This is a genomic window from Actinomadura sp. 21ATH (genome assembly GCF_041951345.1).
In the GTDB taxonomy this organism is placed as follows: Bacteria; Actinomycetota; Actinomycetes; order Streptosporangiales; family Streptosporangiaceae; genus Spirillospora.
The window spans coordinates 1-51,726 of the sequence record NZ_JBGNUR010000006.1; the positions used below are offsets into that span (position 1 = coordinate 1).

General features: G+C 73.1%; 47 protein-coding genes. 13 read left to right on the top strand and 34 right to left on the bottom strand.

Translation table 11 applies throughout. The features are described 5' to 3' along the window. Positions 1–132: integrase core domain-containing protein (locus ACA361_RS19435; RefSeq protein WP_375014221.1), on the top strand; the 132-nt coding region annotated here is incomplete at its 5' end. Here ACA361_RS19435 and ACA361_RS19440 read toward each other — a convergent pair. From ACA361_RS19440 to ACA361_RS19500, 13 genes are all read right to left on the bottom strand, one after another. Beyond that, positions 129–569 (bottom strand): cupin domain-containing protein, encoded by a 441-nt coding sequence (locus ACA361_RS19440; RefSeq protein WP_375013585.1) that lies wholly within the window; start codon positions 567–569, stop codon positions 129–131. The two genes, ACA361_RS19435 and ACA361_RS19440, sit on opposite strands and share 4 nt — an antisense overlap. Then, a complete protein-coding gene (locus ACA361_RS19445) occupies positions 566–1,345 on the bottom strand; it encodes an HpcH/HpaI aldolase/citrate lyase family protein (RefSeq protein WP_375013586.1) in 780 nt (259 codons plus the stop codon). Before ACA361_RS19445 ends, ACA361_RS19440 begins: the two co-directional genes overlap by 4 nt. Beyond that, positions 1,342–2,496, bottom strand: a complete 1,155-nt coding sequence (locus tag ACA361_RS19450) for an amidohydrolase family protein (RefSeq protein ID WP_375013588.1) — start codon at positions 2,494–2,496, stop codon at positions 1,342–1,344. The genes ACA361_RS19445 and ACA361_RS19450 overlap by 4 nt, the downstream gene beginning before the upstream one ends. A 40-nt stretch (positions 2,497–2,536) precedes the next feature. Next, positions 2,537–3,358 (bottom strand): fumarylacetoacetate hydrolase family protein, encoded by an 822-nt coding sequence (locus tag ACA361_RS19455; RefSeq protein ID WP_375013591.1) that lies wholly within the window; start codon positions 3,356–3,358, stop codon positions 2,537–2,539. A gap of 134 nt (positions 3,359–3,492) precedes the next feature. Continuing rightward, the gene (locus tag ACA361_RS19460) at positions 3,493–3,960 is read right to left on the bottom strand and encodes a nuclear transport factor 2 family protein (RefSeq protein ID WP_375013593.1); all 468 of its coding nucleotides are present in this window, start codon (positions 3,958–3,960) and stop codon (positions 3,493–3,495) included. Beyond that, entirely contained in the window at positions 3,945–4,394 is a 450-nt protein-coding gene (locus tag ACA361_RS19465; RefSeq protein ID WP_375013595.1) for a VOC family protein, read from the bottom strand. Before ACA361_RS19465 ends, ACA361_RS19460 begins: the two co-directional genes overlap by 16 nt. Positions 4,395–4,452: 58 nt before the next feature. Continuing rightward, a complete protein-coding gene (locus tag ACA361_RS19470; RefSeq protein WP_375013597.1) occupies positions 4,453–5,367 on the bottom strand; it encodes an ABC transporter permease in 915 nt (304 codons plus the stop codon). Continuing rightward, positions 5,364–6,464, bottom strand: a complete 1,101-nt coding sequence (locus ACA361_RS19475) for an ABC transporter permease (protein WP_375013599.1) — start codon at positions 6,462–6,464, stop codon at positions 5,364–5,366. Before ACA361_RS19475 ends, ACA361_RS19470 begins: the two co-directional genes overlap by 4 nt. 264 nt (positions 6,465–6,728) lie before the next feature. Continuing rightward, entirely contained in the window at positions 6,729–8,279 is a 1,551-nt protein-coding gene (locus ACA361_RS19480) for an ABC transporter ATP-binding protein (RefSeq protein WP_375013601.1), read from the bottom strand. Between the two features lies 1 nt (position 8,280). Beyond that, a complete protein-coding gene (locus ACA361_RS19485; RefSeq protein WP_375013603.1) occupies positions 8,281–9,366 on the bottom strand; it encodes a BMP family ABC transporter substrate-binding protein in 1,086 nt (361 codons plus the stop codon). Then, positions 9,363–10,823 (bottom strand): amidohydrolase family protein, encoded by a 1,461-nt coding sequence (locus ACA361_RS19490; RefSeq protein ID WP_375013605.1) that lies wholly within the window; start codon positions 10,821–10,823, stop codon positions 9,363–9,365. The genes ACA361_RS19485 and ACA361_RS19490 overlap by 4 nt, the downstream gene beginning before the upstream one ends. Then, entirely contained in the window at positions 10,820–11,848 is a 1,029-nt protein-coding gene (locus ACA361_RS19495; protein ID WP_375013607.1) for a zinc-binding dehydrogenase, read from the bottom strand. The genes ACA361_RS19490 and ACA361_RS19495 overlap by 4 nt, the downstream gene beginning before the upstream one ends. Positions 11,849–12,129: 281 nt before the next feature. Next, positions 12,130–13,587, bottom strand: coding sequence for an aldehyde dehydrogenase family protein (locus tag ACA361_RS19500; RefSeq protein WP_375013609.1), 1,458 nt, complete (start codon positions 13,585–13,587; stop codon positions 12,130–12,132). Positions 13,588–13,663: 76 nt separating this feature from the next. On the opposite strand from ACA361_RS19500, the gene ACA361_RS19505 reads away from it, so the two are divergent. The 3 genes from ACA361_RS19505 to ACA361_RS19515 all read left to right on the top strand — a co-directional run bounded on the left by ACA361_RS19505 (position 13,664) and on the right by ACA361_RS19515 (position 18,232). After that, positions 13,664–14,743, top strand: coding sequence for an NAD(P)-dependent alcohol dehydrogenase (locus tag ACA361_RS19505; protein ID WP_375013611.1), 1,080 nt, complete (start codon positions 13,664–13,666; stop codon positions 14,741–14,743). 79 nt (positions 14,744–14,822) lie between these two features. Then, positions 14,823–17,033: a cytochrome P450 gene (locus tag ACA361_RS19510; RefSeq protein WP_375013613.1), complete on the top strand. Its 2,211-nt coding sequence runs from the start codon at positions 14,823–14,825 to the stop codon at positions 17,031–17,033. 95 nt (positions 17,034–17,128) lie between these two features. After that, positions 17,129–18,232 (top strand): acetamidase/formamidase family protein, encoded by a 1,104-nt coding sequence (locus tag ACA361_RS19515; RefSeq protein ID WP_375013616.1) that lies wholly within the window; start codon positions 17,129–17,131, stop codon positions 18,230–18,232. Positions 18,233–18,262: 30 nt separating this feature from the next. On the opposite strand, the gene ACA361_RS19520 is transcribed toward ACA361_RS19515, so the two are convergent. The 3 genes from ACA361_RS19520 to ACA361_RS19530 all read right to left on the bottom strand — a co-directional run bounded on the left by ACA361_RS19520 (position 18,263) and on the right by ACA361_RS19530 (position 20,285). Next, positions 18,263–18,523, bottom strand: coding sequence for a hypothetical protein (locus ACA361_RS19520; protein WP_375013617.1), 261 nt, complete (start codon positions 18,521–18,523; stop codon positions 18,263–18,265). A 90-nt stretch (positions 18,524–18,613) separates the two neighbouring features. After that, a complete protein-coding gene (locus tag ACA361_RS19525) occupies positions 18,614–19,393 on the bottom strand; it encodes a sulfite exporter TauE/SafE family protein (protein ID WP_375013619.1) in 780 nt (259 codons plus the stop codon). Positions 19,394–19,493: 100 nt separating this feature from the next. Then, on the bottom strand, positions 19,494–20,285 hold the full coding sequence (locus tag ACA361_RS19530; RefSeq protein ID WP_375013621.1) for an ABC transporter ATP-binding protein: 792 nt from the start codon (positions 20,283–20,285) through the stop codon (positions 19,494–19,496). An 88-nt stretch (positions 20,286–20,373) separates the two neighbouring features. Here ACA361_RS19530 and ACA361_RS19535 point away from each other — a divergent pair, with 88 nt between their 5' ends. Further along, positions 20,374–21,198, top strand: coding sequence for a hypothetical protein (locus tag ACA361_RS19535; protein WP_375013623.1), 825 nt, complete (start codon positions 20,374–20,376; stop codon positions 21,196–21,198). Positions 21,199–21,317: 119 nt separating this feature from the next. On the opposite strand, the gene ACA361_RS19540 is transcribed toward ACA361_RS19535, so the two are convergent. The 5 genes from ACA361_RS19540 to ACA361_RS19560 form a co-directional block, all read right to left on the bottom strand. Continuing rightward, positions 21,318–22,016, bottom strand: coding sequence for an RDD family protein (locus ACA361_RS19540; RefSeq protein WP_375013625.1), 699 nt, complete (start codon positions 22,014–22,016; stop codon positions 21,318–21,320). A 91-nt stretch (positions 22,017–22,107) separates the two neighbouring features. Further along, on the bottom strand, positions 22,108–22,503 hold the full coding sequence (locus tag ACA361_RS19545) for a DUF2752 domain-containing protein (RefSeq protein WP_375013627.1): 396 nt from the start codon (positions 22,501–22,503) through the stop codon (positions 22,108–22,110). A gap of 451 nt (positions 22,504–22,954) precedes the next feature. Continuing rightward, positions 22,955–23,746 carry a PP2C family protein-serine/threonine phosphatase gene (locus ACA361_RS19550; RefSeq protein ID WP_375013629.1) on the bottom strand — a complete coding sequence of 264 codons (792 nt, stop codon included), beginning with the start codon at positions 23,744–23,746 and terminating at the stop codon, positions 22,955–22,957. Between the two features lie 36 nt (positions 23,747–23,782). Beyond that, complete coding sequence (locus tag ACA361_RS19555) at positions 23,783–24,415, bottom strand: response regulator (protein ID WP_375014223.1); 633 nt, start codon at positions 24,413–24,415, stop codon at positions 23,783–23,785. Positions 24,416–24,483: 68 nt separating this feature from the next. After that, positions 24,484–25,698 carry a GAF domain-containing sensor histidine kinase gene (locus ACA361_RS19560; RefSeq protein WP_375013630.1) on the bottom strand — a complete coding sequence of 405 codons (1,215 nt, stop codon included), beginning with the start codon at positions 25,696–25,698 and terminating at the stop codon, positions 24,484–24,486. Between the two features lie 276 nt (positions 25,699–25,974). Between ACA361_RS19560 and ACA361_RS19565 the strand changes: the two genes are divergently transcribed. The 5 genes from ACA361_RS19565 to ACA361_RS19585 all read left to right on the top strand — a co-directional run bounded on the left by ACA361_RS19565 (position 25,975) and on the right by ACA361_RS19585 (position 32,757). Continuing rightward, positions 25,975–26,679 carry an SDR family NAD(P)-dependent oxidoreductase gene (locus ACA361_RS19565; RefSeq protein ID WP_375013632.1) on the top strand — a complete coding sequence of 235 codons (705 nt, stop codon included), beginning with the start codon at positions 25,975–25,977 and terminating at the stop codon, positions 26,677–26,679. Beyond that, complete coding sequence (locus ACA361_RS19570) at positions 26,676–28,082, top strand: MFS transporter (RefSeq protein WP_375013634.1); 1,407 nt, start codon at positions 26,676–26,678, stop codon at positions 28,080–28,082. The genes ACA361_RS19565 and ACA361_RS19570 overlap by 4 nt, the downstream gene beginning before the upstream one ends. Next, positions 28,079–29,110: an S-adenosylmethionine:tRNA ribosyltransferase-isomerase gene (locus ACA361_RS19575; RefSeq protein WP_375013636.1), complete on the top strand. Its 1,032-nt coding sequence runs from the start codon at positions 28,079–28,081 to the stop codon at positions 29,108–29,110. The genes ACA361_RS19570 and ACA361_RS19575 overlap by 4 nt, the downstream gene beginning before the upstream one ends. A gap of 64 nt (positions 29,111–29,174) precedes the next feature. After that, positions 29,175–30,383: a phosphoserine phosphatase SerB gene (gene serB / locus ACA361_RS19580; RefSeq protein WP_375013638.1), complete on the top strand. Its 1,209-nt coding sequence runs from the start codon at positions 29,175–29,177 to the stop codon at positions 30,381–30,383. Positions 30,384–30,477: 94 nt separating this feature from the next. Beyond that, positions 30,478–32,757: an FUSC family protein gene (locus ACA361_RS19585; RefSeq protein ID WP_375013639.1), complete on the top strand. Its 2,280-nt coding sequence runs from the start codon at positions 30,478–30,480 to the stop codon at positions 32,755–32,757. Positions 32,758–32,773: 16 nt separating this feature from the next. Here ACA361_RS19585 and ACA361_RS19590 read toward each other — a convergent pair whose 3' ends face one another. From ACA361_RS19590 to ACA361_RS19605, 4 genes are all read right to left on the bottom strand, one after another. After that, positions 32,774–33,244, bottom strand: coding sequence for a histidine phosphatase family protein (locus ACA361_RS19590; RefSeq protein WP_375013641.1), 471 nt, complete (start codon positions 33,242–33,244; stop codon positions 32,774–32,776). A gap of 335 nt (positions 33,245–33,579) precedes the next feature. Beyond that, the gene (locus tag ACA361_RS19595; RefSeq protein ID WP_375013643.1) at positions 33,580–36,048 is read right to left on the bottom strand and encodes a sodium-translocating pyrophosphatase; all 2,469 of its coding nucleotides are present in this window, start codon (positions 36,046–36,048) and stop codon (positions 33,580–33,582) included. 652 nt (positions 36,049–36,700) lie between these two features. Then, the gene (locus tag ACA361_RS19600; protein WP_375013644.1) at positions 36,701–37,144 is read right to left on the bottom strand and encodes an ATP-binding protein; all 444 of its coding nucleotides are present in this window, start codon (positions 37,142–37,144) and stop codon (positions 36,701–36,703) included. A 14-nt stretch (positions 37,145–37,158) separates the two neighbouring features. Continuing rightward, positions 37,159–37,512 (bottom strand): STAS domain-containing protein, encoded by a 354-nt coding sequence (locus tag ACA361_RS19605; RefSeq protein ID WP_021597910.1) that lies wholly within the window; start codon positions 37,510–37,512, stop codon positions 37,159–37,161. A 254-nt stretch (positions 37,513–37,766) separates the two neighbouring features. Between ACA361_RS19605 and ACA361_RS19610 the strand changes: the two genes are divergently transcribed. Further along, on the top strand, positions 37,767–40,073 hold the full coding sequence (locus ACA361_RS19610; protein ID WP_375013647.1) for a DEAD/DEAH box helicase: 2,307 nt from the start codon (positions 37,767–37,769) through the stop codon (positions 40,071–40,073). A 497-nt stretch (positions 40,074–40,570) separates the two neighbouring features. Here the strand turns inward: ACA361_RS19610 and ACA361_RS19615 are convergent, their stop codons facing one another. The 5 genes from ACA361_RS19615 to ACA361_RS19635 all read right to left on the bottom strand — a co-directional run bounded on the left by ACA361_RS19615 (position 40,571) and on the right by ACA361_RS19635 (position 43,793). Continuing rightward, on the bottom strand, positions 40,571–40,915 hold the full coding sequence (locus ACA361_RS19615) for a hypothetical protein (RefSeq protein WP_375013649.1): 345 nt from the start codon (positions 40,913–40,915) through the stop codon (positions 40,571–40,573). 111 nt (positions 40,916–41,026) lie between these two features. Beyond that, entirely contained in the window at positions 41,027–42,268 is a 1,242-nt protein-coding gene (locus ACA361_RS19620) for a hypothetical protein (protein WP_375013651.1), read from the bottom strand. Positions 42,269–42,559: 291 nt separating this feature from the next. Then, positions 42,560–42,958, bottom strand: coding sequence for an Rv3654c family TadE-like protein (locus tag ACA361_RS19625; RefSeq protein WP_375013653.1), 399 nt, complete (start codon positions 42,956–42,958; stop codon positions 42,560–42,562). Positions 42,959–43,188: 230 nt separating this feature from the next. Further along, entirely contained in the window at positions 43,189–43,533 is a 345-nt protein-coding gene (locus ACA361_RS19630; RefSeq protein ID WP_375013655.1) for a TadE family type IV pilus minor pilin, read from the bottom strand. Between the two features lie 65 nt (positions 43,534–43,598). Continuing rightward, on the bottom strand, positions 43,599–43,793 hold the full coding sequence (locus tag ACA361_RS19635) for a DUF4244 domain-containing protein (protein WP_375013657.1): 195 nt from the start codon (positions 43,791–43,793) through the stop codon (positions 43,599–43,601). Positions 43,794–44,120: 327 nt separating this feature from the next. Here ACA361_RS19635 and ACA361_RS19640 point away from each other — a divergent pair, with 327 nt between their 5' ends. After that, a complete protein-coding gene (locus ACA361_RS19640) occupies positions 44,121–45,665 on the top strand; it encodes a methionine--tRNA ligase (RefSeq protein ID WP_375013659.1) in 1,545 nt (514 codons plus the stop codon). 34 nt (positions 45,666–45,699) lie between these two features. Further along, positions 45,700–46,032: a cyclic-phosphate processing receiver domain-containing protein gene (locus ACA361_RS19645; protein WP_375013662.1), complete on the top strand. Its 333-nt coding sequence runs from the start codon at positions 45,700–45,702 to the stop codon at positions 46,030–46,032. 388 nt (positions 46,033–46,420) lie between these two features. Here the strand turns inward: ACA361_RS19645 and ACA361_RS19650 are convergent, their stop codons facing one another. The 4 genes from ACA361_RS19650 to ssd form a co-directional block, all read right to left on the bottom strand. Beyond that, the gene (locus ACA361_RS19650) at positions 46,421–47,179 is read right to left on the bottom strand and encodes a type II secretion system F family protein (RefSeq protein ID WP_375013664.1); all 759 of its coding nucleotides are present in this window, start codon (positions 47,177–47,179) and stop codon (positions 46,421–46,423) included. A 682-nt stretch (positions 47,180–47,861) separates the two neighbouring features. Next, on the bottom strand, positions 47,862–48,797 hold the full coding sequence (locus tag ACA361_RS19655; protein WP_375013666.1) for a type II secretion system F family protein: 936 nt from the start codon (positions 48,795–48,797) through the stop codon (positions 47,862–47,864). Positions 48,798–49,205: 408 nt separating this feature from the next. Further along, positions 49,206–50,375 carry a TadA family conjugal transfer-associated ATPase gene (locus ACA361_RS19660; RefSeq protein ID WP_375013668.1) on the bottom strand — a complete coding sequence of 390 codons (1,170 nt, stop codon included), beginning with the start codon at positions 50,373–50,375 and terminating at the stop codon, positions 49,206–49,208. After that, positions 50,372–51,445, bottom strand: coding sequence for a septum site-determining protein Ssd (ssd, locus tag ACA361_RS19665; protein ID WP_375013670.1), 1,074 nt, complete (start codon positions 51,443–51,445; stop codon positions 50,372–50,374). The genes ACA361_RS19660 and ssd overlap by 4 nt, the downstream gene beginning before the upstream one ends. Positions 51,446–51,726 lie beyond the last annotated feature (281 nt).

A 51,726-nucleotide genomic window follows, 5' to 3' on the forward strand; every position in this document is an offset into this window, starting at 1 on the left:
GCCTCCGAGACCCAACGCCGCCGGGCGCTACCGCGATGGCTGCACACCTACAATCACCACCGCGGCCACACCGCACTCGGCGGACAACCACCCGCCAGCCGCGTTCCCAACCTCACGGGACAGAACAGCTAGCCGGCCGGCGGACCCTCTGATCCGTCCACCTCGTCCAGGTCGTCCAGGTACGCCAGGGAAGCGGCGAAGTCGGCGCGCGGCGGGACGAAGATGTCGATGTTGACGCACGGCTCTTCGAGCGGCTCGATGTAGTGCTCCGCGCCCCGCGGCACCAGCAGGAACGTCCCGGCCCCCATCTCGTGCGGGACGCCCTCCACGTAGTAGTTGCAGCGGCCCGAGGCTATGTAGACGAGCTGGTCGAAGTCCTCGTGCCGGTGCGGGTTGAGGTCCATGCCGACGTCGAGGGCGTGGTGGGCGACCATCACCTCGTCGGTGGAGTAGACCCGGCGCCGCACCCCCTTGCGCAGCTCGGTCTCCGGCATGTCGGCCCAGCCGATCACGCGGTTGTAGAGCTTGGCGTTGCGCCCGCTCCCGTTCCCGTTCGCGTTGGCGGTCATCCGTTCCCTCCTCTGCCGGCCGCCGCGTCCAGTCCGGCGGCCAGGATCTGTACGTCCGAGCCCGTCACCAGGTAGCGCGCGGCGGCGAGCCCGTGGGCTCCGGCGGCGGTACGGGACGGCGCCCAGCCGCCGAACGCGACGCCGTGCCGGCGGGCCGCCGCCTCGATCTCGGCGACGGCCGCGCGCAGGCCGGCGCTCCCGGGTTCGGCGCCCAGGCTCACCGCCAGGTCGGTGCCGCCGACGAAGACGGCGTCCAGACCGGCGATCACCTCGTTCCAGGGGTCGCCGCGGCCGTCCCGCCACCAGGGCGTCTCGATCTGGCCGACGAGCAGCGGCGGATCGTCCCGCTCGGTCGCCAGGAACGCCCCGAGCCCGCCGGCGCCGAACCCGGCGGCGCGGTTGGCCAGGCTGACCGAACGGGCGCCGCCGGGCGCGAAGCGGGTGGCGCGGACGAGCGCGCGCGCCTGCGCCGCCTCGCACAGCATGGACAGCTGGAGGCCGGCCGCGCCGTTCTCCAGCAGGCGGCAGATCAGCGGCGCGTCCACCGCCGGGATCCGGACGAGCGCCGGGAGGCCGCCGCGGTCGGCGTGCCGGACGAGGGCGATCGCGTCGGCCTCCGACAGCGCGGAGTGTTCGAGGTCGACCACCACGAAGTCGAAGCCGGCGAGCCCGCACAGCTCCACCACGTCCGGCGCGGGCAGCTTGACGAACGTCCCGGTCACCCGGGTCCCGCCCGCCAGCGCCACCCGCAGCCGCGCCCTCGGGGAGGCCGTCACAGGCCGCGCCACGGAACGGTCTCGACGGGCTCGCCCTTGTGGAGCACGAGCACCGGCTCCAGCCGGGGCGCGGTGATGGTGTTCCCGGCCGCGTCCGGCAGGACGGTCTCCGCGGTCTCCTCGACCACGGTGACGTGGGCGGGGCCGCCGGGCTCCAGCCGCCCGTACCCCTCGGTGTCCAGGCCGAGCAGCCGGGCGGGCCGCACGGTGGCGCGGGTGACGGCCTCGGTCAGCGGCATGCCCAGCGCGACCAGCTTCGCCATGCTGGTCAGCAGGTCGAAGACCGGGCCGCGCCAGTTGCGGGCGCTGGTGTCGGAGCTGAGCACGTCCGGGTAGAAGCCCCGCGCGATGGCGCGGCGGGCGACCTCGAAGCTGAGGTTGCTCTTGCCGTGCGCCGAGTCGAACAGCACGCCGCGCTCGCGCGCCTCGGCCACCGCGGGCTGGATCGCGTCGCCGTCCAGGATGCCGTGCGGCTTGCCCGTGTAGCAGTGCGCGACGACGTCGCCCGCGCGCAGGTGCTCCAGCACGGCGGGCAGCGGCTCGGACGTCTCGCCGATGTGGACCATGAGCGGCAGCCCGGCCTGCTCGGCGACGTCGATGGACTTCTTCAGCAGCATCCGCCAGTTGTCGCCGACCACGTCCTCCGACAGCCGGATCTTGAAGCCGCGGACGACGTCGGGGTTGGCGGCGGCGGTCTCCAGCGCGTCGTCCGGGACGAGCGTGTCGGGGTTCAGCAGCTCGCCGAACCGGAAGTCGATGAGGCCGAGCACCGAGACGTTCAGGAAGTTCGTGATCCGCATCGGCGACGGCTCGACCACCAGCCTGCGGAACGCGGCGAACGTGGAGGCCCCGGCCGTCCCGGCGTCCGCTGCGGCGACGACGCCGCGGCGCAGGTGCGCTTCGTCCGCGGGCGCGCCGACCTTGGAGACGTGCTGGAAGATGTGGGTGTGGCCCTCGACCAGGCCGGGCAGCACCCACCGCCCGGTGCAGTCGGTCACCTCGGCGGCGCCGGCGGCCAGCCCCTCGCCGATCGCGGCGACGGTGCCGCCGCTGATCGCGACGTCGAGCCTGCCCTCGGTGCCGGAGGCGGGGTCGATGACCGTCCCGCCCGTGAGGACGCGGTCGTAGGCGGGCTTGTTCTCTTCGGTCATCGAGCGTCTCCCGGTCGGGTGAGGTGGGGGGTTCTGCGGGTCACGTGCGGATCCGGGTGGTCAGCGGCAGGACGCCGTCGATCTCGACCCGCACGGTGTCGCCGGGGCGGAGGAAGTCGCCGCGGTCCTGGCCGGTCCCGGCGGGGGTGCCGGTCAGCACGACGTCGCCGGGGCGGAGCGCGGCGTACCGGGAGATCCGGGCCAGCAGCTCGGGGATCGGGAAGATCATGTCGGCGCTGGAGGAGTCCTGGCGCGGCTCGCCGCCGACCCGGCAGCGCACGCCGATCGCGTCCGGGTCGGCGATCCCGTCGCGGCCCAGCAGCGAGGCGCCGAGCGGGGTGAAGCCGGGGAAGCTCTTGGCCAGGACGGGCGCGGCGGTGCGCCGCATGACGTCGCGGGCGGTCAGGTCGTTGGCGGCGGTGACGGCCGCGACGGCGGGCCAGCACTCGCGCTCGGCGGCGCGGTCGAGGGTACGGCCGATCACGACGGCGATCTCGGCCTCGTAGTCCATCTCGGCCGTCTGCGCCGCCGGGATCCGGACCCCCGCGCCGGGCCCGCACACCGATGCGGGCGCCGCCAGGTAGAGGACCGGTTCGTCCGGTATGGGACGGCCCGTCCGCTCGGCCTTGGAGTGGTAGTTCAACCCGACGCCCCACAGGGCGCGGGGCCGGGGGACGGGGGCGCGCAGCTCGGGCGCGGCGTCGTCCAGGGGGATCCGGCGGACGACCCGGGCGCCGGCGAGGGCGTCCAGCGAGCCGGTCGCCTCGATCACGGCGGCCGCGTCGGGGTACGGCGCGTCCAGCACGGCGACGGCGCCGTCCTCGATCCGGCCGAGCCCCGCCGACGTCATCACGATATGCACGACGTCATCTTTCGATGCGAGATGGATCTCTGTCAAGCAATGGGAGACGCCGTCTCGCAATGCAACATGCTGGTGTGCGGGCAGCATCGTGCGCACCGCCCGGCGGCATGCCGGACGGTGCGCGTAATCGCAGGTCAGCCCTGTTGCGAGGGGGCCTCGGCGAGCTGCCGGGTCACGTCGGCGCCGTCCCAGTAATCGACCCGGCGGGCGATGAGACCGTCGGCGTCCACCCACAGCCGGAACACGCCGCGGACCCGTACCGGCGCGTTCCCCGCCGACACCAGCCGGAACGACATCTTGTAGGCGAGCACCGCGCGCACGTCCCGGACGACCAGATCCTCCAGCTCGTACCTCAGCCCGGCGAAGTCCGCCAGGAAGCCGTCCAGCCGCTCCCGGTACGCGGCGCGGCCCGTGACGTCGCGCCCCAGCGCCGAGGTGTGCTCGCTGACGAAGTCCGCGGCCACGCAGGCCGCGACGGCGTCCGCGTCATGCCGGTTCAGCGCGCCGAGGTAGCGCAGCGCCGCCGCGCGGGTCCGCTCCTCCACCCGCGCGGCGGCACCCGGCCCGGCCGGGCACGGTTCGGTGGTCAGGACCCGCCCCACTTCTCCCGCACCGTGTCGAACACCCGCTGGTCGTGCGAGATCTCGATGACGTTGCCGTCCGGATCCTTCAGCGCGCAGATGTAGCCGACAGGGTCCGGCATCTGGCGCGGCTCCCAGTGCAGGCAGCCCAGCTCGCGGGCCCGCTCGGCCAGCTCGTCGACGTCGGCGCGCTCCGGCACCTCGATCCCGATGTGCGCGAACGGGTGCAGCAGCCCGAGCCGCCCGCCCTTGTCCTTGTTGAACGACACCAGCACCAGCACGAACGGCGTCTCCACCTGGCCGGCGTTCGACAGCCACGCGCTCTCGCCGTCCGCGTCCTTGAAACGCTCCAGGACCACCAGCGGGGTCAGCGAGGTGTAGAAGTCGATCGCCTTGTCCAGATCGCCGGTCGGCAGCGCGACATGCGTCCAGCGCGCGGCGGTCAGTCCGGTCACGTGGTCCTCCTCGGATCGTCCGGGCGCGCCGACCGCGCGCCCGGTGCACTCGTACAGGTCAAGCCGTACCCCGCTCGAACGCCTTGCCCAGCGCCCGCGGCTCCCGGTCCTTGGTGGCGAACAGCAGCATCGCCAGCAGGGCCAGCAGGTACGGCGCGACGATCAGGAGCTGGGAGTTCAGCGTCACGCCCAGCGCCGGCAGCGCCAGCCGCATCGCGTCCGCCAGCCCGAACAGCACGCAGCCCAGCAGCGTGCGGCCCAGCCGCCAGGCCCCGAAGATCACCGCGGCGATCACGATGAACCCGCGGCCCGCGGTCATGTTCTGGCTGAACGAGCCCACCTCGCCCACCGCCAGGTAGGCGCCGCCGAGCCCGGCCAGCAGCCCGCACCACAGCAGCGCCTGGCGGCGCCGCGCGTTCACGTCGATGCCGGTCACGTCCGCGGCCCGCGGATCCTCGCCGACCGCGCGCAGCTCCAGCCCCCACCGGCTGCGCTCCACCAGCCACCAGGTCAGCGGGATCACCGCGATCAGCAGGTACACCGGCCACCGCTCGACGAACAGCACCGGACCGATCAGCGGGATGTCGCGCAGCACCGGCACGCTCACCTGCCACACCTGGTGCCCGGTGAACGCCCCCGTGATGATCAGGTAGCTGGTCAGGCCCAGCACCAGCGTGTTCAGCACCAGGCCGACGACGAACGTGTTCACGTTCGCGCGGTGCGACAGGTTGCCGTGCACGTACCCGACGAGCAGGCCGACCAGCATCCCGGCCGCCAGCCCGGTCGTGGCGCTGCCCGTCGCGGACGCCACCGCGATCGAGCCGAACGCCCCGCCGAGCATCATCGCCTCGACCGAGATGTTCACCGTCCCGGCCCGTTCGGCCAGGTACTCCCCGCACGCCGCGAACGCGAGCGGCACCGTCAGCCGCGCCCCGCTCGCGAGGATTGTGGAGATGTTGTCCGCAGCGCTCATGACGCCACCGCCTCCTTGGCCTCGGATGCCTCGACCTCGGCCTCCGCCGCCGCGGCGCCGCGGCTCTCGCGCCGGCGGCGCAGCGCCTCGATGAGGACCGGCGGGACGACGAACGCCAGCACCAGCAGCGACTTGACCACGTCCACCAGGAAGTGCGGCACCCCGGTCGACGCCAGGAACCCGCCTCCCGACCGCAGCACGCCGAACAGCAGCGCGACCGGGATCGCCATCAGCGGCCGGTTCCGCGCGACCAGCGCCACGAGCAGCCCGTCCCAGCCGATGTTGCCGGAGATGCCCGGCTGCAACCGGTTGGTCCCGACCGGGCTGGCCAGCAGCACCGCCCCGGCCAGGCCCGCGAACGCGCCCGACACCGCCAGCGCCGTACCGCTCAGCGCCGCGACCCGTACCCCGGCGTGCCGGGCGGCCCGCGGGTTCAGGCCGAGCATCGACAGCCGGAAACCCCACCGGCTGCGCGCCAGCAGCACCGCGATCACCACCGCCGCCACCAGCGCGATCAGCAGCCCCCCGTTGACCTGGAGGCCCGGATACTCGCCGAACGAGCCCAGCAGCCCGTTCTCCGGCAGCTTGTTCGACTGCGGCGAGACCGTCGCCTCCCCGCGCCGCGTCTCCTGGAGCAGCCACGGCGTGTTCACCGCGTACGCCAGGAGCTGCTGCGCCAGAAACGTCATCAGCAGCGTGCTCACCACGATGTTGACGCCGCGCACCCGGTGCATCAGCGCGCTCAGCCCGGCCCACGCCCCGCCCGCCAGCGCCGCCGCGAGCAGCGCCACCACCAGCAGCGACGGCCCCGGCAGCGCCAGCCGCAGCGCGATCCACGCCCCGGCCAGCGCCCCGACGAGCACCTGGCCCTCCTGGCCCAGGTTGAACACGCCCGCCCGGACGCACACGCACGTCCCGACCGCGACCAGCAGCAGCGGCGCCGCGTACAGCAGCGTCGAACTCCACGCCGACGGCCCCGCCAGGCTCCCCTGGTACAGCGCCTCCACGGCCCCGGCCGGAGACCCGCCGGTGACCGCGACCAGCAGCGACGAGACCAGCAACGCCAGCCCCACCGCGAGCACGGTCGCCCCCGCCACCTGCGCCCCACCGGCCGGCGCGTTCAACACAACGCTAACCCGCCTTTCACTCAAGCTGTGCCCCCCGCGAGCCTCCAGGGCGCCTTCAGGCACCGCCTTCCCTCGTCACTCGTCCCTCGCTCCTCAGTCCAGGCGGCACCGCGCCCCTCCGGCTCGCTCAAGCTGTGCCCCCCGCGAGCCTCCAGGGCGCCTTCAGGCACCGCCTTCCCTCGTCACTCGTCCCTCGCTCCTCAGTCCAGGCGGCACCGCGCCCCTCCGGCTCGCTCAAGCTGCGACACCTCCGACCAGCATGCCGAGGCGTTCGGCGGTGGCTTCGGCGGTGGGGAGGACGCCGGCGACGCGGCCGCGGGAGATGACCGCGATGCGGGACGCCAGCGCCATCACCTCCTCCAGCTCCGTGCTGATCAGCAGCACCGCCACCCCGCCGGACGCCGCCTTGCGCAGGCGCAGGTACATGTCCTCGATGGCGCCGACGTCCAGGCCGTGCGTCGGCTGCGCGGCGACCAGCACAGACGGGTCCGCCGACATCTCGCGGGCCAGCACCACCCGCTGCTGGTTGCCGCCCGACAGGCTGCGGACCGGGGCGTCCAGCGACGGCGCGACGATGTTGAACTCCGCCGCCAGCCGCCGCGCCGCCTCGTACACCCGGCGGCGGTCGACGAGGAAACGGCCGCTGACTCCGTCCAGGGACTTCATCACCAGGTTGTCGGCGACGCTCATGTCCAGGACGACGCCGGAGGCGTGCCGGTCCTCCGGAACGATGCCGAGCCCGGCGCGGTGCAGCGCCCCCGGCCTGGCCGGCTCGATCGGCTCGCCGTTGATCTCGACCGTTCCGGCGGCCGGCTCGACCAGCCCGGACAGCAGGTCGCCCAGCGTGGCCTGGCCGTTGCCCTCCACCCCGTACAGGCCGAGGATCTCGCCCGGCGCGACCTCCAGCCCGAAGTCGTCGAGCAGGGTCACGCCATCGGAGCGGACGGTGATGCCCGAAAGGCGGAGCGCGGGCTTCGCCGCGGGTTCCGGTACCTCGGCCTGGGGCCTGCCGCGGCGCTCGACCGGCAGCATGCCCAGGGCCGCGGCCTCGGCGCGCAGCGAGACGTCCCGGCCGACCATCCGGCGGGCCAGCTCCTGCGGGGTCGTGTCCGCGGTCCGGCAGTGGAACGCGACCTTCCCCCGGCGCAGCACCGTCACCCGGTCGGTGGCCGCGGTGATCTCGGCCAGCTTGTGGCTGATCAGCACCACCGCGCGGTCCTCGCCGCGCACCACCTCGCGCAGCACCCCGAACAGCTCCGCCGACTCCGCCTGGGTGAGCACCGACGTGGGCTCGTCCAGGACCAGGACGGACGGATCGCGGCGCAGGCACTTGATCAGCTCCACCCGCTGCCGCTCGCCGGCCGACAGCCGCGCCACCGGCGCCAGCGGATCGATCGGCAGCCCGTACCGGCGGCCCACCTCCGCGACCTGCTCGCAGGCCGCGGACCGGTCGATCCGCCCGGTGTCGCCGAGGATGACGTTCTCCCAGACGGTCAGCGGCTCCACCAGGCTGAAGTGCTGGTGGACCATGCCGATGCCGAGCGCCATCGCCTCCTGCGGGCCGGTGACGTCCACCGCGCGGCCGTCGTGGTGGATCGTTCCCGCGTCCCGCCGGACCAGGCCGAGCAGGATCTTCATCAGGGTGGACTTGCCCGCGCCGTTCTCGCCGAGCAGGCCGTGGATCTCGCCGCGGCGCACGGTCAGGTCCACCGCGTCGCAGGCCCGTACCGCGCCGTAGGACTTGCCGATCCCGCGCAGCTCCAGCGCGGGCGCCCGTTCGGTCATGTCACTTCCCGAGCCGCTCGACTTCGCCGGTGGCGTTGATCTTTCCGCTGGCGATGTCCTTCATGTACGTGTCGATCTGCTTCTGCGCGGCCGGGTCGGACTTGCAGAGCTTCACCGTGGGGAACGGGTCCTTGCCGATCGTCCACACCTTCTCCACGCCCATCGCCAGCTTCCCGGCGTCGAACTGCCTGAGCGCCTCGGTGAAGTAGTCGCCCGGGCTGAACAGGACGGAGACGTCGAACCGCGGGTTCATGGACGAGCAGCGGTCGGTCCCGGGGGTGAGCGTGATGAGGTTCTTGGTGTTGGCCAGGCCCGCGGCGGCGTCCGTGGACCCGCCCAGGTACGGGTAGACGGCCTGCACGCCCTGGTCGATCTGGGCCTGCACGGCCTCCTTGGCCTTGGCGGCGTCGTTCTGGTCGCCGGCGTAGGTGGTGGTGACGGTCGCGTTCGGGACGATCGAGCGGATGCCCGCCTTGAACGCCCGCGACGCGGCGACGTTGAAGTCCACCTCCTCGCCCGCGATGAACGCGGCCTTCGTGGCGCCGCGCGCCTTCATCAGGACGCCGGTCGCGTACCCGGCGACCAGGATGCTCTGGTCGGCGTCGTCGGTGGACAGCATGATCTTCGGGGTCTGCTGGACGTTCCCGGACGACGGCACGTACCAGGCGGTCTTCGCGCAGGCCGCCTCCTCCGACGCCGGGATCGCGTCCTTCAGCTCGGAGGCGCCCAGCGCGACCAGGTCCACCTTCTGCTGGCACAGCGCGCGGGCCGCGCTGAGCGCCTCGGTGGTCGGGACGCTGCCGCGCTTGATGATCGTCCAGCCCTTGGACTTGGCGAACGCGTCCGCGCCGGTCACGAAGCTCTCGTAGTAGCCGTTGTCGTTGATGTCGCCGGGGCTGAGCACGCCGATGACGACCTTGCCGTCGCCGTTGACGTCGGGCTCGCCGGGCAGCACGCCGCCCGCACCGCCGCCGGCGGCGGCGTCCGGGTCGGCGGTGGCGTCGGTCTCGGCGCAGCCGGCCAGGGCGAGCATGCCGGCGCACGCGAGTGCCGCGCCCGCGATCCGTACCGCTCTACGGTTCTTCACCTCAGGGGTCCTTTCGATCGGACGGTGCGAGGAGCAGGGGGGAGCTGGGGCGGGGTCTGGGGGCCGCCGGCGGGGATCACCGGCCAGCGGCTCGGGGCCTGCAAGCCGGCGGCGCGCAGCAGCGCGGCCGACCGTTCGGCGGCCTCGCGGCGCAGGTCGCCGGCGTCGACGGTGGTGAGCCGGCGGTCGCGCACGACGATCCGGCCGCCGACGAGGACGTCGCGCACGGTGTGGCTCGGCGCGCCCCACACCAGGTGCGTCGCCAGGTCGCCGGGCGGCGCCCAGGCGAGGTCGCGCATGTCGAGGACGACCAGGTCGGCGGCCTTGCCGGCCTCGATCGACCCGATCGTCGCGCCGAGCCCGACGGCCTCGGCGCCGGCGCGGGTGGCCAGCGCGAACGCCTCGTCGGCGCGCAGCGGCCAGGTGCCGCGGTCGTTCTCCAGGCCGGCGAGCAGCGCGGCGGCGCGCAGCACGTCGGGCGCGTCGCCGGCGTTGTGGGCGTCGCAGCCGAGCGCGACGCGGCCGCCGCGCCGGACCAGCTCGCCGTGCCGCCCGGCCCGCGCGTACCCCTGGCCGAGCCGCAGGTACGCGCCGGGGCAGGACGCCACCGCCGTCCGGGTCTCCAGCACGGCGTCGACCTCGTCGCCGTCGAGCCAGACCGCGTGCCCGAGCAGGAGCCGCGGTCCCAGCACGCCGAGGTCGCGCAGGTGGACGAGCGGGCGCTTCCCGGTGCGTTCGAGGTAGGACGCGGCGTCGCCGGGCCCGGGGGACATGTGCCAGGTCATGGTGGTGCCGAGGCGTTCGGCGAGTTCCGCCGCGCCGGTGAAGAGCGCGTCGCTGGCGAGGTCGTGGCCGACGAGGGTGATCCAGCCGGTCACCGGGCCGTCCTGCGGGAGGCTCCGGACGATCTCCTCCTGGCGGGCGAGCGCCTCGGCGGCGGGCAGGGAGTACGGGACGCCCGGCGCGTCCCAGCCCCACCCGCCGACCCGGCCGCGGATCCCCACGGCGGTCATCCCCGCCGCGACGCGTTCCGGGTGGGCGACGGTGCCCGCGTCCAGGACGGTCGTGACGCCGCGCAGCAGCGACTCGGCGGCGGTGAGGGCGGCGGACACCTCGTCGTCGTCGCCGGTGACGAGGCCGTGCAGCGGCACCGCCCAGTCGAAGATCGCCTCCTGGGAGCCGATGTCGTCCGGGATCACGCTGCGGATCAGCGGGTCGACGGTGCCGTGCTGGTGCGCGTTGACCAGGCCGGGGACGACCAGGCAGCCGGCCGCGTCCAGCTCGGCGGCGCCGGGGTTGGCGGCGCGGAGCGTCCCGTACGGGCCGATCGCGGCGATCCGGCCGCCGGCGACCGCGATGGACGCGCCGGTGACGACCTCGCGTCCCGGTGCCATCGTCACCACCGTCGCGCCGGTGACCAGCAGCTCGCCCGTGCCGGGGGGCTCCGCGCCGGTCATGGGCGGACCAGGACCTTGCCGATGGCCGCGCGCGACTCGGCGGCGGCGGAGGCGGCGGGCAGCTCGTCCAGCCCGTACTCGGCGTTGCGGACGACACGCATCCCGCCGCCGAAGTACGCGGCGAGCATCGCGGCGAAGTCGGCCTCGGTGTAGGCGCCGGAGCCGAGGAGCCGGAGCCCGCGGTGGTAGACGCCGGCGAGGGAGAGGGTGACCTCGTCGCCGGTCGTGTTGCCGAACGTCACCAGCCGCCCGCCCGCGCGCAGCGCGTCCATCGAGGTCCGCCAGGTGGCCGCGCCGACATGGTCGAGCGCGACGTCGGCGCCCTCGCCGCCGGTGAAGCGGCGGACGGCGGCGACCACGTCGGCGTCGTTGCGCAGCAGCAGGTCGGCGCCGAGGTCGGCGGCGAGCGCGAGCTTGGCGTCGCTGCCGGCGACCGCGACCACGCGGGCCCCGGCGCGCTTGGCGAGCTGGACGGCGGCGATGCTGACCGCGCTGGCGGCGGCCTGCACGACGACGGTCTCGCCGGCCGCGATCTCGCCGACCGTGAGGGCCGCGTGCCAGGCGGTGCTCCAGGCGGACGGCAGCGCGGCGGCCTCGGCGAGGTCCACGTGGCCGGGGACGCGGTGGGCGAGCCGCGCGGGCACCACCACGAACTCGGCGAAGCCGCCCGGAACGTTCCCGCCGACGACGCGGACCGAGGCGCAGTGCCCGGGGTCGCCGGCGGCGCAGCGGCGGCAGGTGCCGCAGCCGAGCGTCGGGTCGATCACCACGCGGTCGCCGGTCGCGAGCCCGCCGGCTGCCCCACCTACTGCTTCGATGTGGCCGGCGACGTCCATGCCCGCGATGTGCGGGAGCCGGAACCGGGGCAGTACGGCGGGGCCGCGGCGCTGGAGGAGGTCGAGCCGGTTCAGCGCGCAGGCCCGGACCCGGACGAGCACGTCGCCGGGGCCGGGAACCGGGTCGGGCACGTGCCGCAGCGACACCACCTCCGGGCCGCCGAACCCCGTCTGGACCAGTGCTCTCACCAGGACCTCCGGCCGATCGCGCGCGCCGCGCGCCTCGGTTGATCACCGTCAACTCATCTCGCATTGTGAGTCGGTGACTCGCAATGTGAGGCAACTCTGAACCTCGTCCCCGGTGCGTGTCAACACCCCCGGGAGAAACTCCAGGCACCCGTAACCACGGCGTAACAGGGCAATCCACGCAGGAAACGGCGGCCGATCATGATCGCCTCATGAGCTGGCACGTTCCATCTACGCCACCCATGCCACCCGCATCACCCGCGGCGAGAGCCCGCCGGTCCGCCTCAGCGGTCGAGCAGCCGCACCGCGACCGCCTTCTCCTGCGTGTACTCGCGCAGCGCCGCGTACCCGCCGCCCGCGCTGAACCCGCTGTCCTTCTGCATGTTGAACGGGAAGCCGATCACCCCGGCGTCATGGAACTGGTTCACCGCGACCTGCCCCGACCGCACCGACCTGGCCACGCGCAGCGCCCGCGACACGTCGTCGGTCCACACGCACGCCAGCAGCCCGAAACCGGTGTCGTTCATCATGTCGACGGCCTGCGCCGTGCCGCTGAACCCCTGGACGGCCAGCACCGGCCCGAAGACCTCCTCGCGGACGACGCGCATCCCGGGATCCACGCCGTCCAGCACGGTCGGCGCGACGAACCAGCCCTCGCCCGGCACCTCGGCCTTCGCGCCGCCGACGACCACGCGGGCGCCCTCGCCCGGCGCCTCCTCCAGGAAGCCGAGCACCCGTTCGTACTGCTCCCGGCTCACCAGCGGGCCCATGTCGAGATCCTGCTCCCAGGTGCCGAGCCGTACGGCGCGCATGCCTTCCACGACGCGTTCGGTCACCTCGGCACGGATCGACTCCTCCACCAGGAGGCGCGAGCCCGCGTAGCAGTTCTGCCCGGCGTTCTCGGTGATGGAGCCGACGATCGCCGGGATCGCCGCGTCCAGGTCGGCGTCCGCGAAGACGACGTTCGGCGACTTGCCGCCCAGCTCCAGCTTGACCGGCACCAGGTTCGCGGACGCGGCGCGCATCACCGCCCGGCCGGTGGCCGTCGAGCCGACGAAGCTGATGTGGCCGACGTCCGGGTGGGAGGTGAGCGCGACGCCCGCCTCCGTGCCGAGGCCGGTGACCACGTTGAGCACGCCGGGCGGGAACCCGGCCTGGCGGGCCAGCTCGGCCAGCGCCATCGGCCCGAGCGGGGCGATCTCGGACGGCTTCAGCACGACGGTGTTGCCGGCCGCGAGCGCGGGCGCGACGTTGGCCGCGGTCAGCAGCATCGGCACGTTCCAGGGGATGGCGACCGCGCACACCCCGTACGGCTCGGGGATCGTGAAGCCCAGGTAGTCGGGCGTCCTGGTGGGCAGCGTGACGCCGGTGAGCTTGTCGGCCGCGCCGGCGAAGTACTCGACGATGCCGTGCGTGATGAAGGCGTTCATCCGGCCGCCGGACAGCGGCTTGCCGACGTCGCGCGCCTCGTACCGGGCCAGCTCGCCGACCCGCTCGATGACCAGCGCGGCCCAGCGGGCCAGCAGCGCGCCGCGCTCGGCGGGCGAGGTCGCGGCCCAGCCGGGGAACGCGCGGCGGGCCGCCGCCACCGCCCGGTCCACGTCCGCCGCGCCGCCCCGCGCGACCTCCTGGATGACCTGCCCGTCCGCCGGGTCGAGGACGGGCAGGCCGCCCTTCTCCGCGGCCGGGATCCATTCTCCGTCGATGAGCTGCCGGGCGACCGGAACTTCGAGTGGGGGCATGCCGGAATCCTTGACCCCGATTATCCCGCATGTCAAGATGCCATATCTTTCTGTGAAATGTGCTCGGGGAGGCCCCATGCGCGTGACCGCCGCCGTTCTCGACCGTCCCGGCGAGCCGTTCGCCCTGCGGGACGTGGAGCTGGCCCCGCCCCGGCCGGACGAGGTCCTGGTACGGCTGACCGCGGTCGGGATCTGCGCCACCGACCTGGAGTTCGCCACGTTCACCGAGGGCCCGGCCGTGCTCGGGCACGAGGGCGCCGGGACCGTCGAGGCGGTCGGCGACCGGGTCGCCGGCCTCGCCCCCGGGGACCCGGTCGTGCTCTCGTTCACCTCCTGCGGCGGCTGCCGGCCGTGCCTGACCGGCTCGCCCGCCTACTGCCTGAGCTTCGACGCGCTCAACTTCAGCGGCCGGCGGCCCGACGGGTCCTCGGCGGTCTCGCTGGACGGCACCGAGATCGACGCCCACTTCCTCGGCCAGTCGTCGTTCGCCGACCATGTCGTCGCGCCCGCCCGCGCCGTCGTCCCGGTCGGCAAGGACGCCGACCTGGCGCTGGCCGGGCCGTTCGGCTGCGGCTTCCAGACCGGCGCCGGCGGCGTGCTGAACGTGCTGCGACCGGCGCCGGGCTCGTCCATCGCGATCTTCGGGGCCGGCGCCGTCGGCGTCGCCGCGATCGCGGCGGCCGCGCTCAGCGGCTGCTCGACCGTCGCGGCCGTCGACCTCAACCCCGAACGGCTCGCCACCGCCCGCGCCCTCGGCGCCACGCACGGGGTGACCGGAGGCGGCGGCGCGGCCGAGGAGCTGCGCTCCATCGCACCGGACGGCTTCGACTTCGCGCTCGACACCACCGGCCGCGCCGACGTGCTCCGCACCGCCGTCGAGGCCCTCGCCCCGCTCGGCCGCTGCGGCGTGATCGGCGTCGGCCCGAGCGAGGAGATGAGCTTCGACTGGCGCAGCGTGCTGAACGGCCGCACCATCACCGGGATCATCGGCGGCGGCGCGGTACCGCAGGTCTTCGTGCCCGAACTGCTGCGGCTGAACGCGGCGGGCCGCTTCCCGGTGGACGGGATCGTCACGCGGTTCCCGTTCGAGGAGATCGGCGCGGCCGTGGCGGCGGTCAAGGGCGGCGCGGTGGGCAAGGCCGTCCTCACCTTCTGAGCCCGCGCCAGGAAGAGCACCCAGTGGCGCGGCTGGGCAACACCGCGCGGAATCCCATGCGCATCTGGAGTCGCGCGACATGACACAACAGCAGGAGCGCTTCGACCACCACTCGGCCGAGTGCAACGCCGATCCGGTCGCCTACTACGCCGCGTACCGGGAGAGCTGTCCCGTGGGCCGCACCGCCGCGCACGGCGGGTTCGTCTACACGACGCGGTACGCCGACGTCGCCCGGATCGCCCGCGACGACGAGGCGTTCTCGTCCTCGCGGGAGGCGACCGGGGTGGACGCGGTCTCCATCGTCATCCCGAGCGGGCCCGGCCTGGAGCAGTACCCGATCGAGCTGGACCCGCCCGCGTCCACCGGCTACCGCGACCTGATCAACCCGCTGCTGACCCCGGCCGCGGTCGACCGGCTGCGGCCGATGATCGCCCGCCACGCGGCGCGGGCGGTGGACGCGTTCATCGAGCTGGGATCGGCCGACTTCGTCCGCGACCTCACCAACCCGGTCCCGGCCGCCGTCACCCTCGACTGGCTGGGCTTCCCCGAGGAGGACTGGGCCCGGCTCGCCGGGCCGATCCACGACATCTTCGCCGCGCCCGCCGACAGCGAGCGCGCGATGCGCGGCGCGCAGGGCCTGGCGTACATGGAGGAGCGCATCCGCGAGCTGGTCCGCGACCGCCGCGCCGCCCCCGCCGAGGACGCCGTCAGCGCGCTCGCCTCCGCGCGGGACGCCGATGGCGAGCCGTTCGCCGAGGACGACCTCGTCTCGGTGATCGGGCTGCTCATCGCCGGCGGCGTCGACACCACCACCTCCCTCACCGGCTCGGTGCTGGTGCACCTGAGCCGCCACCCGGACCAGCGGCGCCGCCTGATCGAGTCGCCCGACCTGCTGGAACGCGCCACCGAGGAGTTCCTGCGGGCGTTCGCGCCGTCGCAGTCGATGGCGCGCACGGCGCGGACCGGCACCGAGGTCGGCGGCTGCCCGGTGCGGGCGGGCGAGCGGGTGCTGATCCCGTGGGTCGCCGCCAACCACGACCCCGCCGTGTTCCCCGACCCGGCCGAGGTACGGCTCGACCGCGACGCCTCGCGGCACCTGAGCTTCGGCATCGGCTCGCACCGCTGCGCGGGCGCCCACCTGGCGCGGGCCATGTTCCGCGAGATGATCACGCAGGTGCTGACCCGGCTGCCGGACTTCCGGGTGCTGGAGGACGGCCTGGTCGAGTACCCGACCAGCGGCAACCAGAAGGGCTGGGACGCGATCCCGGCCGTGTTCACCCCCGGCCCGCGCAGCGCCGGCGCACCGGTCGCGGCGGCCGTCCCGCTCGGCGCCGCGTACGAGATGACCGTGACGCGCGCCGAGCGGACGGCCGAGGACGTGCTGGCCCTGACGCTGGCGCCCGCCGCGGGCGGCGAGGTGCCGCCCTGGGAGCCCGGCGCGCATCTGGAGCTGCGGCTGCCGTCCGGGCGCGTCCGCCAGTACTCGCTGTGCGGCGATCCGGACGACCGCTCGCGCTACCGCGTCGCCGTCCTCCGCGAGCCGGACGGGCGGGGCGGTTCGGAGGAGGTGCACGCGCTCGCCCGTACGGGCACCACGTTCAGCGTGCGCGGCCCGCGCAACCACTTCCCCTTGGTGGACGCGCCGTCCTACCTGTTCCTCGCCGGCGGGATCGGGATCACTCCCGTCCTGGCCATGGTGCGCGAGGCGGCCGGGCGCGGCGCGGACTTCCGGATCGTGTACGGGGGCCGTACCCGCGCCTCCATGGCGTTCGTGGACGAGCTGGCGGCGCTGGCGGGCGACCGGCTCGTCCTGATGCCGCAGGACGAGGCGGGCGTCCCCGACCTGGCGGCGCTGCTCGCTGACGAGGCCGGGCCGGACACGGCGGTCTACTGCTGCGGGCCCGGCGCGATGATCGCGGCGGCGGAGCGGGCGTGCGACGAGCGGGGGATGCGGGGGCGGCTGCACGTCGAGCGCTTCACCGGGGACGACGCGCTGGAGGCGGCGTTCGATCCGGCGCTGAACACCGCGTTCGACGTCCATCTGGCCCGGACCGGCCGCACGCTGCGGGTCCCCGCCGACCGCCGGCTGATCGAGGTGGTGCGGGAGGCGCTGCCCGGCCTGTCGTACGACTGCGAGAAGGGCTACTGCGGCGCGTGCGAGACGCGGGTGCTGGCCGGCGAGCCCGAGCACCGCGACTCGCTGCTCACCGAGGAGGAGCGGGCGGCGGGCCGGACCATGATGATCTGCGTGGGGCGGTGCTCCTCGTCCCGCCTGGTGCTCGATCTCTGATGACGATGCGAGACGCCATCTCGGATCGTGTGACCGTTACGTCGAGTTAACGCGCCCGGAACGCCGCCGCACCACCCCGCGGCGAGCATGCGGCCATGCTCCAGCCCAAGGAAGGCCGCATCGACGGCGCGCACTACCTCCCCACCACGCCCGACACCTGCCTGTGGGGCCGGCTCCCGGACCGGGACCGGCCCCCGGTGCTGCGGATCGCCTCCGGCGGCACCGTCACCATCGACACGCTCAGCCACGAGGGCATCCTGGAGGACCAGGGCCGCGACCCGGTCGCCTACCTCGCCGGCTTCGGCGTTCCGGCGGACCGGGTGCTCGCCGACGCCCGCGACCTCGCCGCCTCCGGCGTCCCGCACGACTACGACGCCGACGGCCCGCACGTGGTCACCGGCCCCATCGAGGTCATCGGCGCCGAGCCCGGCGACGTGCTGCGGGTCGAGACGCTGAGCCTGCTGGTTCGGGCGCCGTACGGGTTCATCAGCAGCCGGCACGGGTACGGCGCGCTGCCCGGCGAGTTCCCCGAGACCGAACCCGACGGCGGGCCGGCGGCCGGCGGCGGCGAGCGCGCGTACAACAGCGTGTGCGAGTTCACCGAGGTCGTCGAGGAGGCCGGGCGCCTGCACGGAACGCTGCCGTACGGCGGCGGCCGCGCCGCGCGCTTCCCGCTGGCGCCGTTCCTCGGGCTGATGGGCGTGGCCCCCGACGCCTCCGGACCCGCCCACTCCGTGCCGCCCGGCGCCTTCGGCGGCAACCTCGACATCAACGAGCTCCAGGTCGGCTCGTCGCTCTACCTGCCCGTCCAGGTGCCCGGCGCCTCGTTCTACGCGGGCGACCCGCACTACGCGCAGGGCGACGGCGAGGTCGCGCTCACCGCGCTGGAGGCGCCGCTGCGCGCCACCCTGCGGCTGACCGTCATCCCGCGCGAGGAGGCCGCGCCGCTGCTGGGCGCGCTCGGCGGGCCGTTCGCCGAGACCGCGACGCACTGGCTCCCGGTCGGGCTGCACGAGGACCTCGACGAGGCGATGCGGCGCGCCGTGCGCGCCGCCGTCGGCTTCCTCGCGACCGTCCAGGGCATGCCCCGGCACACCGCGCTCGCCTACCTCAGCGCCGCCGCCGACTTCGAGATCAGCCAGGTGGTCGACCAGGTCAAGGGCGTCCACTGCCTGATCCGCAAGGCCGACTTCCGCTAGCCCCGGCCGCGGGTCCCGGCCGCCGCGCCGCTAGTCCCGGGCGGCGGCGCCGTCGCCCGGGTGCCCGCCCCCCTCGTCCAGCACGGGGTGCTCGACGAGGGCCAGGACGCGGTTGGCCATGAAGCGCGCCGTCCGCACCGTGGTGCCCGTACGGGTCACCTCGCTGACCTCCACCACCCCGCGCCGGTTGCCGATCTCGACCCGGCGCCCGGCGCGGGTCGCGGCCACCTCGTAGGTCTTCGTCGCGGAGCCCCCGACGTCGACCACGATCTCGACCCAGTCGCCCTTCATCCGCGATGCCCTCCGATGCTCGAACCTATGTTCGATATGTACCCCGGAACGGGCCCCCGCAACCCCCGCCGAACCGCCTGAAAACGCAGGTCAGTTGGCCAGCAGCTGGACGATCGCGGCCAGCCCGACCGCCACGATCACGCCGCGCAGCACCAGCGGCGGGATCTTGCGGCCGAGCTTGGCACCGAGCAGCCCGCCGATCGTGGAACCCACCGCGATCAGCAGCACCACCCACCAGTCGATGTCCGTCTCGCCGAGCAGCCACATGATCGTGAACAGCACCGCCGCGGTGCCGTTGACGATCGCCGCCATCGCGTTCTTGACGCCGTTCAGGACCTGGAGGTCGTCGTCCAGCGCGATCCCGAGCAGCGCGATCAGCACGATCCCCTGCGCCGCGCCGAAGTAGCCGCCGTACACGCCGGTGAGCAGCACGCCGATCCACAGCCCGGGACCGCCGTGCGGGCGGTGCCGCTCGTCGCCGTTCCGGCGGGCCTGCATCCATCCCTGGAGCTTCGGCTGCAGCACCACCAGCACCAGAGCGATCATGATGAGGCCCGGCACGATGATGTCGAAAGCCTCGGCCGGCAGGCTCAGCAGCAGCAGGCCGCCCGCCACCGCGCCGAGGAACGAGGCGGTGCCGAGCCGCAGCAGGCGCCCGCGCTGGCCCTTCAGCTCCTTGCGGTAGCCGTACGCCCCGCTGACGTTGCCCGTCACGAGGCCGAGGTTGTTGGAGACGTTCGCCACCACCGGCGGGTAGCCGAGCGCCACCAGCGTCGGGAAGGTGATCAGGGAGCCGGAGCCGACGATCGCGTTGATACCGCCGGCGGCGATCCCGGCGGCGAGCACCGCGACCGCGTCGAGAACGTTCAAACCTCACCCACTCAGCCACCACGAGTCCGCAATGGGTCACGATGGTAGGGAACGCGCAGATCAGCGCCACGACCGGGGTGCCCCCGGCACGCGCCGCGGGTCAGCGGGCGGCGGCGCGGGCGTACCAGCGGCCGTTCTGCCGCTCGACGGTCAGCGGCAGCCCGAAGCAGTGCCCCAGGTGCTCGGGCGTGAACACCTCGTCCACCTTGCCCTGCGCGACGACCTCGCCGCCGCGCAGCAGCAGCGCGTGGGTGAAACCGTCCGGAACCTCCTCCACATGGTGCGTGACCAGCACCATCGTGGGCGCGCCCGGGTCGTCGGCCAGCCGCGCCAGCCGGTTCACGAGGTCCTCGCGGCCGCCGAGGTCGAGGCCGGCGGCGGGCTCGTCCAGCAGCAGCAGCTCTGGATCGGGCATCAGCGCGCGGGCGATCTGGACGCGCTTGCGCTCCCCCTCCGACAGCGTGTCGAACCGCCGCCGCATCAGGTCGGCGGCGCCCAGCGCGTCCAGCAGCTCCGCCGCGCGCGCCAGGTCGGTCGAGTCGTACTCCTCCTGCCAGCGGCCCAGGATCGCGTACGAGGCGGTCAGCACCAGGTCGATGACGGTCTCACCGGCCGGGACCTTCTCGGCCACGGCCGCGCTCGCGATGCCGATGCGGGGGCGCAGCTCGAACACGTCGGTCCGGCCGAGCTCCTCCTCCAGGATCTCCACCGAGCCCACGGTCGGGTGCAGCAGCGCGGCGGCGACCTGCAGCAGCGTCGTCTTGCCGGCGCCGTTCGGGCCGACGATCACCCAGCGCTCGTTCTCGTTCACCGTCCACGTGACCCCGCGCAGGAGATCGGCGCCGTCGCGCCTGACCCCGACATCGCGGAGTTGCAGTACCTCTCCGGCCATCGCGCGCCTTTGTCCCCAATCTCGCCTTGCCAGGTGATCCGTCCTCAGGAAAGAACCTATGCGATGGCGAGCACTTATGGTGGTCTGCATGAGCGCAGCCGTTCCACAGGGTGACACGGGCAACGACGCGGGCGACGCGGCCCCCGCGCTGGTCGCGTGGGGCAACGCGTGGCTCACCGGACACGTCGGCCTGGACGAGGCGGTCGACGCGGTCGAGAAGGCCGCCGGCCCGCAGATCGTGGGCGGCGCGGCGATCATGGCCGTCGGGCCCGGCGGGACGCGCGGCGGCGAGGCCACGCTCCGCAGCGGCCTCGGCGACCTGCGGATCGAGGGCCTGACCGGGCTGCGGCTCGCCCTGCCCGCGCCCGGCGACCCGCTCGGCCTCACCGGGCCGCCGGCCTTCAACCGCGCCGCGCTGGACGCCGGTGCCGCGGTCGTCGCCGTCCTGCCGGACCGCGCCGTCGGGCTGGTGCCCGCCGAGGACCGCCGCGGCTCCTCGTACGTCGGCGTCCGCTGGGAGTCGTACGAGGCCGTGCCCGCCGTCCCGGACGTGCCCGCGCTGCCGGACGCCGACCGCCAGCTCACGCTCGCGATGCGGGACGCCACCGAGGCGCTGCTCACCGTGGACGATGTCGACGGCTTCCCGCCGGAGATCGCCGACACGCTGGCCGACCTTCGCGATCCCGACCGCGGCGAGCATCCGCTCGCGCCCGGCTACCCGCAGCGGGCGCACCGCGTCGCGGCCCTCGCCGGGCGGCTGGCGCTGGTGGTGGAGCTGGCGCGGTCGCTGGACGGCCGCGGCCTGTCAGCCGACCAGATGGCCCGCCGGGCCGAGGCGCTGCGGCTTTTGGACCGTGCCGTACGGCGCGCCCGGGTGTCGGCGTGCAACAGCGCGCTCGACCACGTTCCCTAGGCGGGTTCCCTTGGCGGTTCCGGGCGAACGCTCCGGGAAACGCCGAACGGGGCGCCCCCGTCACCTTCGCGGTGAGGGAACGCCCCGTACGGGAACGCGGAACGCCGTGACCGTCCTGATCAGGAGCGGACGACGAGGGTGTTGACGATCTTGTCGGCGAAGGTCTGCTTGCGGTCGTCCCACAGCGGCCACAGGTAGCCGATGTAGCAGGCGAAGCTGTCGGCCGCGTGGCAGATCCGGCGCAGGAACGCCATGCCGAAGCCGATCGGCTGCCCGGTCTGGCCGCCGACCACCCGGATGCCCATCTGGCGCTTGCCGATGGTCTGGCCGGTGGTGCCCTCCTGGTAGATCATCCAGATGCCGGCGCCGAGCGCCAGCAGGTAACCCACACCGATGAGCAGGAAGCCGATCATGGCGCCGGCGTCGCCGGCGGCCGCGAGCAGCATGGCCACGATGTAGAGCAGGATGAGCGGCCCGGCGATGATCAGGCCGTCGATGAGGGTGGCGCCGACGCGCGACCCCCACTCGGCCAGCTGGCCGGTCGAGCCGTAGTGGTGGTGGTGAACTTCCTGCTGCTGGCCGTAGCCGGGCTGCGCGGCCGGCTGGCCGTAGCCGGGCTGGGCGGCGGGCTGCTGGCCGTAGCCGGGCTGCTGGCCGTACCCCGGCTGGGGCTGCTGGCCGTACCCGGGCTGGGGCTGCTGGCCGTAGCCGGGCTGCTGGCCGTACCCGGGCTGGGCCGGCTGCTGGCCGTAGCCAGGCTGGGCCGGCTGCTGACCGTAGCCCGGCTGCTGACCGTAGGGGTCGTAGGGGTTACCCACACTTGCTCCTTATTGATTGACCCTTGTGGTGTATGTGACGCCCGCCGGACCCGGAGGGCTCCGCAAGTTTGGCCGACGATTCGCGCGGCTTTCAAACCCGCAGTAGCCCGAGCCTGACGAGCTGCCACAGCTCCGACCCCAAGAGGGCGGTGCCGAGCACCCACATGCGGGCGCCCGGCTGGAGTGCCCGCCACCGGTCTCCCAGTCCCAGCGGCGCGAGTGCGAGCGCGACGGCGCCCGCGAAGGCCACCGGGTTCGCGAGCACGGCCTGGACCGGACGGCCCGACCCCATCTCGATGAACACGGTGGTCCCGCCGCAAAGCGGGCATGGAATCCCGGTGACCGCCCTCAGGGGGCAGAGCACGCCGGGGTCGTTGACACGATGGATCCATGCCGCCCCCATGGCCGCGGTGGCCATGGCGGCGACGCGCAGCACAACGCCCACGGGGCCGTGCCGCGCAGCAGTGAGGGTCCGGCCGACGAGCACGCCCGGCACACCCTGTGGTGCGCCGGCGGCCCGCGCCCCGGGCACTCCCCCCAACGAATCCTCCGCCTCGATGACTTGGTTCGAGTGACCCGTATATCGGGTCCACCCCGAGGCGGGTCAAGACCTGGCCACCATCCGCGACCGGACCGTGACCTGAAGCTCGATCGTTTCCACCTCGGGGGAAAGCGTAGGACAAAACACCAGCAGGTGGAGCCCTCTTTATCGTGAACGGCGCGCGACGACGACCATGTGCGGGGTCATCGGCGTGTCGCGAGGCCCGGCCGGGTACGGGATGGCGGGCGGGCGGCGGGGCCCGGGAGGCCGCGTGGGGACGGTCCGGATCCGGGCGAACGTGATCAGGTGAACAGGCGTGACCGCACGGGCGGGACGACCGGACGGGCGGGGTGACCGGACGGGCGGCCTCGGGCAGGGCGGTGCGTGCCCGGGCCGCTCAGGTCTGGGTCTGGGCGGCGGCGCCGACCGTGACCGGGGGCTCCCCGCCGGCGATGTGCTCGGCCTCGACCACGTCCGCGATCACGCCGGTGATGTTGTCCGGGCCGCCGTTGCCGCGGGCCAGCTCGATCAGCCGGGCGATCGCGCGGTGCGGGTCGGCCTCGGCCGACAGCACCTCGTAGATCGTCTGCGCGTCCACCGGGCCGCTCAGGCCGTCCGAGCACAGCAGGTAGCGGTCGCCCAGCCGGGCCTCGCGCAGCCGCAGGTCGGGCTCGCGGTCCTCGCGGCCGTCCAGGACCCGGTACAGGACGTGCGACAGCCGGGAGACCTCGGCCGGGTCGGCGGTGCCGCCCGACTGCTCGGCCTCCTCGCTGAGCAGCTGGTCCATCGTGTGGTCCTTGGTGATCTGGAAGAGCTCGCCCTCGCGCAGCAGGTAGCCGCGGGAGTCGCCGATGTGCGCGAGCGCCACCGAGGCGCCGGACCAGAGCATCGCGGTGAGCGTGGTGCCCATCCGGCTCAGGTCGGGCCGCTCCTCGCGGACGATGCGCAACTTCTCGTTGGCCTCGGCGACGGCGCGGCCGAGCGTCTCGACAAGATCGCTGGGAGGGGTGTCGGCGTCGAGCGAGCGCAGCGAGGCGATGACGGTCGAGCTGGCGACCTCGCCGCCCGCGTAACCGCCCATCCCGTCGGCGACCGCGATCAACCGCGCGCCGGCGTAACCGGAGTCCTCGTTGTTCTCACGGTTGCATCCGATGTCACTGCCTGCTGCGTACCTGATTGCTACGTTCATACCGATTTCGATGACGATCCTGTCAGAGGAGTTGTATCACTCGCCGGCCAGTCCATGGCGGACGGCGTACAACGCCGCCTGCGTCCGATCCTGCACTCCCAGTTTCATGAGCAGATTACTGACGTGGGTCTTGACCGTCTTCTCGGAGACCGACAAGGCACGGGCGATCTCGCGGTTGGACCTGCCTCGCGCGATCTGCACGAGCACCTCCCTCTCGCGTTCGGTCAGCGCGGCCTGGCCGCCGCGGTCGTCGGCCGCGTCCGTCCGCACCATCGCCTCGGCCGCGTCCGGCGCGAACAGGACATGACCATCATGGACGGCCCTGATCGCCTGGACCAGCGCTCGCGGGTCGACGTCCTTGTAGAGGTACCCGGCGGCACCCGCTTGTACTGCAGGCAGCACGTGCCCCCGTTCCGTGACGCTGGTCAGGACCAGGACGCGCGCCGCCACCCCGCGAGCCCGCAGCTCCGTCAGCGCGGCCAGGCCGTCGGCGCCGGGCATCTTGAGGTCCATGAGCACGATATCGGGCTTGAGCGATTCGGCCAGCGACACGGCCGAGAGCCCGTCATCCGCCTCGCCCACCACCTCGATGTCGTCCTGCACGCCCAGGAAGGTGCGCAGCCCCTGGCGGACCACCGGATGGTCGTCGGCGATCAGCACTCGGATCACTGCCCCCACCGCACCCTTCTGCACCGGCCCCTTCCGCGCGGTACGCACCGGAACCGCCCCAGCATGCCTCACAACGGCACCTCCAGCCGCACGACCGTGCCGATCCCGGGCGCGGCGTCGATCGACAGGACGGCGCCCGCCGACTCCGCCCGGTCCCGCATCGACGCCAGGCCCAGCCCGCCCCCGGCCGCCTCGCCGTTCGGGGCCACCGCGGCCGGATCGAAGCCGGCGCCGTCGTCGGCGACCTCCAGCACCGCGTGCCCGCCGCCGGTACGGAGCCGCACCTCGACGCCGCTCGCCTTGGCGTGGCGCAGCGCGTTGTGCAGCGCCTCCTGCGCGATCCGGAACAGCACGGCCTCCTGCTCCTCCCCGAGCACCACGGCCGCCGCGGCCGGATCGGCGGCGAACCGCACGTCGGTCTCGTACGCGCGGTCCAGCACCTCCACGTGCTTGCGGAGCGAGGCGACCAGGCCGTCGGCGAGGTCGGCCGGGCGCAGCTCGAAGATGACGGCGCGCAGCTCGGCGAGGGCCTCGGCCGCGAGCCGCTCCACCTGCTCCAGCTCCCGTACGGTCCGGCACGGATCCCGCTCGGCCAGCGCCGCGGCGGCCTGCGCGGTGAGCCGCAGCGAGAAGAGCTTCTGCGCGACGGCGTCGTGCAGCTCGCGCGCCAGCCGGTTGCGTTCGGCGACGACCGTCAGCTCGCGGTTGTGCTCGTACAGGCGGGCGTTGGTCATCGCTATGGCGGCGTGCGCGGCGAAAAGCGTGAGCAGCTCCTCGTCGCGTTCCGTGAAGCCGGCCGGGCGGGCGCCTTCGCGGCGGTTCTTGTTGGCCAGGAAGATGATCCCGAGCACGTCCGAGCCGTCCCGTATCGGCACCCCGAGGAAGTCCTTGAGCACCGGGTGCGCCGTCGGCCAGCCCTCGAACTCCGGCTCGCGGCGGATGTCGGCCAGCCGCTTGGGCGCGTTGTCGCGGAGCATCGCGGCGAGCATGCCGTGCTGGCGGGGGAGCGGGCCGATGGCCTCCCACTCCTCCTCGGAGACGCCCTCCACCACGAACTCGGCGAACGAGCCCTCCTCGTCGGGCACGCCGAGCGCGGCGTAGCGGGCGTCCAGCAGCTGCGCCGCCGCCCGCACGATCACCTGGAGCACCTCGTGGACCGACAGGTGGCGGGTGACGGCGAGCACGGCGGAGCTCACGGCGTGCAGGGCCGCCCCCGCCTCGCCGGCGCCGTCCGGCGCGCCCGCCGGCGCGCCGCGGCCGCCGTTCCCGTGCTCGGTCCCCATACCTGCCCGTCCGCCGCGTCATGGGCGTGTCGCCCCCCGTCAGTGAAGAACGTACTCCCCGGACGGACCCCGCCGAATCCGCCAAGCGGCGCAGGTATCGGCCGGTTCCGGGCCTCCTGGCGGAGGGGGCGGGGCGTTCACTGTCACTCTGCCGGGTTACCGCCTTCCCGTCCGTTCCGCCGGGCCGGGGGACGGCGGTCCTAGGACCATCGGGCGAGGCGGCACGGGACCGCTCGCCCGATGCCGCCGCGCGCCCGCGTTCCTAGCGTCGGAGGCATGACGGAAACAGCGAAGACGGCTCTCGTCACCGGGGCCTCGCGGGGCCTCGGCAAGGCGCTCGCCCGCCTCCTCGCCCAGGACGGCTGGCGGCTCGTCATCGACGCGCGCGGCGCGCCCGCGCTGGAGGCGGCGGCCAGGGAACTGGACGCGGCCGGGGCGGCGGACGTCATCGCGGCGGCGGGCGACATCGCCGACCCCGCGCACCGGGCGGCGCTGGCCGCCGCCGTCCGCGGCGCGGGCGGGCTCGACCTGCTCGTCAACAACGCGAGCACCCTCGGCACCGCGCCCCTGCCGCGGCTCGCCGGCTACCCCGTGCCGGACCTGGAACGGGCCTTCCGGACCAACACGCTGGCCCCGCTCGCGCTGATCCAGGCGTTCCTGCCCGCGCTGCGCGAGCGGGGCGGCGCCGTCCTCAACATCACCTCTGACGCCGCCGTCGAGAACTACGCGACCTGGGGCGGGTACGGCGCCACCAAGGCCGCCCTGGAGCAGCTGTCCAACGTGCTGGCCGCCGAAGAGCCGGCGGTCGCGGTCTGGTGGGCGGACCCGGGCGAGATGCGCACCGCGATGCTGCGCGAGGCGGGGGAGGACGCCGACGCGGCCCCGCCTCCCGAGGAGGCCGCCGCCGCCCTGCACCGGCTGATCACCCGCCGCGCGCCCAGCGGCCGGTACCGCGCCGCCGACCTGGCGGCGGCCCGATGACGGCCACGACCGACGCGTCCGTCCAGGAGGGCGCGGAAGCCCGGGAGGAGGGCGTCCTCGGCCCCCGGCACCGCGCGGCCACCCTCGGCATCGTGCTGGTCGTCACGCTGCTCGCCTTCGAGTCCATGGCGGTCAGCACGGTGATGCCGGTGGTCACCCGCGACCTGGACGGGCTGGCGCTGTACGCCTGGGGCTTCAGCGCCACCCTCATCGCCAGCCTGCCGGCGACCGTGCTGGGCGGCGGCTGGGTGGACCGTTCCGGCCCGGCGCGGCCGCTGCTGGCCGGGCTCGGCACGTTCGTGGCCGGGCTGGCGGCCGCGGGCGCCGCGCCGGCCATGTGGCTCTTCGTCGCCGGCCGCGCCGTGCAGGGCGTCGGCACCGGCATCGCGATGGTCTCCGTGTACGTGCTCATCGCCCGCGTCTACCCGGAACGGCTGCGGCCCCGGGTGTTCGCCGCACTGTCGGCCGCCTGGGTGCTGCCGTCGCTGCTCGGCCCGGCGCTGGGCGGCCTGGCTGCCGAGCGGCTCGGCTGGCGCTGGGTGTTCCTCGGCCTGATCCCGCTGGTGGTCCCGCCGACGCTGATGCTGGTCCCGGCGATGCGCGGGCTGCGCCGTACCGGACCGGCGCGGGAGCGGGCGCGCGGCGCGTCCAGGCGCTACCTGGCGGCCGTCGCCGCCGCCGTCGGCGCCGCCGCCCTCCTGTACGGGCTGGACCACCCCGGCTGGGCGGTCCTCCCCGTCGCCCTGGCGGGCCTCGCCGGGCTCGTCACCGGCCTGCCCCGGCTGCTGCCGCCCGGAACGCTCCTGATGCGGCGCGGCCTGCCCAGCGTGGTGCTGGTCAGGGGACTGCTGTCGGGCGCGTTCTTCGGCATGGACGTGTTCATCCCCCTGGCCCTCACCTCCCTGCACGGCTTCAGCCCCACGCAGGCGGGCGCCGTCCTCACCGTCGCGGCGCTCGGCTGGTCGGCGGCGTCGCAGTACCAGGGCCGGTCGCGGCGCCCCCAGGCGTTCTTCGTCCGGCTCGGCGCCGTGCTCGTCACGGCCGGGATCGCCGCGTCCGTGCTCGCCCTCCAGCTGACCGGCTGGCCCGCCGCCGTCACCTGGATCATCGGCGGCGCCGGCATGGGCTTCGCGATCGGCAGCCTCAGCGTCCTGATGCTGCGCCTGTCCCCCGAGGACGAGCAGGGCGCCAACTCCTCCGCCCTCCAGATCGCCGACACGCTCGGCTCGTCCCTGGTCGTCGGGGTCGCGGGCGCGCTCGTCACCGCGTTCGGCACCGACCGGCTCGCGCCGGGCCTCGGCGTCGCGGGCGCCGTCTTCGCCGCGATCGCCGGCATCGGCGCCGTCGCCGCCCTCCGCCTCGAATCCCGCCAGGAATCCCACCGGAACGGAGCATCGGCATGACGGAACTCGTGGACTTCACGCTCCCGAGGGCCCTGGAGGCCCACGAACCTCCCGAAGAGCGGGCGAGCCGCGCGCGCGACGGCGTGCGCCTCCTCCTCGGGCACCGCGCCACCGGGCAGGTGGGCCACCACGCGTTCCGGGACCTGCCGGAACTGCTGCGCCCCGGGGACCTGCTGGTCGTCAACACCTCCGCGACGCTGCCCGCGGCCGTACGGCTCGACCGGATCGTCGTGCACTTCTCGACACCCGTCCCCGGGGACGACGACCGGTTGTGGCTCGTGGAGCTGCGCCGCCGCGCGGGCAGGTCGAGCGTCCCCTACCAGGGCGGCTGCCCCGACGAATGGATCCCGATGCCGGGGCGCGCCAACCTCACCCTCGTACGGCGGCGGACCGACCGGCTGTGGGCGGCGCGGCTCAGCACGGACGTCGTCCCGTACCTGCGCCGCCACGGCATGCCCATCCGGTACGGCTACGTCCCCCGGGAGTGGCCGACGGCCGCGTACCAGACCGTCTTCGCGCACGGCGAGGAGAGCGCCGGCAGCGCGGAGATGCCCAGTGCCGCGCGCCCCTTCACCACAGAACTGGTCACCCGCCTGGTCTCCAGGGGAGTGCTCATCGCCCCCATCACGCTGCACACCGGTGTCGCCTCCCCCGAAGCCCACGAGCCGCCCTACGCCGAACGCTTCGAAGTCCCCGCAACGACCGCGTCGCTCGTCGAACACGTCCGCGCCAGAGGGGAGGGCCGCGTCATCGCCGTAGGAACGACCGCCGTACGAGCCCTGGAAACGGCCGTGGACGCCGGCGGGCACGTGCGCGCCGCCCGGGGCTGGACCGAGCACATCGTCACCCCGGAACGTGGCGTGCGCGCCGTCGACGGACTCCTCACGGGCCTGCACGAGCCCAGGTCGTCCCACCTCATGATGCTGACGGCCATCGCCGGGCACGACCTCCTGAGGGCCACCTACGAAGCGGCTCTGGCCGAGCACTACCTTTGGCATGAGTTCGGCGACCTCAACCTCCTTCTGTAAGGGCGTCCGTATGGTGGACACGATGCGCGGTCCTACGGCTCGGCCCGGTAACGTTGTGAACAGCATGAACGGCTCAGCACAGCGCACGCTGCTCATAACGCTCACCGGCCGCGACCGCCCCGGGGTGACATCGCGCCTCTTCAGGACGCTGTCCGAGTTCCCCCTCGCGGTCGCCGACGTGGAGCAGGTCGTGATCCGCGGCCGGCTCGTCCTCGGCGTCCTCGTGGCGTACGACGAGGGCACCGACATCGGCCGGGTCTGGAGCGCCGCCGAACGGATCGCGAACGATCTCGACATGGAGATCGAGATGTCGACCGGGCGCGACAAGGGCCTGCCGAGCCGCCGCGGCCGGCTGCACGTGACCGTGCTCGGCGCCCCGCTGCGGCCGGCCGCCATGGCCGGGATCGCGGGCCGGATCGCCGCCGGCGGCGCCAACATCGACCGCATCGAGCGGCTCGCGCACTACCCGGTCACCTGCATCGAGATGGACGTGTCCGGCGCCGACCCGGAGGCGCTGCGCGCCGGGCTGGCGATCGAGGCCGCCGAGCGGCAGGTCGACGTGGCCGTCCAGCACGGCGGGCTGCACCGGCGCGCCAAGCGGCTGATCGTCATGGACGTCGACTCCACCCTGATCCAGGGCGAGGTCATCGAGCTGCTCGCCCGGCACGCCGGCTGCCTGGACGAGGTCGCCAAGGTCACCGAGGCCGCGATGCGCGGCGAGCTGGACTTCGAGGGCTCGCTGCGGGAGCGGGTCGCGCTGCTGGCCGGGCTCGACGCGAGCGCGATCGACGAGGTGCGCGGGCAGGTCGAGCTGGCCGCCGGCGCCCGCACGATGGTCCGCACGCTCAAGCGGCTCGACTACAAGTTCGCCATCGTCAGCGGCGGGTTCACGCAGGTCACCGACGCGCTGGTGGAGGACCTGGGGATCGACTACTCGGCCGCCAACACGCTGGAGATCGAGAACGGCAAGCTGACCGGCCGCGTCGTCGGGCCGGTGCTCGACCGGGCCGGGAAGGCGACCGCGCTGGAGCGGTTCGCCCGCGAGGCCGGGATCCCGGTCAGCCAGACGGTCGCCATCGGCGACGGCGCCAACGACCTGGACATGCTCCAGGCCGCCGGGCTGGGCGTGGCCTACAACGCCAAGCCGGTGGTCCGGCAGGCCGCCGACACCGCGGTGAACGTGCCGTACCTGGACACGATCCTGTTCCTGCTCGGCATCTCGCGGGACGAGGTCGAGGCGGCAGACGCGGCCGACGCGGCCCGCGACGCCTGACGCGTCCCTCCGTTCCGCTCGGTCCCTGCCGACCCGGCGTTCCCAAGGTGCCCGCGTCTATCGCGCCGCCCGATCCGGGTACATGCTGATCATCATGAGCGGGACGGGGGGTCGACGGGCGGTGCTGGAACGGCTGCGGGAGGCGTACGCCCCGGTCGAGGGGCGGGTGGCGCCGTTCTACGGACTCGCCGCCGCGCTCGCCGTCGCCATCCCGCTGCTGATCGGCTCGCTGACGGGCCGCGAGCCGCAGGCATCGGTCATCGCCCTCGGCGCGTACCTCGTCGCCCTGAGGGCCCCTGAAGGGCCGTACGGCGCGCGCGCCCGCAACATCGCCAGCGCCGTGCTGGTGATCGGCGCGGGCGCGATGCTCGGCGGCAACCTCAGCGGGCACGACTGGCTCTCGGTCGCGATCGTCCCGCTGATCGTGGGCCTCGGCAACGCGGTGACCTGGATCGGCCCCACCGCCGGGCTGGCCGTGCTGCTGACCGCCGTCCGGCCGGCCGGCGACGTGGTCTACAACGGCCTCCTCGAACTCGTCGGCGGGCTGTTCGCCGGCGCCCTGCTGCTGGCCCCCTGGCCGGTACGGCGGCTGCGGCCGCTGCGGGGCACCCTGGCCGAGGCCGCCGCGGCCGTCGCCGAGGCCCTGGACGCCGTCGCCGAGGACATCGGCCGACCCGACGCGAGCGTCCTGGAGGCCGTCGAGCTGGACGACCCCGAGCTGGCGGAGGTCACCCGGAAACCGGACTGGGAGGAGAGCCGCCGGGCCGCCTCGCAGGCGCTCACGAACGCGCGCGCCACGTACGACTTCTACCGGTCCGGCCGCCAGCGCCGCGAACCGACGCGGCCCGAGCGGCTGATCGAGTCGCTGGCGCGGATCATGCAGGAGACCGTCGCGCTGCGCTCGGCCATCGAGGCCGCGCGCCGCCGCCCGCCGGAGCGCGGCTGGGAGGAGGAGGGCAAGATCGCCGTCGCGGCGCTGGCGGCCCGGGTACGGCTGGTCGCCGGCGCGGTCGCGCGGACCCGCGAGGCGCCGCTGGGCACCGCCGAGTCCGCCGCCATCCGCCGCCTCGGCCGCAAGAGCGAGGAGATCAGGCGGGCCGGGCTGGCCGGTGACGAGGACCTGGTCGCGGTCGCGCTGATCGGCCAGATCCGGCGGTCCGTGGAACGCATCGCGGGCAGCGTCGACGCCGCCCGCCGCGTCGCCGCCGGCGGCATCCGGATCGGCTTCGGCCCGCCGCGCCTGATGCCCGCCGACGCCCCCGGCCCCGCCGGCGCGTGGAAGCAGCTCGGGCGCGCCGTCCGCAACCGCACCCCCGGGTTCCGCCGGGTGGGCCGGATCGTCTTCGTCGCCGTACTGGCCATGGCCCTGACCGCCGCGCTGAAACTGCCGCACGGGCACTGGATGGTGCTCACCGCCATGATGAGCCTGCGCGGCACGTACGGGGAGACCATCAACAACGTCGTGCAGCGCGTGGGGGGCACGGCCATCGGTTCCGCCATCGCCGCGGTCCTGCTCACCCTCGCGCCCGGCCACACCGCGACCGCCATCGTCATCTTCTTCGTCGCGCTGCTGGGGTTCGCGCTGCGGTCGCTGAACTTCACCTACTGGGCGCTGTTCGGGACGCCCCTCGCGATGATGCTGCTGGACTTCTCCGTCCCGTCCGACTGGACCGACGCGGGAGAGCGCATCGCCCTCACCCTGGCGGGCGGGCTCATGGCGTTCCTCGCCGTACGGCTCCTCTGGCCCGCCGGCCACACCGAGCGCCTCCCCCGCCAGCTCGGCCGCCTCCTGGGCGGCCACGCCAGGCTCATCCGCACGACCGCCGCCGTCGTGGAGGGCCGCGAGGAGCGCATCCCCCTGGAGGAGCTCGCCGAAGCGGAACGGGAGGCCGAAGCGATCGCGGAGACCATCACCCAGCTCGGCCACGAGCGGGTGCCCGACCTCGAACGCATCGACCGCCTCGGCACCGTCGCCGACTCGGCCCACCGCGTCCGCGACCACCTGATCGCGATCGGCCGCATGGTGCGCGAGGAGGAGGTCGACGCCGGGCCGCTGCCCGAGATCCTCGACCGCCTCGCCGACAGCCTGGAGGAGGCCGCCGACGCCATCGACGACCCCGGGCCGCCGGAGGAGGACACCGACGCGCCGTCCCCCGGCGAGCGTCTGGACGAGGAGTTCACCGCCCTCGACACGCACCTGTCCGCCCTCGCCCGGCGCCGCCGCGCGGAGATCAAGCAGGGCGTGGGCGCGGACGAGTTCACCCCGCTGCGGCACGCGCTGCTCCAGGCGTCCAGCACCCGCTACGCGGCCCGCTCCCTGCGCGGCGACATCGAGACCCTCATCGAGAGCTCCCAGAAGGTCCTCGGCACCTGACGGGCGGCGCCGCCGGTCAGCCCTTCGGGGTGCGGAACGTGGTGAGGTCGCCCGTACCGGGCCACGCCTCCGCCCAGCCGCCCGGAACGTCGATCACGGCGAGCGCGCAGGTGGGGAACGACTCCGGCGCGCTCCCGGTCAGGTCGTGCACCAGCTGGTGGACGGACGGGTTGTGGCCGATCAGCAGCAGCGTGTCGACCTCGTCGCCGGTCTCCCGGACGAGCGACAGCAGCGCCTCCGGGTCGTTGTCGTAGATCGACGCCTCGTACGCGACGTCACTGGTGGTGAACGCCAGCCCGTCCAGCGTCTCGCGGGTCCGCACCGCGGTCGAGCACAGCACCAGGTCGGGCGCCAGGGCCGCGCCGCGCAGCCATTCCCCCGCGGCCGCGGCGTCGCGCCGCCCCCGGTCGGTGAGCGGCCGGTCGATGTCGGCCAGGCCCAGCCCTGCGGCGGCCTTGGCATGGCGGAGCACGATGAGCGAAGGCATGCCCGTCACCCTAGCCGGGCCCGCCCCGCTCTCAGGGCGCGACCAGCGCGGCGATCCCCCAGAGGACCAGCATGATCCCGAACATGCCGCCGATGATGATGGCGAAGCCCTTGGGCCCGGAAATCGTGGACTTCTCGCCCTCACTCACAGCCGTCTCCTAGCGTCCCACCGTTCACGACCGCTCCTCGAACGCGGTTCCGGTTACAGCGTACGACCGCCTGCGCGAAGCCCTGACCCGCCCCGCTCCCGACCGGCGGCGCCTCCACCCGGACGCGCGGAAGGGGCCGGACACGCGGAAGGGGCCGGCGGGCGCCGGCCCCTTCCTCCCGTGTGGCTCAGGCCTTGTTGACCGAGGAGGTCTCCTCCTTGCCCGGAGCCGCCGCCTTCGGCTCGGCGGGCTCGGCGTCCCCCGCACCGGACCCGGCGGAACGGGCGGCCTCACCGGCCGCCGCACCGGTGCCGACCGCGGCGGCCGGCTCGCCGGAGCCCTCGACCGGGGGCTGCGACGCCCCCGAGCCGATCGGGTCGGCCCGCCGCTTGGAGATCACGATCGCGGCGACGACCACCGCGACCGCGGCCACGGTGATGCCGATCCGCAGCGGGGCGTTGCCCGCGTACGTCACGACGGCCGGCGCGATCAGCAGCGCCACCAGGTTCATCACCTTGATCAGCGGGTTGATCGCCGGGCCGGCGGTGTCCTTGAACGGGTCGCCGACCGTGTCGCCGATCACCGTCGCCTCGTGCGCGGGGCTGCCCTTGCCGCCGAGGTACCCCTCCTCGACGAGCTTCTTGGCGTTGTCCCAGGCGCCGCCGGAGTTGGCGAGGAACACCGCCATCAGCACGCCCGCCGCGATCGCGCCGCCCAGGAACGCGCCGAGCGGCGCGTACCCGAGGGCGAAGCCGACCGCGATCGGCGTCATGATCGCCAGCAGTCCGGGCGTGGCCAGCTCGCGCTGCGCGTCCCGGGTACAGATGTCGACGACCCGGTCGTAGTCGGGCGTCTCGGTGTAGTCCATGATCCCGGGCTTGGTGCGGAACTGCTCGCGCACCTCGACGACCACCCGGCCGGCCGCCCGGCCCACCGCCATGATCGCCAGGCCGGAGAACAGGAACACCACGGACGCCCCGATGATCAGGCCGATCAGCACGTTCGGGTGGTCGATCGAGAGGCTGAAGTTCGCGAAGCCGCCGAGCGCGTCGCGGGCCTCATTGGACGCCGTCGACAGCGCGTCCACCACCGTCGTCCGGAACGACCCGAACAGCGCCGTCGCCGCCAGCACCGCGGTCGCGATCGCGATGCCCTTGGTGATCGCCTTGGTGGTGTTGCCGACCGCGTCGAGGCGCTCCAGCACGGCCGCGCCCTCGCCCTGGACGTCGCCGGACATCTCCGCGATGCCCTGCGCGTTGTCGGAGACCGGGCCGAACGTGTCCATCGACACGATCACGCCGACCGTGGTGAGCAGCCCGGTGCCGGCCATCGCCACCGCGAACAGCGCGACCGTGGTGTTGCCGAACCCGAGCAGGAACGCCCCGTACACCGCGCCGCCGATGACCAGCGCCGTGTAGACCGCGGACTCCAGGCCGAGCGAGATGCCCGACAGGATCACCGTCGCGGGGCCCGTCCGGGCGCTGTCGGTGACCTCCTTGACCGGCTTGCGGTTGGTCTCGGTGAAGTAGCCCGTCAGCAGCTGGATGGCGCTGGCCAGCACGATCCCGATCAGCACCGCGCCGAACGCGACCAGCCGCGGGTCGGCGTCCAGCCCCCGGATCGCCTGGTCGCTCACGCCGCTCAGCTCGGCGAACGACGAGGGCAGGTAGGCGAACGCGGCGATCGCGACCAGCACCGCCGAGATCAGCGCGGAGATGAAGAAGCCCCGGTTGATCGCCGTCATCCCGGACCGGTCGCCGTCGCGGGGCGCGACGGCGAAGATCCCGATGACCGCGGTGATCACGCCGATCATCGGCACGATCAGCGGGAAGACCAGGCCCTCCGTACCGAACGCCGCGGTGCCGAGGATCAGCGCCGCGACCAGCATGACCGCGTACGACTCGAACAGGTCGGCGGCCATCCCGGCGCAGTCGCCGACGTTGTCGCCCACGTTGTCGGCGATGGTGGCGGCGTTGCGCGGGTCGTCCTCGGGGATGCCCTGCTCGACCTTGCCCACCAGGTCGGCGCCGACGTCGGCCGCCTTGGTGAAGATCCCGCCCCCGACACGCATGAACATCGCCAGCAGCGCGGCGCCGAACCCGAAGCCCTCCAGCACCTTGGGGGCGTCGCCCTTGTAGGCCAGCACGACGACCGCCGCCCCGAACAGCCCGAGGCCGACGGTGAACATGCCGGCGACGCCGCCGGTGCGGAAGGCGATCCGCATCGCCCTCTTCTCGCCGCCCTCCTCGCGCGCGGCCGCGGCGACCCGCACGTTGCCGCGCACCGCCAGCCACATGCCGGCGAACCCGGTGACGGCCGAGAACGCCGCCCCGATGACGAAGAAGACCGAGCGCCCGATCCGTTCGCCGGTGGAGTCGGCGGGGAGCAGGAGCAGGACGAGCGGGATCAGGATCACGAAGATCGCGACCGTGCGGAACTGGCGTTTGAGATACGCGCCGGCGCCCTCCTGGACGGCCCGCGCGATGTTCTGCATCTTGTCGGTGCCTTGACCGGCGGCGAGCACCTCGCGTACCAGTCCGCCCGCGACGGCCAGTGCCAGCAGAGCGATCACGGCGACGACGACGACCAGGGAGAGGTCGCCGCCGCCGAGATCCACTTCTGCGCCGGCCGGGCTCGACAGGGAAAGCCCAGACATCCGTCCTCCTCGACAGGGGCGTTGCGATCTCGATCGCCTTTTAGACGATCTTTACCGCGTACCCAGGCGGGTGGCGCTTTAGACGCCCGCATGGCGACGCGGGTTCGGGGAGTCTACGCAGGCCGGTGCCGAATGAGAAGACTTTCAGCAGCTCAATGAGGACGTCACGGAAAAGCAATCCGTACTACGCCCGAATTTGCCCCGGAAGCCACCGGGCACTCCATCGCCGCAGGTAGGAGCGATGCACCGGGTCGCCGGTTTTGCGATCATGGTCCATGAGATAATTCGATCTTGAAGCGGAGAGCCTGCCGCGAAGCCCGATATAGCCAGACATAAATTCAAGATCTATTCAGACCGCAATGCGAGGGGCTCTCATGATCGCTGGGAAGACGATCCCATAACTCTTCAACGCACACGCCACTGCAGTCACACGAGCCCCACCAGCCACCCACGGCTGTGCTAATCCAATCCGTTACAGCATTACGCTATTACGCCGTTACGCCCACCCACCCCAGGCGTAACCCGATCGCCGGCCAGAAGGGGCTGGGCGCACGTGTCCGGCGGTAGGGGCCGCGCGCGTATGCCCGTCCTAACGTGAAAGGACGGAGGCCCCGGGGGTGGGGTCTCCGTCCTGTTGCTGCTCGGGCGCTGCTCAGGCGGGGGCGTCCCCCTCGGCGGGCCAGCTCATCCGGATCTGGACGCCCTTCGGCGTGGACTCGATGTCCACGTCGTCGGCGAGCCCGGCGATGACCGCCAGGCCCAGCTCCGCCGTGCCGGCGTCCCACACGTGCTCGATGTCCTCTTCCGGCTTGCCCACCTCGGGGATCGCGGTCGCGGTGCCGTCCTCGGGGACGGTGTCGCTCACGATGACCTCGAACCTGCGGCCGGCGCCGCTCAACTCCAGCCGCACCGGCTCGTCCGGGCAGTGCCGGCGATGCGCCTCCACGGCTCTGGAGCACGCCTCGCCGACCGCCAGCCGCACCTCGTCCAGCAGGGCCTCGGCGACGCCGCTACGGCGCGCCACGGCGGTGACGATCAACCGGGCCGTGCGAACGTGAACGGGCAGCGCACTGAAAGAGAGCTCAACGGTCGCCATCTTCCGCGGGGCCGCTACTTCGCGCCCTTGCGCTTCTCCTCGGCCTCGGCGATCGAGTCGTGAATGCCGAAGACCTTGGTCAGCCCGGTGATCCGGAAGATCTTGAGGATGCGCTCCTGGGTGCACACCAGCTCCAGGGAGCCGTCGTGCGCCCGCACCCGCTTGAGACCACCGACCAGGACACCGAGCCCGGTCGAGTCGAGGAACTCCACCTTCTCCATGTCCACGAGAAGGTGGAACTTCCCCTTGTTGACCAGGTCGATGAGCTTCTCCCGAAGCTTCGGCGCCGTGTAGACGTCGATCTCGCCCTCCACGTTGATGACCGTGAGGCCATCGTCGGTGGTGTAGTCGTTCACCTTCAGGTCCACAGATCCTCCAGCGCCGTACAGCTCACTTCGATCCCGCGGCCGCCGGACCCTGTTGTCTGGCCGGCCGGGGCAACGGGACTTCGCCCGTGATTCAACCACGCTCCGGCGCCCGGTACGCAGCTAATCGCCCACTCAGGCGAAAGTTCGAGCCATCCCGTCTGACCTGGTGATCCGCCGGTCATGGCAGGGGGTACGCAGCCGCCGGCGCCGGGGCGTCCCCTCAGTTTTGCCCAGGCTGGCACACTGAAAACCTGATGGCCCCTCAAAGATCTTCTTCACCCCTGGAACGGCTGCTCGCGGACCCCTCGCGCCGCGAGCGGATCACCCATGTGGAGAGCGTTCCGGCGCGTCCTGGACGGCGTGCCGGATGGCCGGGCTGGGCGCCGCCGCTGCTGGTGGAACGGCTGGTCGCGGCGGGTGTCGAGGCCCCCTGGGAGCATCAGGCGACCGCCGCCGAGCACGCCTCCGCCGGCCGCTCTGTGATCATCGCCACAGGCACCGCGTCGGGAAAATCACTCGCCTACCTGCTGCCCTCCATCGCAGCGATCTACGACGAGGAGGCCCGCCGCGAGGGTACGGTCCTCTACCTCTCGCCGACCAAGGCCCTCGCCGCCGACCAGCTCCGCGCCCTGCGCGCGCTGCGGCTGACGCGCGTGCGGGCGGCGACGTACGACGGCGACACCCCCCGCGACGAGCGCACGTGGGTCCGCCAGCACGCCAACTACGTCCTCACCAACCCGGACATGCTGCACCGCTCGATCCTGCCCGCCCACGCGCGCTGGAACGCGTTCCTCAGGCGGCTGCGCTACGTCGTCGTCGACGAGGCGCACGGGTACCGCGGCGTTTTCGGGTCCCATGTCGCGCACGTCCTGCGCCGCCTGCGGCGGATCTGCGCCCGGTACGGCGCCGAGCCCACGTTCATCCTCGCCTCGGCCACCACCTCGGAACCCGCCGCGACCGCCTCCCGCCTCACCGGCCTGGACGTGGTCGCGGTCGACGACGACGCCTCCCCCAGGGGACCGGCCACGTTCGCCCTCTGGGAACCGCCCCTGACCGACCTCCGCGGCGAGCGCGGCGCCCCGGTACGCCGCACCGCGACGGCGGAGGCGGGCGACCTCCTCGCGGACCTGGTCGTCGAGGGCGTCCAGACGCTCGCGTTCGTACGGTCCCGCCGCGGCGCCGAGTCGGTGGCGCTCGGCGCCAAGCGCGCGCTGCGGGAGGTCGCGCCGGGCCTCGCCGACCAGGTCGCCGCCTACCGGGCCGGGTACCTGCCAGAGGAGCGCCGCGCTCTGGAGGAGGCGCTCCGCGCCCGCTCCCTCGTCGGCCTCGCCAGCACCAACGCCCTCGAACTCGGCGTGGACGTCTCCGGGCTGGACGCGGTCGTCGTCTGCGGCTGGCCCGGCACGCGCGCGTCGCTCTGGCAGCAGGCGGGCCGCGCGGGCCGTTCCGGGCAGGCGGCCCTCGCCGTGCTCGTCGCCCGGGACGACCCCCTGGACACGTTCCTCGTCCACCATCCGGAGGCCATCTTCGGCACGCCGGTGGAGGCGACCGTCCTGGACCCCGACAACCCCTACGTCCTCGAACCGCACCTCTGCGCGGCCGCCGCGGAACTGCCGCTCACCGAGAACGACATCGAACTCTTCGGCCCCACCACCGCGGACCTTCTCCCCGACCTCGTCCGCCGCGGATTCCTACGGCGCCGCCCGGCCGGCTGGTACTGGACGCGCCGCGAGCGGGCCACCGACCTCGCCGACATCCGCGGCGCCGGCGACACTCCCATCCAGGTCGTCGAATCGTCCACGGGGCGCCTGCTGGGCACGGTCGACGAGGCGTCCGCGCACACGACCGTCCACGAGGGCGCCGTCTACATCCACCAGGGCGAGTCGTACCTCGTCCAGACGCTCGACCTCGACGACTCCGTCGCCCTCGTGGAAGCGGCCGAGCCGGACTACTCCACCACGGCGCGCGACGTCACCGACATCCGCATCGTCGAACGGCTCCGTTCCACGCCCTGGGGCGAGGCGACGCTCGCGTACGGGACGGTCGAGGTCACGCGGCAGGTCGTCGCGTACCAGATGCGCCGCCTCCAAACGGGGGAGATGCTCGGCGAGAAGCCCCTGGAGCTGCCGCCGCGCACCCTCCGCACGCGCGCCGTCTGGTGGACGCTCTCCGCCGAACGCACCGAGGCCCTCGGCGACCTCGACCTGGCCGGTTCGGCGCATGCCGCCGAGCACGCCTCGATCGGCCTGCTGCCCCTCTTCGCCACCTGCGACCGCTGGGACATCGGCGGCGTCTCCACGGCCGCGCACCCCGACACGGGCCTGCTGACCGTCTTCGTGTACGACGGGCACGAGGGCGGCGCCGGATTCGCCGAACGCGGCTACGCGGACGCCGCCGAATGGCTCCGCGCCACCGGCGACGTCATCGCCGCCTGCGAATGCGAATCGGGCTGCCCGTCCTGCATCCAGTCGCCCAAGTGCGGCAACGGCAACGACCCGCTGGACAAACACGGCGCCCTGACCCTCCTGGCCGAACTACTACGCCAAGCCCCCACCCCCTAGCCCCCCGCCAGCCAAAGCCCCACCAGCCAGAGGTCCACCACCTAAGAGCCGCCGGTCAGGACCCATCCGGCCAGGAGCCGTCGGCTAAGGGCCCCGCCAGTCAGGGCCTACCAGCTAAGGGCCGCCGGACAGGGTCTGCCGGTTAGGAACCCGTCGGCCAAGGGCCCGTCCGTCAGAGCCCGCCGCTCAAGGGGCCCGCCAGTCAGGGCCTGCCACCTAAGGACCGCCGGTCAGGGTCCGTCGGTTAGGAACCCGCCAGCTATGCGCCGTCGATGGGGCCCACCAGCTAAGGAGGCCGTCCGTCCCGCCGATTAAGGGCCGTCGGTCCGGGGCCCGCCAGCTGGGGGCCGGTCGGTCAGGGCCCATCCGGTTAGGAGCCCGTCGGTTAGGAACCCGCCAGCCATGGGGCCGTCGACCGGGGGCCCACCAGCTAAGGGCCGTCCCTCAGGGGCCGTCCGTCGGGCCCGCAAAATGGCGGTCGTCGGCTAGGAGCCGCGTCAGTTAGGAGCCGCGGGAACGTGGCCCCGGGCCTTGGCGAGTTCGCGCTGCAACTGGCGCTTCTCCATCTCCAGGGTCTGCATGGACTCCTCGTGCTCGTCCCGCAGCTCCCGAAGCTCGCGCCTGATGTCCATCGCCCGCCTCAGGCCGAGCGTGGCGACCAGCACCCCGGTCACGAACAGGACGGCCACCACGACGCCGGCCATGAAGACCTGCCACTGCTCGGTGACGCCCGGGACGGCCTCCCCGAAGAGGGTCAGCCGCACCGCGCCCGCGTTGCCCGCGACGACGCCGGCCCCGGCCACGACCGCGCATGCCGCGACCAGCAGCCCCAAGAAGATCATACGGAGGGCCTCCTCCCGGAACTCCGGACGATTCGGCAGATCTTGGCTGGCAAGGGAGCCTAACCCCTTCCCGATCCCCGGCACCAGGGGCGCCGACCTCACCCGTTCCGGCTACTTGCGGCGGCGCCCGCGGCCGTCCGCGTGCCGGCCTTTAGGGTCGGCGATCCGCACGTCGACACCGTCCCTGGAGCGCCCCAGGGTCGCGGGACGGCGCCGCGCGGCCGCCGGCTCACCGGCCTTGCGCGCCCCCTTCGGCGCGTCCTTACTCGGCGCGGCCTTCGCCGGTCCGGCCTTCTTGGCTCCCGCGAGCCCCGCCGGCCGGACGATCTCGCTGGTCTTGGCGACGGCCTCGGCGCGCGCGATGTGCTCGCGGGCCCGGCGGACCCGGGCGCGCCCGCTGCCGCCGCGGGCGGTCCGCGCCGCCTTGCCCTGCACGCTCACCCCGCTCTGCGCCACGCGCAGCTTGCGGGTCCACGTCCCGAGGTGGGCGGCGACGACCAGCAGCACCAGCGCGATGCCGACGCTCCGGCCCCACTGCAGGCTGTCGACGGCCGAGGCGTTCTCCGCCTTCGGGTTCGCCTGGTTGGCCACCTGCGGGGCGGGATAGGTGAAGCCCGGCGTTGCCCCGTCCGGCTGGACCGACGGCAGCGTGACGGGCGACCGGTCGTTGAACGGCGTCAGCGGAGCCGTGCCGTTCGGGGGAGGCGAACCGGGGAGTGAGCCCGTCCCGCCCCCGCCCGACCCCGTGGAGCCGCTGCCGACCGAGGCGCTCGTCGCGGCGGCCCCGGAGGAGACCGAACCGCCGAGACCGTCGGGCCGCTTGGCCCGAACGCTGATCGGGACCGTCCCGCTCGCCGACGCCGGAACGCTGAACGTGGCCTTGCAGCTCGTACCCGAGCACAGGGAGCCCGCGGACCCGCTCTTCGACCCCGCCGAGCCGGCGCTGACCGTGTAGCCGGAGATGTCGTCCTCGAGGCCCAGGTTCCAGCTGACCGTGAGCTTGCCGCCGGACGCCTTCGCCGACACGCCGCTGGGCTGCGCCGGCGGGATCTTCACCGTGAAGGTGCTGCGGGCCTCGACACCGCCGATGCCCTTCTTGATGTAGACCTCGTACTTGCCGTTGCGGCGCAGCGGGATGGTCGCCGACAGGTTGCCCGCCCCGATGTCCCGCTTCGTGAGGAAGGTGTCGCCCGAACCTGGAATGACGGCGCGCATCTCCGTCTTGAAGATCCAGGCCGAGTACGCCTTGGCCGTGACCGACGACCCGCTCCTGATCACCGAGCCGTTCTTCGGGGCGCTGACCGTCGACTCGGCCGCCTGCGCCGGCGTCGCACCGAGAACCGGGAGTCCCATCGCAAGGGGTGCGGCCAGCAAGATTGCACCGATCCTGCGAATCCTCGTCACGGCCTCATTCCCTTCATCGAACGCCCTGCCGACGGGCTCCTCACTCGTTCGTCCCGCCGTTGGGCTCGAGGGGTGGGGGGCCGGTCGCAACCGTCGTGCCGAGTGGTACCTGTGCGCTTACGGAAGCGTAACGTACCACCGGGTAGCAAAAGTCACAGGATGGCGACAAAGAGTGGACACCCCTTCGCCGTTTCCTTCCCCGCGACATCTATTGACATCTCGTACAACGAACTCGAAAGGTCAGGGTACGCCCTCTGATCCCACAGGACCAGCCCTGGCCCGAGAAACCACCTCCATCCCTCTGAACCTCGCGGTCACCGACACATCGACGGTCCCGTCCCGGACCGAACAACGCGAAAGCCGCGCCCCACCCCCTTCCGCGACCTCGGCCGCCACCCGGCAGGCGACCACCCGCCCCTCAATGGCCCGCCCCGCACCCCCGAGCGCCGCCAGATCAGCCACCGAATCGGCCCGATGCCGAGCCGCCCGAGCCGCTCCCACCCCCAGAGCAGCCACCCCCACTCCCCAGACCACCCCCATGAACGCGACCACCCACACAACCCCCGCCCCCCGATCCCGCCCACTCCGCACCCCATTCCTCCTCCCACGAATCCCCACAACAGCCCCCACAGCACCCACGCCGCAGCAGCCGCCCGAAATAGACCCTCGATTGGCCCCTCACACTGGGTCCGCACCGGACCCGACAACCGCACCTCACAAACCCCGCGGATGGGCCTGGGGCCACAGCAGGCGTCCAGCAACCGGTGCCCGCAACGAACCCGACCAGACGCCCCCTCACGAGCCCGCCACTGAGCCATGGCCGAGTGACGACACGCCAAGTCCGGATGGATGCTCCGTGAATTCAGCGCCTACGAACGCGTGGCATTCGCTCCGGGCTCGGTCGCCGCTCGCGCTTCCGCTTGCACGGTCAGGGGGAGCACGTTGGTGTGTCCCGGCGGACTGACCGGGACGCTGACCTCGACCAGCGAGATGGCGGCATCACGCCGAACGTCCACCTGTGCTCCAGCCGGGAGGGCCGCGACGACCATGGCCTCCACCGCCGGCAGCGCCTCGCCCCGTGCCGCCGCCCGAGCACCACTGCGCGCCGCGTCCGTACACGCGACCTGAACGGACGCCGCGGTCACGCCCCACATGCTGAACGCGGTGACGAGCACGAGCGCCGGCAGCGCGACAGCGATCTCCGCAGTGACCATCCCCCGGTCCGCCCGGTCGCTCCGGCCGTCCCCCTGGTCGCCTTCGTCCTCCCGCCATGACGCCCTCACCCCGCCTGCCGCAGGGCGCGCTTGATGAGCGACACGAGCAGCCCCTGGATCTCCGAGCTGGTGACGATCTTCAAGAGCAGTCCCGCGAACGCCGTCGCGGCGATCACGCCGACCGCGTACTCGGCCGTGGACATCCCGGCATCGCTAGCGGCGGTCCGCCATCGCCGTACCGCCGCAGTGATCGTGTCCATCCGAGGCCCCCTTCCCCTGGTCGGACGCCGCTTGCGCCCAAATCAAGGGTCCGGCGGGCGAGCCTCCCGCACCAGATGAACGCCGTTCTGTGGAAAACCCCGCCCACACGTCCCCGACCGGAACGGGAGGAGGCCCCTGCACAGCGGTAAATGAACGGAACCCGCGACGGCATCGGCCTATCCTGAACGCATGAGTCCGTTCGCCGGTCAGGTGATGATGCCCCGCTCCCGGGGCCGCTGACGCCGCACGGACGATCGTTGCGAGGCCCTGGCACTGGGGCCTCGAACGGTGTTCACGGTCGGAGCCCCTGACATTCGGAGGTTCCCATGACCGCACCGCATACCTACATCACCACCACGATCCCGTACGTCAACGCCCGCCCGCATCTGGGCTTCGCGCTGGAGCTCGTCCAGGCGGACGTACTCGCTCGCCACCGCCGACAGCGGGGCGACCGCGTCCGGTTCCAGACCGGTACCGACGACAACTCGCTGAAGAACGTGCTGGCAGCCGAGGCCGCGGGTGCCGATGTCCAGGAATTCGTCGACGGTAACGCGGCCGCGTTCGTCGCGTTGGCCGAGCCATTGTCGCTCTCGGTGGACGACGTCATCCGCACCAGCCGGGACCCGCGGCACCGCGCCGGCGTGGAACGGTTCTGGCAAGCATGCGCCGAGGCAGGCGACCTCTATCGCAAGCACTACGAAGGCATGTACTGCGTCGGCTGCGAGCAGTTCTACACCCCGGCGGAACTCGTCGGCGGCCGGTGCGCCGAGCACGGCACCCGACCGCAGTGGGTCTCTGAGGAGAACTGGTTCTTCCGCCTGTCCCGCTACGCCCATCGGCTCCACGAGCTCATCGCCACCGGCGCGCTGCGCGTACGACCTGACGAGCGCCGCAACGAGGTGCTCGCCTTCATCGCCGCCGGCCTGGAGGACTTCTCCATCTCCCGGTCCACCGCCAGGGCGCGCGGGTGGGGCATCGCCGTACCCGGCGACCCCGGCCAGGTGATCTACGTGTGGTGGGACGCACTGGGCAATTACCTCACCGCACTCGGCTACGGCACCGGAAGCCCGGACCATCGCCGCTGGTGGAACGACGCCGAACGCCGCGTCCATCTGCTCGGCAAGGGAGTGCTGCGCTTTCACGCCGTCTACTGGCCGGCCATGCTGCTGTCGGCCGGGCAGCCGTTGCCGACCGACATCCTGGTGCACGGCTACCTCACCGCGGACGGCCGCAAGATCAGCAAATCGGGCGGCGCCGCCGTCGATCCGGCCGAACTGGTCGAGCGGTACGGAACCGACGCGGTCCGCTGGTGGCTGCTGCGGGAAGTGCCACGGGCCGGGGACGCCGACTTCACCGCCGACCGGCTCGTCCACCGGTCCGACGACGAACTCGCCAACGGAGTCGGCAACCTCGTGAACCGAGTCGTCTCCATGATCCATCGCTACCGCGACGGCGAGGTTCCCACCGGTGACGTACCGGCTCCCGAAGCACAGGAGCTGGAGGCTGCGATCCGCCGGGCACCGGATCTCGTGGACGCCTCGCTGGCGGACTTCGACTTCCGCCACGCCACCACGGCAGTGTGGAACATCGCCGATCAGGCCAACCGCTACATCAACCAGGTCCGCCCCTGGGAGCTGGCCAAGGCCGAACGCACCGGTGACGATCATGCCGGACGGCGGCTGGACAGCGTGCTGGCCACGCTCGTCCGCTCATGCCAAGCGATCGCCGAGCATCTGCTGCCTTTCCTGCCGGACGCCGCGTCCCGCATCGACCTCCAATGCACGCCGCATGAGGGGCGGCTCCCTGCCCCCGTACCCATCTTCCGCAAACTGTCCGACCCGCATCCGCCAACCCACCAAGCCAGGCCGTGACCGTGACCAGGCGATGCCGATGCAGGGAGCTGCCATGACGGTCATCCTCGCGGTCGACGACGTACGCGAGCTGCCCCGGGCGACCCGGATCGCCCGCACCAGCCAGGAGGGCGTCCGACTCCTCGAAGAACATCGCGCCCGCGAGATCGACGAGCTCTGGCTCGACCACGACCTGGGTGGCGAGGACAGCATCATGCCGGTCGTGACCCTGCTGGAACGGGCCGCCTTCGACGGCCGCCCGTTCACGATCGGCACGGTCTACGTACACAGCGCCAACCCGATCGGCGCGGAGACGGTCGTACGAGTCCTCAAGCGCTGGAGTTACAACGTTCGGCAGGTGCCGGCCCCACACCCCACGACCTCATGAGCAGGGTCTCCCGCCACGCCACCGAAGAGAGCCACAACACCTTCCCTGAACTCGATCCCGTTCGAGGGGGCATGTGGGCGTGGCGGCGCTCCACCTGGCACAGCCTCTTGTGCAAGCCGAGGACGCCGATTCGGAGCCGTCCAAGGGACGTTAGAGGAGACATGCAAGCACGGCGTCCACTCTGTCCGGCACGAACCCCGGTACAGACCCAGTGCGCCGATGAAGCCCGCTCGGAGGGAGCCCGCGGGTGCGGCACCGCTCCGCCCAACACGGATCGCGGTACCGGCCACGGCTCCAACGCAGTCTCCGCCAGCGGCCCACCCGCGTCATCCAGCACCACGCTTCGGCGGCATCGGCCCCGCACATCCCGCACCGCCGCATCTGCGCATCACCACGGCAGGAGGATCGTGGTGGCGATCGAGGCGATGGCCGGTACGACTCCGAGGAGGACGAACGCGGGCAGGAAGCAGGCGCCGAGCGGGGCAAGCGACATGATGCCCGCGGTCCGGGCGCGCGCGGCGGCCGCTGTGCGCGCCGTACGCCGCTGGTCACGCGCGAGCCGTTCAAGAGGGCCCGCGGGCGCGGCGCCGCTCCGCGCAGCACGGATCGCGGTACGGGCCAAGGGCGCCAACTCGGGCTCCTCCGCCAGAGCCAGCCAGGCCGCCTCAGGGTCGGCTCCTAGCTTGATCTGCGCCGCTACCCCGTGGAGGTCCTCACCGAGCGGACCACCGACCGCACCGGCCACGGCCTCCACGGCTTCGCTCCATGGCGTACCGCCGCGCAGGCACGCGGCGAGCAGGTCGACCGCGATGGGCAGATCGGCGATCAGACGCGCACGGCGCCGCCGCTCTTCCTGGCGAGAGACCCGTCCAAAGGAACGGTGAACCGCCACCCCGACCAGGACACCCAACCCGGCACCGAGAACTCCGCCGATCACCGCCGCACAGACCAGACCTGCCAGGACCGTGGCCGCCCACCGCAAGACTGCCTCGCGCCCCTGCGACTCGGCCCCATCCAGCTTCACCGACGCACCCGACACACCTGCAGGAAACTCCGCACGCGATTGCCGCTGACCCGCGACCCCATTGCCCCACCGATGCTGCGTATCGCGCCGCGACCGCCCCTGGTCTTCCTCGCCAGAAGGCATGCGAAGCTGCTCAGGCCAGGGCCGTCGAAAATTGGGAAGTACGTACTCCGGCAGCTCCTGGTCTTCACTGCTGGGAGGCTGTCGACCAACTCGCGTCGACGGCATGCGCACGAAGTGACGCTGCCCGGGCCATGGCCGTCGTGGAACAGGCGGTAGGCGCCCCTGCGAGCCGTGGTCTTCATTGCCGGGAGAACCTCGAACAAGCCGCGTCAGAGGCTTGCGCAAGCGGCGACGCTGATCCGCCCGCCGAACACCGAAAAACCCTCGCCGAGACGCATGACGACTGCCTTCCATCCCTGGCCCCTCAGCACTCCGGATGGCGAGCTGGCGCCTGAGCCTTCGCGAGGCAGGCGAGGACAGACAGGGCAGCGAAAATATCCGCGCACCGAAGCGGATGACGAACGCCAGAATCAGCACGATCTTCCCTCTCCGGACAGACCGAGGGCCGCCCCTTCCCGAACGGACACGTGTCCGCTCCATGAACGACTACGTCCGCGCACCATCCGCCACCCCCATCACTGGCGATCCCGTCGCCTCCATCACCCCGAGAGGCACCATGAGAACCGCGAAGCGATCTCCCCAGCGGTCTCTGACACCACCCTGGCTCACCCAAGAACATCCGAAATGCCAAGAAGATCCGGTCCCGAGAGTCTTGGAAATGTCGCCGACTTCGGGAGCGGTTTCATCGAGCCTCCGCTGCGATTTCGGCGAGGCGACCTGTCCACCAGAGGCCGACGACGTTGAGCGCGACCCCTCCGAGCAGGCATCCGAGGCCGGGGAGCGTGGCGAAGAGGAACCTCAGCGGGTCCGCGCCCAACGCGGCCGCCATGCTCAAGCCGAGGGACGGCAGGCCCGCGAGCAGCCGTGCCGTTGCGCGGGGTCCAGCGAGCTGCGTGGCGATCTCTTGGCGTTGCGCTTCCTCGTCCCGTAACGCGGCGACGAGGCCGTCCAAAACCGTGGCGAGAGAGCCGCCCCGTTCAGCACCGATCCGCCAGCAGGCAGCGAGGAGGCGGAGTCCTTCCGCCCCCGGCCGCGCGGCCAAGTCTTCCAGTCGCTCGACCGGCGATGCGTACGCCTCAAGCCCCCGCAGGGAAATGGCCCCAGCCTCACGTTCCGCCTGCTCGGTCAGTCGGCTCCGTCCCGCCGCATCCCCACCATCACCCGCGCCCGCCCCCTCTCCCGCAGCTGCGCCTGGGCCCGCGCTTGCGGCTGCGGCTACGGCTGCGAGCGGTTGCTGGCGAGCGATGCCGGGTGGCGGCGGCTCACAGTCCGGACTCGCCTTCAGAAGTTCCACCGCGATGCGCTGATCGAGGAGCGTCGCAGTGATGGTGAACGCCTCGTCCGGCGTACGCCCCGCCGAGAGTTCGGAAGCCATGCCGTCGCACAACTCGATGACCCCGTCCCGCCATCGCTGTGCCGAGCTCTTTCGCTCGCCCACAGCACCCGTCCACGCGCGTACGTGCCGCACGAGTCGCGCGATCAGGCGCCGCCCCCGCGTCCTCCTTGGGTCCTCCCGAATGAGCAGGCGCCTCAAGCGGCGCTCCGGTGCCTTGGGCTTGGCCACCAGCCACACCAGGGCGCCTGCGCAAGCGGCCGCCAGCCCGATGAGCGCGCCCATGCCGGGTCCTCCTAATCAGTCTCAAGGGGTCAGCCATCGCGGCGGTCTCTTGGGTTGGTAGCCGTTGGCCGTTGGGCACTGCTGTTCCTCACTTGTGCTCCTGGGCCTGGAACCTGCTGAAGGGTCATGTCCCTGCCGTCCGGGTCGTCCGCACCGCCCCCCATTCGCAGCACACCTGCTGCCGTCCCTCAGGTGATCTCTCCATGAGTCGGCATGTCGACATGACACCTCCTCGGATCTACAGCTCGCCCGCATCCCCGCTACAGCGCGCCCGCTGCCGAGTCTTCGGTGACCCGCATGAGGTGGCATAGCGGCATCAGACGGCATCGGCCTTTCAAGCAGCCCGCACCTCCATCCACAGCGCGACCGCTGCTAGGAGATGTCTTGGGGGCGTGGGGGCTTGAGTGGTCAGGGTGGGGTCCAGTGGGGGAGGCGGGTGGCTAGGAGGGTGGCGCCTGGGGCGGTTCTCGTGGTGCCGGTCGGGGTGAAGGAGATGGCGGGGGTCGCGGTGATGTAGCCGTCGGGGGTGCGCGTCAGGAGGCAGATCTCGGAGACGCGGCGGGGGCCGCCGTTGGGGGCGCGGGTCAGGTGGATCACCAGGTCCAGGGCCGCCGCGGTCTGGCTGTGGACGGCCTCGCGGGACAGGCCGGCGGCGCAGCCCAGGGCTTCCAGGCGGGCCGGGACGTCGGCGGCCGTGTTCGCGTGGAGGGTGCCGCAGCCTCCTTCGTGGCCGGTGTTGAGGGCGTTCAGGAGGGTGACGACTTCGGGGCCCCGGACCTCTCCTACGACCAGGCGGTCGGGGCGCATTCTGAGGGCCTGGCGGACCAGGTCGTGGAGGGTCACGCCGCCGGCGCGTTCCACGTTGGGCGGGCGGGCCTCCAGGCGGACGACGTGGGGATGGTCGGGGCTCAGCTCGGCGGAGTCCTCGACCAGGACCAGGCGCTCGCCGGGGTCGGCCATAGACAGGAGGGTGCTCAGGAGGGTGGTCTTGCCCGTGCCGGTGCCGCCGGTCACCAGGAAGGCGGCGCGGGCGGCCACGACCGCTGACAGGAGTTCGGCGCCGGCGGGCGGGACGGTGCCCGCCGCGACGAGTTCGGCGAGGGTGAACGCGCGGCGGCGCGGGAGCCGCAGGGACAGGCAGGTGCCGTTCGGTGCGATCGGCGGCAGTACGGCGTGGAGCCGGATGCCGCCGGGGAGGCGGGCGTCGGCGTACGGGGAGGCGTCGTCGAGGCGGCGGCCCGCGGCGGCGGTGAGGCGCTGGGCGAGGCGGCGGAGCGTGGCCTCGTCGGGGAACCTCGTCGTGGTACGGGTCAGCCCGGCACCGGCGTCCACCCAGACCTCCGCGGGGCCGTTGACGAGGACGTCGGTGACGTTCGGCGAACGCAGCAAGGGCTCCAAGGGGCCGGCGCCCACGAACTCGGCCCGTAATTCGTCGGCCAGGGCGAGTACCTCGCGATCCCCCAGGAGGCGTTCCTCGGCGCGCAGGGCCGCCGCCACGCGGCCGGGGGTGGGTTCGGCCGTGGTGGTGGCCAGGCGGCCGCGTACGGCGGCGGAGAGGCTCGGCGGGATGGCGGTCATGCCGCCTGCTCCAGGGGACGGCCGAAGTCGAGGGAGGCGAGGAGGCGCGAGCAGAAGTCGCCGACGGAAGTGCGGCGGAGAGAGCCCGCGAGGTCGCCCGTTTCCAGCGCGGCTGCGAGTTTCCGGTCCTTGTCGAGCGATCCCGCCAGGGGGAGGTCGAGCGCCTGGGCCATGAGTTCGGGGGTGACTCCGCCGCCGGAGGGGCCGCGGGCGACGAGGCGCAGGTCGCGGACGTCGTCGCGGAGGGTGCTCAGCAGGTCGTCGGCGGCCATCGTCGCGCGGACCTCGGCGGGGACCAGGAGGAGCGCGACGTCCGCCGCGAGGAGGGCGCGGCGCCCGACCTCGTTCCGGTGGCGGGGGACATCGGCGATCACGAGGTCGAAGGCGCGGACGGCGGCGTCGAGGAGGGCGGCGGTCGCGTCGCCGGTGACGGCGGTGGAGCCGCCGCGGCTCCAGGAGAGGACGGAGAGGTCGCCCAGCCGTGGCAGCGCCTCGTACAGGTTGGCGGCGCTGAGGCGGCCGTGGCGGGTGGCGAAGTGCGGCCAGCGCGCCCCCTGCTGCTCCTCCAGGCCCAGGACGAGGTCGATGCCGCCGCCCAGCGGGTCGCCGTCGACGAGGAGCGTGCGCAGGCCGTCGCGGGCCGCGGTGAGGCCGAGGGCGGCGGAGAGCACGCTGGCGCCGGCGCCGCCGGTGGCGCCCAGGACGGAGACCAGCGTGCCCCAGCCCTCGGCGGGTTCGGCGGCGGCCGCCAGGGCGTCGATGAGCCAGGTCTCGTCGTCGGGCAGCCGGGCGACGTCCTGCGCGCCGATCTCCACGGCCCGGCGGTACGGGTCGGCGGTGTCGCCGGCCGCGGCGACCAGCGCGACGCCCGGGCGCCGGTCGGGCGTGCGGGCGGCGATCTCCCCGGCCAGGTCGCCGCCGACCAGGATGAGCGACGGCCAGTGCCAGTTGCGCCGGGCGTGCTCGGCCTCGTGGACGAGCTCTATCTCGACGTCCGCGGCGGCCGCCAGCCGCAGCAGGTCGTCGGTGATCGAAGGGTCTCCGGTCGCGATCATGGCCGCGATGGTCATGGGGCCTCCCGCCGTCTGGGAAATCCACCATGCGGCGGCCGCGAACGGAGGCGGAAGGGGCCCGCGAGATTGTGGATAACTCCGCGCGGCGGGGTCCTAGACCGCCGGCGGCCTTCTCAGCGGTCGGCGGCTCGTGGAAGAGGTAGAGGGCGCCGCCCGGGGACAGGCGGTCGCGGAGGACGGCCAGGACGTCCACGGCCCGGCTGATGCGGTCCGGTACGCGAGCCATGGACCGGAAGTCATCGGGCGGCCGGGTGGCGCGCTAGCCGCCCCCCCGGCGC

Excerpts from the sequence above, each read along its gene's own strand:
- ACA361_RS19440 (WP_375013585.1), bottom strand. The coding sequence starts at position 569 with ATGACCGCCAACGCGAACGGGAACGGGAGCGGGCGCAACGCCAAGCTC.
- ACA361_RS19450 (WP_375013588.1), bottom strand. The coding sequence starts at position 2,496 with ATGACCGAAGAGAACAAGCCCGCCTACGACCGCGTCCTCACGGGCGGG.
- ACA361_RS19470 (WP_375013597.1), bottom strand. The coding sequence starts at position 5,367 with ATGAGCGCTGCGGACAACATCTCCACAATCCTCGCGAGCGGGGCGCGG.
- ACA361_RS19480 (WP_375013601.1), bottom strand. The coding sequence starts at position 8,279 with ATGACCGAACGGGCGCCCGCGCTGGAGCTGCGCGGGATCGGCAAGTCC.
- ACA361_RS19490 (WP_375013605.1), bottom strand. The coding sequence starts at position 10,823 with ATGACCGGCGCGGAGCCCCCCGGCACGGGCGAGCTGCTGGTCACCGGC.
- ACA361_RS19500 (WP_375013609.1), bottom strand. The coding sequence starts at position 13,587 with ATGCCCCCACTCGAAGTTCCGGTCGCCCGGCAGCTCATCGACGGAGAA.
- ACA361_RS19505 (WP_375013611.1), top strand. The coding sequence starts at position 13,664 with ATGCGCGTGACCGCCGCCGTTCTCGACCGTCCCGGCGAGCCGTTCGCC.
- ACA361_RS19510 (WP_375013613.1), top strand. The coding sequence starts at position 14,823 with ATGACACAACAGCAGGAGCGCTTCGACCACCACTCGGCCGAGTGCAAC.
- ACA361_RS19515 (WP_375013616.1), top strand. The coding sequence starts at position 17,129 with ATGCTCCAGCCCAAGGAAGGCCGCATCGACGGCGCGCACTACCTCCCC.
- ACA361_RS19520 (WP_375013617.1), bottom strand. The coding sequence starts at position 18,523 with ATGAAGGGCGACTGGGTCGAGATCGTGGTCGACGTCGGGGGCTCCGCG.
- ACA361_RS19530 (WP_375013621.1), bottom strand. The coding sequence starts at position 20,285 with ATGGCCGGAGAGGTACTGCAACTCCGCGATGTCGGGGTCAGGCGCGAC.
- ACA361_RS19535 (WP_375013623.1), top strand. The coding sequence starts at position 20,374 with ATGAGCGCAGCCGTTCCACAGGGTGACACGGGCAACGACGCGGGCGAC.
- ACA361_RS19550 (WP_375013629.1), bottom strand. The coding sequence starts at position 23,746 with ATGAACGTAGCAATCAGGTACGCAGCAGGCAGTGACATCGGATGCAAC.
- ACA361_RS19560 (WP_375013630.1), bottom strand. The coding sequence starts at position 25,698 with ATGGGGACCGAGCACGGGAACGGCGGCCGCGGCGCGCCGGCGGGCGCG.
- ACA361_RS19565 (WP_375013632.1), top strand. The coding sequence starts at position 25,975 with ATGACGGAAACAGCGAAGACGGCTCTCGTCACCGGGGCCTCGCGGGGC.
- ACA361_RS19570 (WP_375013634.1), top strand. The coding sequence starts at position 26,676 with ATGACGGCCACGACCGACGCGTCCGTCCAGGAGGGCGCGGAAGCCCGG.
- ACA361_RS19575 (WP_375013636.1), top strand. The coding sequence starts at position 28,079 with ATGACGGAACTCGTGGACTTCACGCTCCCGAGGGCCCTGGAGGCCCAC.
- serB (WP_375013638.1), top strand. The coding sequence starts at position 29,175 with ATGAACGGCTCAGCACAGCGCACGCTGCTCATAACGCTCACCGGCCGC.
- ACA361_RS19585 (WP_375013639.1), top strand. The coding sequence starts at position 30,478 with ATGAGCGGGACGGGGGGTCGACGGGCGGTGCTGGAACGGCTGCGGGAG.
- ACA361_RS19590 (WP_375013641.1), bottom strand. The coding sequence starts at position 33,244 with ATGCCTTCGCTCATCGTGCTCCGCCATGCCAAGGCCGCCGCAGGGCTG.
- ACA361_RS19595 (WP_375013643.1), bottom strand. The coding sequence starts at position 36,048 with ATGTCTGGGCTTTCCCTGTCGAGCCCGGCCGGCGCAGAAGTGGATCTC.
- ACA361_RS19600 (WP_375013644.1), bottom strand. The coding sequence starts at position 37,144 with ATGGCGACCGTTGAGCTCTCTTTCAGTGCGCTGCCCGTTCACGTTCGC.
- ACA361_RS19610 (WP_375013647.1), top strand. The coding sequence starts at position 37,767 with ATGGCCCCTCAAAGATCTTCTTCACCCCTGGAACGGCTGCTCGCGGAC.
- ACA361_RS19615 (WP_375013649.1), bottom strand. The coding sequence starts at position 40,915 with ATGATCTTCTTGGGGCTGCTGGTCGCGGCATGCGCGGTCGTGGCCGGG.
- ACA361_RS19620 (WP_375013651.1), bottom strand. The coding sequence starts at position 42,268 with ATGGGACTCCCGGTTCTCGGTGCGACGCCGGCGCAGGCGGCCGAGTCG.
- ACA361_RS19630 (WP_375013655.1), bottom strand. The coding sequence starts at position 43,533 with ATGGTCACTGCGGAGATCGCTGTCGCGCTGCCGGCGCTCGTGCTCGTC.
- ACA361_RS19635 (WP_375013657.1), bottom strand. The coding sequence starts at position 43,793 with ATGGACACGATCACTGCGGCGGTACGGCGATGGCGGACCGCCGCTAGC.
- ACA361_RS19640 (WP_375013659.1), top strand. The coding sequence starts at position 44,121 with ATGACCGCACCGCATACCTACATCACCACCACGATCCCGTACGTCAAC.
- ACA361_RS19645 (WP_375013662.1), top strand. The coding sequence starts at position 45,700 with ATGACGGTCATCCTCGCGGTCGACGACGTACGCGAGCTGCCCCGGGCG.
- ACA361_RS19650 (WP_375013664.1), bottom strand. The coding sequence starts at position 47,179 with ATGCCTTCTGGCGAGGAAGACCAGGGGCGGTCGCGGCGCGATACGCAG.
- ACA361_RS19655 (WP_375013666.1), bottom strand. The coding sequence starts at position 48,797 with ATGGGCGCGCTCATCGGGCTGGCGGCCGCTTGCGCAGGCGCCCTGGTG.
- ACA361_RS19660 (WP_375013668.1), bottom strand. The coding sequence starts at position 50,375 with ATGACCGCCATCCCGCCGAGCCTCTCCGCCGCCGTACGCGGCCGCCTG.
- ssd (WP_375013670.1), bottom strand. The coding sequence starts at position 51,445 with ATGACCATCGCGGCCATGATCGCGACCGGAGACCCTTCGATCACCGAC.